This window comes from Flavobacterium sediminis, from assembly GCF_003148385.1.
GTDB lineage: Bacteria > Bacteroidota > Bacteroidia > Flavobacteriales > Flavobacteriaceae > Flavobacterium > Flavobacterium sediminis.
In genome coordinates this window covers 3286224-3343894 of record NZ_CP029463.1, presented here as the reverse complement: position 1 = coordinate 3343894, position 57671 = coordinate 3286224, and the positions used below count along the sequence as shown (strand labels likewise).

Below are 57671 nucleotides of genomic sequence, written 5' to 3'. Positions count from 1 at the left end.
AGCTATGATCCAAATAAAGAAGAACTGTTTAACAGTTTTATTCTTTAAGGTATTTTTGATTCCGTTAGTATTGACACTCAATGCTATAAAGGCCGCTCCGTTTAGTTGCACTAAAGAAGTAGGAATACCGGAAGTAACAGAAGCTAAAAGTAGCAAACTGGCAACTATTAATGATAGTACCATTGCCTGAAAAGGACTGACCTTAACGATTTCTTTGCCTGTCTTTTGTGTCACTTTATGACCTAAGAGAGAACTTCCTATGGCAAAACAGGGAGCAACGACCAATACGGATAAGATCGTAATCGGTAAAAAGGTTTGAGCTTCTTTAGTCATTTCATTTACAGCTAATGAAGCAATGGGAGCAGCAGCATTAGCAACGTTATTGGCTCCGATAGAAAAGGCAACATACATAGAGGCCAACAGTAATAAGATTTTTAATATTTTGTGTTCTCTCAGATGGGAATAATTTTCAGTAAAAATTTTTGCTTTCAGTAAAGGGAAAATCCATTTCGATGAAATATACATGATAGCAAAAGATACGATAGGTAAAATGACCCAGGTAGGTATAATTTCATAAAATAGTTTTTGTGTATTCAATCCGCTTAAGGCCGTCGCAGCCCCCGAAATAGCTAATACCGTTGCCTGACTTGTGGATTGGGGAACGCCTATTACATTAGCCAAAAGTAATGATAAGCTAATGGAAAGCAATATCACGGAAGTATTCAATGGTGTGAAAAAAGATTGTTCCAACAGTCCTTTTCCTAAGGTTAGTGATACTTCTTTTCCGGCAATTAAGGCTCCGCAAAGTACCATGATTCCGAACAAACCAGGAATTAAGGTACGCTGGATAACATTGGCTCCGTAAGCTGCTGCAAAAGCAGGTGAAGTTCCGCTACCTCCCATATTGATCGCTAAGAACATGGCTAAAAGGAACGGAACGGTTAGGGGAGTAAATAGTTCTGACATGATTAATTGTTATGATGTTTAGTAAAATCTATTGACTGATGGAAAGTCAGCCTTATGATATTTCGGTTGTAAAAATCAATTCCGGAATTTTGTTGCTGGAACCAATTAAGGTAACCTAATTCAAATCCATAGTTTTGGTTTGCTTTATAGTGAATGCTTGCTCCATAACGGTTTTGATTAAAGATATTTTGCTGTGTTCCTCCGTTGAGATTCAGATGGAGTTCATCAAATGCTTTGAGAACGAAGTGATCGTTAGGAGAGTACCTTAATTCCAGTTTGTAACGAAATCTGTTATTTTGAAAAGCAAAGGAATGATCGGATTGTTCGTTATAGCGAAATTCCAGCCAGTAACGGTGGTGTAAACTTAATTTTTCAGATATTTTTTGTAAACAGGCTATTTCAAACTGTGGGCGTAGTTCTGTTTGATTGTGATAATTGGTTACGGAAGGATCTTGAGGAAGTGATTGCACGAAGTATGTAAACCCCAGTGCCGTATTCCAAGCTTTACCTAATTTCCGTTCCAGTTGAGTTCTTGATACGAATTGGTGCTGTCTCCAGGGAAAAGAATAAGTTCTCTCCTCTAATTCCTGATGGAGTTGATAGTTTTCATTGAATTTTAATCTTAAGTAATAGCGTGACCATAAGAGTTGTTGGGTAACTACTTTTTTCTGGGCTGTCCCCGAATAGATAAGAGACATATCAGGAGTATGCTTAAAGTAATTTTTAAATTGGATTTCATTTAAGTCATGGATTAAAATCATGACAAAGTAATTAAAACATATAATTCCTACCAAATAAATAGGATATAAAAATAAAAAAATTATTTTTTCTTCAATTTTTTCTCTCTGTTGATGATGTCGGAAAGGGTAGCGGCTTTCAGTCTTTTTACGGTTTCATTTCTGATTTCCATAGCTATTTGCCGAATCCCACAGGTTTCTTCATCAGTACATTCATCGCATTTTTCATAAAATTGATAGGTTACACAAGGAAGTAGGGCAATGGCTCCGTCAAATAATCGCATGACCTTAGCCATGTGGATTTCATCGGGTGTACCATTTAGGAAGTAGCCTCCGTATTTTCCTTTTTTACTGTTTAAAATACGAGCATTTTTGAGTTCGACTAAAATAGATTCTAAAAACTTAAGCGGGATATTCTGTTCATTAGCAATTTTGCTGACGGAAATAGGTTGCTCCTCCTTGTTTTTAGCAAGGTAAACAAGTGCATTTATAGCATATTTTGTTTTCTTGGATATCACTTTAAGATCACAGCTTTAATTTTCAAATATAAGGAAGTTCATAAGAATAGTTCCGGTTTTGTGATAACTTATTATTTTTATCGATATTAACTTTTTATAATATGTTATCAATTACTTAAAAATCAATACTATTTAATTGCTAATATAAGTTTTTCATTCTGTTAATTTAGTTGGCGGATATCCGAAATGTTTTTTGAAAGCATGAGAAAAGTGAGATAAATTTTCAAATCCTACCTCATAGCAAACATCTATAGGTCTTTTGTTCTTTTCAGAGATTTGATAGTGAGCAAGCTCTAATCGTTTTCGGGTAAGCCATCGTTGCGGTGTGGTGTTAAAAGCTTTGCTAAAGTCACGCTTAAAAGTAGTAAGGCTCCGACCTGTCAGATAGCTGAATTTTTCTAAGGATAAATTGAACATAAAGTTTTTTTCCATATAATCGATCAAGCTGATTTTTCCGGGTTCTTCAAAGTTAGCCAGAATATTGTCTATGCTTTTGTCAATTGCCCTTAGAACGCTAATAGCCTCCGTTATTTTTAATGAAGCAATATCTTTAGGAAGGTCTTTCATTTCAAAATAGGGAATCAATGAAGAAAGACAACTCTCTAATAAAGGATGTTTAGTAAAACAATATATTTTTTGTGATTCTAAAGCTTTCGGTTTCACATTTAAATTTGCATAAAAAGTTCGTAATCTTTCTACTGATAAATGCATTACCACTGTTTTATGAGGCTGTCCGTGTTTCGGGTAATTAATGATTGTTGCCAGCTGGTTTCTCGGGATTAAAAAAATATCTCCTTTTTTAAAAATGTAAGTTGCATCAGTTTGTACAATCTTAGTTTCTCCCGAAATAAACCAGATCAGCATGTGATGATCAAACATGATATCTGATTTAAAGAACGTATCCTCATACCAGGAAAGTTTAATATCGGGAGTTATATATTTTGCTTTGTATTCCATTATGTTACATTTTAATTTCTATTCAGGAAACCCGAGCATTACAAAAGTAACAAGAATTTATACTGTCTGACTTTATTTAAAGTTCCTATTCTATATTGAATGATAAATTAGTCATCTCTTCACTTAACTTCCACAATCGCTTTGCACTGTTTTCATCTAAGGAATATGCTCTTACACCACTGGAAAAAGAAGATTCTGTAGCTAATGCTGCGATATCTCCATCTTCACAATATACACCACCTATAGTATTAAGCATAGGGTTGGTAGCACACCAAACGGTAGTTGCTGCACCTTGCGGAATTGTTTTTAAAGAGGCAGTTATTTCCGGTAGAATATTGCCTTCAGCATCGCAGAACCCCATTTGTTTAAATAGCTCTAAAGGGGCTTCTCTGCTCAATTCTGTTCCGCCAATCGATCCTGGGTGTACCGCGTATGTTCTCACATTAAACATTTTACCACGATTGTCCAATTCAAGTGAAAATAAGTTAACGGCTGTTTTTGATTGTCCGTAGCCTTGTAACGTTTCATATTCCCGGGTTATAAAATTAGGATCGTCAAAATCGAATGGTGCAAATTGATGCCCTTGTGATGAAACATTAACTACTCTTGCTCCGTTAGCATTTTTTAAAGCTGGCCATAATCTTGCTGTTAATTGAAATTGCGCCAGGTAGTTTGTTGCTAATTGTGATTCAAAACCACGGTGATCTCTACGTAGTGGAACCCACATGATGCCTGCATTGTTGATGAGTAAATGAAGCGCTCTGTTTGATGTTAAGAACTTTTCTGCAAAAGCATCAATGGAATCAGGATTCATTAAATCCATTGTTTCTAATTCTATATTGGTTATGCCTGCCAGATTTCTTTTTGCTTTTTCTGTATCTCGAGCAGGAATAATTACTGTTGCACCGGCTGCTGCAAGTGTTTTGGCTGTTTCCAACCCAATTCCTGTGTTGCCTCCCGTTACAATAGCAATTTTTCCTGTAAGGTTACTATTTTTTATGACTTCGTTTGTTGTGGATTTAGCATTAAATCCGGAACCTATTGGTTTTTGTAATGCTCCTTGATAATTGTTTAGTCCCATTTTTTTAAATTTAATTGTTTTTAACAGGACAAAATTAGGAGGAATGGTTTCCTATAACTTTGTTTAAACGGCTGAATACGCTTTGTTTAAAAGGTCATAAATTTTATTGTAGGTTATCTTTTTGTTAACCCTCAGGTTCCCAAAGTTCAATTTTGTTATCTTCTGCATCCATGATATGGACAAATTTTCCGATACTTTCATTAAGTTACTTATACTGTCAAGTAGAGTTTTAAGCTGGCTTACAAGTCCTACTATATTCTGTATCTGCATAGTTAATCATAAAGCGTTTTGGGAAAGAGATAACTCGTCTCCATTTTTAAAAGGTTTCCATTGAAGCGAATTTATCTTATCGGAATTGTCAATGTTTCTGGATTTAAGACTAGATGTACCACCATATTGAGATAGTTATGATTAAGGTTATTGTCAGATAGTTTCATTTTTTAATTAATTTTAGATTGAATGTAGATTCACTATCCTTAACCTGGACTATGTATAATCCTTTTGTTAAAAAAAGTGCTTCAATAGGTTGATTTGTTTTAGTGTTGAATTCAAATATGGATTTACCGTTAATATTAAAAATTTTTACCACTATGTCTTCTGATTTCTCTGATTGTATGCTGAATTCATTATCTACGGCATTTGGCACAATCGCATATTTTTTAACAGGTTCCTGAGTTACTACATCAGTAGATAAAACATTGTCATTTTCATCAAGGGACATCACCTGTGCTAATAGGCGAAGATAAGAGGCCTGATAGTAAATCGCAGGCTCACTGATTTCCCATGAACTATCAGAGCTAGTGTTAAAATCCAAATAACTTTTTTGAGGCGGTTGATTATATGGAGGAGATAGAGAAGTGTTAGCATAATAGTATTGATTAGCACCTCCTGTTACAAATCCGGGTGCAGGTCCGTAGGTAGAAGTTTGTGCATTGTCCCACACCGTGCCGTCGGAAAACCATGTATGAAACATTTCATTAAGACTTTTTTCGGCACCCAAATTATTCATATTGGTTAAATAGACAAGGCTTAAAGGATTTACACCATGAAAGTAATGAATTTGTTCTTTAGCTCGTAAATTATAGCTTGTTGTTGTAGAGGTGTTTATGCCATATTTACTAAATATATAATTTAAAATTCCGATGTTTGATTTTTGATTATTGCTTCCCCAATGATAATTCCAATCGTTGTTAAAAGCTCTATACAAGTCGGTGTCATTTTCAAAGAAAAAGTTATGATTCCAATTTCCGGAGGCCACTACATTTGCCGAATTAATGATCGTTGATACTGTCGAACTGTCTGCCCCTGATAACGTAGTATAGTACAATAAGGCATCGGAAGTTTTAATGGTATAATTATTCCAATCATAAGAAGCTATCTCTCCGGCATCATAAATATGGTTTATTATGTATTGATTGTATGCGGTATCACCTGTTAAGGCATATAAATAAATAGCGGCAACTAAAGCCATTTGATATTGTTCCTGAGAAGATTTATCAGCATCACCTGATTTTACAGAGCCATCATCGCAATTTTCATATAGTGTATTATTATTGAGATGTGGTAATACCCAGTTCCAACAACTTATTGCTTTGTTCTCTAAAGTTTGAGTGTAAGTTGACAATGAAGGAATTTGTTCAAAAATTATTGCTGAATGAGCTAGCATAGCAGTTGCAGCGATGGTCGATGAAGTACAAACAGGAGCATAATACCGTAAATCTGTATTAGCACTCGGAGGAGCAAAAAGGTTTTCGGAATAACTCTTGCTACCGATCTTAATGTGTACTGAACCATCTGTATTTATCATTTTCAGTAACCAATCCAATTCCCATTTTATTTCATCTAAAATATCCGGAATACCATTTCCTGATTCAGGGATATTCATGTTATCACCAAATAGCAGAGCATTTTCCTGATATGCCCATAGTAAGTCATGTATAGGATTTTCAGCAAAAGTGACGTACTTATTGTAGTCACCTGCGTCAAACCAACCGCCACTCATATCTTTTTCTGTTGCGGTGTTTCCCTGATCGTATACATCTCTTGAGTATGTATCTTGTGTAAATGAAATAGCGTCTGTGAATCCGGTAGCAGCATAGGGAGAAACTTTTTCTATGCCACATCTGTTATAGTAGAACATTTTGAAGGCGGCTTGAAGTACGGGATCATATACATTTTCAGAAATAGTAAAAACAGCTGAACTTACATTATTTAGCGGATCATAAATGTAATATTCTCCGGCTTGTGTGACAGCACTAAAATCAAACCACCAGCCTTGATCTCCTGATTGAGCATGTAACATACCATTATTCCAAAGTTGAATGTTTGCTGAAAATACTACAGCCTGAGTAGTTGCATTTTTAACTTGTAATACAGAATTCGGGCTGAAGCTTTCGTTAGCGTTAAATCCTTCAATTGGGTTACTGATTACAGCTACTTTAGTGTGAGACGGTCGGTAACCAAATTGATCCACATGGATAAATGGTGAAGTTTGTGCTATTGATAAATGGCTAATGATAGCTAATAAGTAGATTATTTTTTTCATCAGGCAGATTATTTATATGTTGTTTTTTTTAATATTTAATCGTTTTACTTGTCCGACTTCTATGAGTTGAATACTATAAATATAGATCACTATTTATTTAGTATGTAAAAGGGATCGAGCCAATCGAACAAATTAAGTTGCGAAACAACCCTAATTAAGTATGGATTTTGATTTTCTATTTAAAGGCTTCCAGAAGTAAATGAACCCTATTGCCAGTAGAACATGAAGAGTTAGGTTAGGGAGTATACCTGAAAGTTTTGTAATTGTTCCGTAAAAATAGGCTACTAATTCAATGATGAATAGTCCTATTTGAATGATAATGTTTCCGAAAAGAAATGCTTTTAAGGTTTCAGAGTTTTTGTGTTTTCTGATAGAGAATGCAATGACGCCAATTGTAAGAAGTAATAATCCTGTTTCTCTTGTCCAAACCAATGTGCCCGGTAGGGGAGTAACTCCTTTACTCACTAATAAAACCGATGGAAATACTATAGCAAAAAGACCGACTAAAAATGAGATTATTGAAGCTATTGTTAAAAAAACGTGTCTGCTCATTTATATGATGTTTATAGTGTTGAGTAGCAAATTTCAATAAATAATGTTAGGATATACTTGATATTTATTAAATAAAATAAATAGTTTCTTGATAAAGATCAAGTTTTTAATGTGGATAATTTTTTTCTGATTCTGCTTAAATGTTCAGGTGTTATGCCAAGGTATGATGCAATTATTTTTAGGGGGACTCTTTGTATTAAATGCGGTTGTTCCTCAATCAGTCTCAAATATTTTTCTTCTGCTTTGATTCTCTTCGAAGAAGTTTTCTTCGCTGTAATGACCGGAATTTTTTTCTTGAGATATAAAAGTTTCACAACAAAGTTGTGTTTCGTATCCATCTCTTAAAGCAAGTCGAAAGGCATTATCTAGATCAGTTGTATAAACAATATAAAAATTGTCTTCAGAATCAATCCATTTTTTTTCAAATTTACGTATCCAAATAGCATAATAGTACTCATTTGAAGTCTGTCCTATTGCAGTTTGAAAGACTAAAAAAAGAAATACCGGATAAAATAGCGTTTTCATATTCTGATAGAAATTTTATTTAAATTATCCGGCTTTATTCTTTTTTTGATTATTCCTTTAGACAATAATTAATCCTCAGGTTCCCAAAGTTCAATTTTGTTATCTTCTGCATCCATGATATGGACAAACTTTCCGATGCCTTCGTAAGCTGTTATACTGTCAAGTACAGTTACTCCGTTGGTTTTAAGTTGGTCTACAAGTCCTTCAATGTTTTGAACTTGATAGTTGATCATAAAACTCTTTTTAGAAGGAGAAAAATATTCATCACCATTCTTAAAGGGTTTCCATTGAAGCGAATTGATCTGTTCGGGGGTATTGATGTTTCTGGATTCAAAACTAGACGAACCCCAGTCATTGATCTCAATGCCTAAATTTTTAGTGTACCATTCTTTTGTTTCCTTCGGATTGTCGGAATAAAAGAAAATACCGCCAATTCCCGTTACTTTAGGAGTAGTAGTGTCTACAGGCGTAGTTGCTTTTTCTGCTTCCGCTTTTTGATCTGCCATAGTTTCTGTTTTTTCTGCTGCGTGATTGCAACCTATTAAAAAAGTTGTCATCAAAGCTAATGTTAAAAAAGTTTTCATTTTTGTTTTTTTGGTTTCAACTTTCGCACTGTTCTTTAATGTATTACACACTATTAAAAGGCTACTTATTATAACCAAAGATAACAAAAAATCCGTCAGAAAATGATTAGTGAAAAATTTTAGGAAGTAATAAAATCAAAAGAAAAAAGATACTATATGTTTTATTATTTAAAATTTTCCAAATCCGATAAATAAAGCGATTGCTAAGCAAAGTACTCCTATTATTTTCCAGGAATTGGTATGAAAGTTATTCGTTTCAGATAGATGTAAGTAAATTTCTCCGTTAGGGGAACGCAAATCAAAACAATCATGATCCCGATTGATTCTTTCTCTAATTGTTCTTTGTTTTCTCACCGAAACAATAACAGTATCTCCTTCTTTTAAGGACATAAATGATTTGACTTTCAAATTGTCATAAGAGCAACTTTCAATATCAAATTCTACTGTATGATTTTTAAATTCAAAACTTATAGATTTATATTTTTAATAAAATGTTGGCTAAATATATGAGAGTATGAATAGTTTGGATTTTATACTCTGACTTTTCTATTTAGTACTAATCTTTGTTTGTAACCTCTAGCTCTTATTTTTATAGTATTACTAGGGTTAGTTTCTCTTTTTCAATATTTTAACGATCCGATTATACATTAGTTCTGACATATTCCAATTATAACCTTCAAAGTCGACCGTATTTGTATATTGTATGACAACAGCGTCAATATCCTTATGATATTTAGCAATAGTTTGGTATCCCGGTATCAGTCCTGTGTGCTCGTACTTATAAATGGATGAATAGATTTCTTGTTCCTTTTTATCTTTAAAAACAGAGCCGTCATTTAAGGCTCGGATAAATCTGCTCAGATCTTCTGCTGTTGCCAATATTGAGCCTATATTATCTGTCTTTAAATCTGCATCATAGCCTACATAGTAACCACTCATTACATCATCTATGTTTACATCCTGAATTGAGCCAAAGGTATGTTCTAGATGCAATGGGTTTAAAATTTCTTTTTGAATGTATTGGAATGTACCATATCCGAGAACTCGGGTCATTATTTTTCCAAGTAATAAGTAATTGGTATTGCAATATTCATAATCTTCATCGGGTTTAAAGTTGGCTGGTTTATCCAAAACCAAAGCAAGATTTTCATCCGCTGTCTCTTTTGGAGCAGCCCAATACATATAGGTATCCGTATAATTAGGTATACCACTTCTATGTTTAACCAACATGCGTAATGTGATCTTATCTGCATATTGTATTCTGCCTTTCAGTTCAGGCAAATACTCTACAAGTGTTTTGTCTAATGATAATTTTCCGTCATAAACCAGTTTTGCAACGGCTACAGCATTATACAATTTGCTTACACTGGCAATTTTGAATAAAGCATTGGGGTCGGCCGGAATTTTGTTCTCTTTGTTCTTGTAGCCCGAAGTAAAAAATTCTGATTGATTCCCTTTTTTGTTGACACAGACAATTATACCGTCAAATCCGTAATCCGCTGCTTTGTCGACTTGTTCCTGAACGGTATCCGGAAGAGGCTTGATCCAAGCGTTTACAATAGGCCACGGAACAAAATACAGCGAAATCATTGTTCCTAAGAACAACAAAATTCTAATTATTTTTTTTGATTTTTTCTGAGTCATTTTATTTTCTGTATACTAATGATTTTAGGTCAAGAAGAAGTAGGGTAAATGAAGTTGGAGCCACAACAAATATAAGTAAACTTTTGAATTTTGGGAGAAAATTCGAAAGTAGGCGAGCAGCCACGATAACAGCTAGCCAATGTTGTACACTGTTTTTTTAACTAATTGCAACCACTTTTTGTTCAAAAATGTACCATGATCCATTTTTGAACTCACACTTAATGACATAACTGATAACATCCCAATTTCCTCTAATAACTTCAATACGATATTCAGCTTTTTTAAAATCATCACTAAAGAAAACTCTAGATAGAGTTACTTTTTTTATTGGATTTATATTATTTAAAATTTCATCATTTTCAGAAATTAATATTATGCTTTTTGGGTGATTAATTTTATTTATTAAAAAATCTTTTTCTTTTAATTTTTTATATGAAGTTAAACTGTCGGCAAAGTTTAAAAAATCAATTCTAGATAATCTTGTTTTAGAAGTGTCTATATTTTCATTTTTAATTCTGTCAAATAGACTAATTGTATCTTTAATTTCTAGAAATCTTTCGTAAAAGAAGTCAAGTTCTTTACCATCATGATAAGCATGATATTGATTAAATAAAATTCTTTCACTAATCGTAGACAAGGTTTGGTTAAACACAGAATATTCCAAAGAGTCTATTTGTGTACTAGATAATTCATCTTTATGATTCTTTTTGAAATTGTTGCAACTTGTAAAAGATGAGATATAAAATAACAACAATATTAGTTTATGATAGTTCATTTTCAAAATAGTGTACAACGTTGAGTATATGCAAAGTAGTCGATTTCGGACATCAAACCGTTACAAAGTTGAAGCGGCTACAACCCTTGAATTTACTACTGTCACGCCTATTTTGTATATACATTGTTGTGTGTAGCTTTTATTTGTTCATAAATTTCTCTTGTATATGGTGTTTTTAGATTCAAATCTTGACCATATTTTATTATTGCTCCTGCAAACAATTCTAATTCATTATTGCTTTTACCTGAATGAATATCAAGTTGTAAAGATGTCGGAGTTTTAGGAGGAAATGTAGCAGCTTTCTCAAAAGTTGTTTCGATAATATTTTCTTGTAATTCTATTCCTTTTTCATCAGCGATTTCTTTGATTTCGCTCATAATATTAATTGCTTCTTTTTTTTGAAATTCATTAGCACAAACAGCACCTATTGAGGAGTTATGTTTAGCTGTTACGAGACCAAAGCTTGAGATAAAAATAAATTTAGTCCAAATGTCGGTCAAAACATTATCTTTAAAATCAAAGTCGATTTTACTGTTTTTCATCAGGTCAATAACCCAATTAATATTTTCGGATGAATCCTGAGGGGCTTTTCCAAAAATTAATTTTCCTGCTTTTCCTTTATGTTCAACAATTCCTTTTTGTTTTATATGAGATGCGACATAAACACAAGAAGGTAGAATAATGTTTTTTGGAATTATTTTTCGAATTCTATCGTAAATATCTGCGCCATTCATCATGGGAAGTATAATAGTTTTTGGAGTTATTACTTCCGATAATTGATTACAGACATTTTCCAAATCATATTCCTTAACACAAATTAAGACTAAATCAGGATTGTTTATTTCCTTGATAGAAGATAGAACAATGTTCGGTTTTGTTATATTGTTTTTATGTTCAGGAGACAATAAGGTCAAGCCGTTGTTTTGTAAAATATCATAGGTTTTACCCCTTGCTATGAAAGATATATTATGGTGATTATTCAGCTCACTAAATTGACTTATCTTAAAGCCAAAATAACCTCCAACTCCTCCTAACCCAACTACTACAATATGTTTTTTTTCCATTATTTATTTTTTTACAAAAATGAGGTGAATTAATCAAAAACATACTTGATAAATGTCAAGAAATTACATTTTAGAAATATCTTTTCTAACTCTGCTTAATGTACAGTCTGTTATTCCTAAATAAGAGGCAATTATTTTTAAAGGGACATACTGAAAAATATGAGGTTGTTTTTTTAAAAGATTTAAATATCTTGTTTCAGCTTTCTGACTTACAGCTTCTATTAATCTGTCATTTAATTTATAGTAATTGATTACAAATAAAAGTCGGCTAAATTCTCTAAATTCAGGAATTGTATGAAAATTTTGTTGAACATTTTCTAAACTTGTTTCCCAAAAAGAACATTCGGTTAATGTTTCGTATATTTCTTTAGTAGGTTGTTTTTTAAAAAAAGAAAGAAAGTCATTTACAAAACAAGGTGCCCAATAAATATTTGTTGTAACTTCTTCACCATCTTCGTTTAGAATGTAGGAACGCATATATCCTTTTTCTAAAAAGTATGTTTTGGTACTAATTGTTTCTTTATCTAAAAGCCTTGTATTTCTGTCAAGCGAAAACTGGATAAATGTTTCAGTTATTTTCTCAACAGTTTCTTTTTCTATTGGAAATAAAGAATGGAAATAATTATTAATGCTTGTTTTATCCATGGTAGTTGGGTAAGTTACACGCAACGGTTTCGGCTATGAGTAGTTGCGTGGGTTAGCAGTTAACTTTGCAAGTACACACCAAACTGAAAATCCGCAAGGATTTTCAGAAGTAGGCGAGAACAAGCAATTACTTATAGCCATTGTTGTAGGCAGTTATTTTATTCGGTTTGCAGTTTTATTAATTCCTTGAGCTTCTTGAATGACTCTATATTTTTCTACTTTTCCATTATCATTCAAGATGAACGTATATGAAACTTCTGGTGACCAGCCATCAACAATGAATTTTGTTTTAGAAACTGGGACAAGTTCCATTTTATAGTCTGCACTCATAACAACGTAAAGTTTATCATTTTCGAAAGCTATTTCTTTTTCTTTTTGAGTATCGGTAAGATATTTGCCTGCATACGATTTTAAAATTTCGTTATCTAACTTTATAGGTTTTTCAACTTCTTGATTGTACAGTATTCTACGAGTATTTTTTATCGGTATTTCTGTACTTGATAAGGAATTATTTTGCAAAATAATTATAGTCTTGTCGTTATCAAGATTTCTTTCGATGTAAGAAATATATCCAGCCCAACCTCCGGAATGAGAGGCAATTTTACCATATGTTTTTGTGCTATCAATCATCCATCCAAATCCATAGTCGGTTTGAGAACTGTCTTTTGTCATTGTAGATGAAAATATCAGATTACGGTCTTGGTCATTGATTAAATTGTTTCCATAAAGTGCTCTGTCCCATTTTAGTAAATCTTTTGGGTTTGAATTAACCATTCCATCGCCTACTATGCCGTCAAGAAATACCACGTAGAAATCTTTACCCATTTCGTCAGGTAAAATCTTTTTTTGTAAACTGTCTGAATAAATATAGCCGTTAGCATAATTTTGAATCTCTTTAGGCTGAAACCTCCTTCTGTAAACAAATGTGTTTTTCATATCCAAAGGTTTAAATATTTTTTCGTGAAGATATTGTCCAAATTTTTGTCCACTTACTCTTTCAATAATTGTCGCTAAAATTAAATATCCCGTATTGCTGTAATCCCATTTTTCGTTTGGCTCAAAAAGTTTTTTGGGTTTAACTTGGTTAAATAGTTTAAGAATGTCATCATTCGTTGCTATTTTAGATTTATCCCAATTTTTGTCAGCGAGTTCCATATAATCAGGAAGACCGCCCGTATGGTTTAATAAGTTTTTAATTGTAATTTCCTTATAATCATTTAGTTCAGGGATATATTTGGTAATATCGTCTTCATAGGATAGTTTACCTTCTTTTACAAGCTGAACAATTCCCATAGCCGTAAATTGTTTTGAGACAGAAGCTAATTCAAATATTGTACTGTCGTTCAACTTTCGGTTGGTTTGTTCATCGGCTATTCCGTAGCTTTTTTCAAATATTACATTTCCATTTTCGGCAACTAGAACACTACCATTAAAATTTCCTTTATCATATAATTCGGAATAAAGTGTATCAAGCTTTAATGCTTTTGGGTTTGTTTTGCTTTGAAATTTTGTTGTTTCGGTATTTTCTTTGCAAGAAATTAAACAAATAATTCCGATTAGTAAGGTCAAAAAATAGTTTTTCATTAGTTGTTCAAGTTTTTTTAATTGATGAAAGTTTAAATATATAACGGAATTTTTTCGGATAATTGCCTACAACGGTTTCGGCTATGAGTAGTTGCGTGTTTTAGCATTAAACTTTGCAAGTACACACCAAACTGAAAATCCGCAAGGATTTTCAGTAGTAGACGAGAACAAGCAATTACTTATAGCCATTGTTGGCAATAGTTTTTATTATTTATCCATTCAGTTACAATCGGCCAGATTTCTTTCTTTGAACTTTGTGATTTTAATATTCTGCTATGATTGTAATCTTCAAGATTTCCATTTTCTTTTGATAAATAAATAAATTGGTTTTTTGAATTTTCAAAGGCATTTAGATATTTCTCGCAACCGACTTTTGGTGCAATAAAATTATCTCCACTCGCACAAATTGATAAAACCGGAATTTTAATTTTTTTCATTTCGTTCAAATAGTCAAATCCATTTTCTCCAATGAAGTTATGTTTTAAATTCCAATTGAACCATTGTTTCATTGTGTAATAGCTTTCACTATGTTCAGTTGAGCCGGCTGTTTTAGCTGGAACAACTCCTAACAAGGCTGTCAAATATTTACTCGCCAAAATTTTCATTCTATTATTAAATTCAATTCCTGCTCCAAAAGCTTGAACTCCAAATAATGTAATGCTTTTAATTTTCGGTTGATAATCTGGATTGTTGATTAAGAACATCGTTAGTGTAATTCCGCCACCACTATGAGCTAAACAATCTATATTTTTAATATTTCGGTTGTTGAAAAGAAATTCAAATACAGATTTAAGGTCATATTTTGCAATTGTCTCGAAGTCAAAATCATTTTGAGTTTTTGAACTTTCTCCGTGATTTCGCCATTCCATTAGCCAACAAGTAAATCCTTGTTCAGTCAGATAAGAAGCAATTCCAGAACATATTTTTCTATTAGAAAAAGTACCGTGAGTCAAAAAAATATGCCTTTCAGATTTGAATGCGGTATTAAATTTCCAAAGAGCTATTCTTTCGTTGTCTTCTGTTGTTATATGAAATAATTGTTCTTTCAGGACGTATGTTTTAAATTATTGCCAACGGTCTCGGCTATGAGTAGTTGCTCGGGTTGGTGCGAAACTCTGCAAGTACACACCAAACTGAAAACCCTCGCGGATTTTCAGAAGTAGGCGAAAACAAGCAATTACTTATAGCCATTGTTGGCGGTAGTTATTTTTTGTCTTTCCAATTCCACCATTTTAGTTTTTCGCTGTCTTGTCTTTCTGTCGGTGTTTCTGCAAAATACACTGCACACCTAAAAACATAAAGTAAACACCTGTCTTGAACGCAACCTGCAAACAAATTCGAGTTGTCGTAAAGTACTTCCGGGTCTTTACCTTTCAAGTCGTCAACGTATCTAATTCCGATGTTGTATAAATCTGTCGCAATAGATTTTCCAACGCCCGGAATTATTGTCAATGCTTTTATGGTCTGCGTTGCTGTCATTACAGTTTTATGTTGTCATTTTCGTCAAGTTTCCAAAATGGGTTGTAAGCAACTTCAAACAGATATCCGTCCAAGTCTTTGAAGTAACCGCTGTAACCACCCCAATAAACTTTCTGTGCAGGTTTTACGATTGTCGCACCAAGTTTCGCAACCTTTTCTAAAATTTCGTCCACTTCTTTTTCCGATTTCGTGTTGTGCGAAATTGTAAGTCCCGAAAATGTTGTCGGCTGATATGTCAATGTCGTGTCGTCCACAAGTTCGTGTCTTGGGTGCAGTGCTAAAATAATTCCATCCAAGTCAAACAAAGCTAAGCCGTCCATACTTTTGTCGGATTTTTTCCAACCAAGCCCTTTTTCGTAAAAATCTAATGATTTCTGAAAGTCGTCAGTTCCAAGTGTTATTAAGTTCAGTTTTTGTCTCATTTGCAGAGTTTCTTTTAATTACCGCCAACGGTTTCGGGCTTTGCGTTCGGGCGGGTTTCGGAGCACAAAGCTTCAATTTATTACTAAAGTTCATTAGAAGCACAAATCTCCAAGTTTGCACGTCAGCCCGCCTGACGCAAAACCCGTGTTAGCGGTTCGTTCTATATTGTTTCATTACTTTTTCTTAGTCGTTTTCTTTCTAATAAATATGTAGTCAACAAGTAAGCAACAGCAATAGTCAAACTAATTATAAAATATTTGTCATATGTAGGTTGATTGAAAGTTAATCGTCTAATTCCATCATTACAAGCTGTGCATTCGACCACTAGTCGTATACTGTCAAATGCAGTTACTAAAATTGTCGTGGCGAAGAAAAAAATAATTGCCGCGCAGGTTCTTTTTAGTCTACTAGGTCGAGAAGAAAACTTTAATAACAAAAATGTCAACGAAACAAAAAGTCCAAATGCAGTAACAAAACTGTAGCTAGCAAACAAGTGGAAGTTCTTGCCAATAAACTGAATGTTATCACCATTAAAAAACTTGAACGAAAACCTAACAAGTTGTCGGTAATAGTCTTCAAATAAGTACGCAACTATAAATCCAACAAGAAAAAGTCCTGTTGTTGTCAAAATAGTCTTGTAATTATTTTTTATTGTCGTCCACATTTTATTTGTCTGTTGTGCAGTCGTCTTTTAAGCTGACCGCCAACGGTTAGCGGCTATAAGTAGTGGCAAAGAGCCAAAACCAAGCCAAACCAAAAATAGACAAAATTTAGAAAATTCGGAGAATTTTTGGGAAATTCTTGACCAAGCCATTTACTTTAACCGCTGTTAGCAACTGTATTTTATTTAAAAGTTAATGAGTGAAAAGGAATTTCCATTAAGTCAGAATGTGTATTTCTATCATTACTCATAAATGTTATTATTACGTCGGCTAAGTTTTCTTTATGAAGGCAAATAAATTGTCCATATTTATAACCTTTGCCAAACTCACAGTTAAATTCAAAAAAAGCATTTCCACCATAATCAGCATTAAATTCTTTTCTAACGGCAAAGGTTGGAAAATCTCCAATATTAACCATTTTTCCATTTGTCATATTAAGTCCATTTGATTGCATAATTCCAATATACAATTTATTAGGATTTATCATAGTTACATTTGGGTCATTTTTTGATTTTTCATATTCAGCTAACATTTGTTTCATTGGGAAAATAGAGTATCGAACTTCCATGGTTCCTTCAGAATTTATTATTGCAAAAGAGTAATTTAAATCTCTATTTTCCTTAATTTCTTTAATTTTATAACCTACAGGCATTTCAAATTGCAAACCAGATTCAGCAATTTGTTTTTGAAATTCTTCAAGAGTAATATTTTGGCTAAAGACATTTAAAACGAACAAGTTAAAAATTAAAAATAGATATGATTTTTTCATTATTTAGAAATTAATTGCTTAGTTTTTTTTAATATAGTTGCTAACGATCCGCGGCTAAAGAAAGTGGCGTGAGCCAAAACCAAGCCAAAACAAAAATAGACAAAACTTAGAAAATTCGGAGAATTTTCGGGAAATTCTTGACCAAGCCATTTTTTTTAACCGTTGTTGTAGGCAGGTTTTTAGATTATTCTTCTGGTACTTTTGGGTTATTTTGATTAAGCTGAAAAACTGTACCATTTAATTGTTCTAATCTCTCAACATTTTGAATATTAAATGTCTCGTTGATTGTTTTGTAATTAATATTTATTGAAGTTTTTTCAATAACTGTAGAAGTTTCTTCTAGTTTATCTTTAGCCAAAACTAATGGAGTCATTCCACCTACAAAACCGCCTAATGCTCCTAAGACAATGATAGTTTCCTTAATGCAACCAATTACTGATGACCAATTTATATATTCATTATCAAGTTTTTTGATTACTCTTTGTAAATATTCAATGATTTGTTTTTTAACTTTTTCACTGATAGTATTATCCTTTTCTATTAATTCAATTGCTTCAAGTATAAGTTGTTTTACTTGGTGTTTATTTGAATTTTCTGGTTGAAAAAAACCATCAAGTTTCAAATTGTCATATCTGTAATGCCTTATATTTGATGCTTCTCCAATAAATTCTAATGTTTGAGAATAAACTTCTTCAAAATCATCCTTAATTTTAGGTATAATGTTACCATTTTTAGCTAATAGAAATAGTAAAATTTTAGACTTGTCTTTTCTTCTCCTATGAATTTTTACATCTTCAATTATTTGATTTATTAATTCAAAATATTTCTCTTTTTTTTCCTTTATGATGTAAGTTAAATTTTCAATACAATTCATGAATTTTACTGAAGTGGCTTTCAGTTGAATTTGTTCCTCATATGGAAAATCTTTTGATGATAAATTTGATAAATATTGAAGATAATATTCAAAAATTAAATCTGAATTGTCTATATCTGTATTTAAATACTCTGTAAATGTCATATGTTGAATGTTTCATTTAGTTTAGTAACGATCCTCGGCTATAAAATTGTGGCGAAAACCACAAACCGAACCATTCCAAATATAGAATTTAATTTCGAATTTTCTCCGAAAATTCGGAAAATATGCGCAAACCCAGCCATGATTTATAGCCGATGTTAGCGGTAGTATTTTTCTATTTCAATTGTATATTCTCCAACTTCGTTTCCTTTTGAAGGTCTACATTTAAGAGTATATTCTATACCTTTTTCAATAAAATGATACTCATGACTTTCTAAAAGTTTTTCGTCTTTCATTTTGCTTTCTATAAGTTTTTGTAGGGAGTCATTTTTAATGTATGATATTAGTTTTCCAGATGTTACATCGTACTCGGCAACATTCTTCCAATAAACAGTCTTTACCAAAAGTCTTGAATTAACTGTGTCAAGCCAATGTCCACCATATGGATTGTCTAATTTGATTTTCCAATCCATTAGCCTTATAAAATTTTAAAAAATCTTGCCAAATCATTCTTAATTAAACATGGCAGTAGACTTATTCAGATATTTGTTCCATTAAATCATTTATTTTTAGATTTGGACGAATTGCTAATAAAAATAAAATGCCTTCATATTTAGAAACCATCGTTGTTGCTATTTTTAGCGACTCTGTTTTATTATTTTTAGCGTTAATAATAATTTTTTCCAAATTTTTGTAAAATTTTTGTACTTCTTGTCTGAATTCGGGAAGAAGATTATATGCTTCAAAATACATTATGTAATATTCCGAAAATCCTTTTTCTGTTAGTGATAATATTTTAGGAACGAAATTCAAATAAAAATTCTGTATTTCCTGTTCAATCTGTTCAACGGAAAGTTCCATTTGCTCGTACGTTTCCCAATCTACTTCTTTGTAAAAGGATAAAAAATAGTGTTCTATTACTTGATTATAAAGATCATTTTTGCTTTTGAAATAATGATAGAAGGCTCCTTTTGATAGCTTGGAAGCTTCAACTAATTGTTGCATTGAAGTATTGTGATAACCATTGTTGATAAACAATTTAAATGCAGTTGATAATATTTTTTCTTTACTATTCATTACTTTCCGGTCATTGCAGATTTGGTAGCAAAAACAATAATCGCAATACCTACTATAATTGCAAATGCAACGAGCCGATACAAGTTATAAGATAATTTAGATTTATCTTGGCTGCTTTTCATTTTTTTTGTTTGATTGAATGATAATAGAATAAGTGGTATTGAAAGAATAATTCCTATAGCTTCTAAAAAAACTAAAAGTTGTGGCATTGAATCGGGTGATTTTGGAAAAATGTGTGCAAAATCTAAGACATAGACTAAAAAGTAACTAAGTCCACAAATAAACGCCACTAGTATACTCCATTTATATTTTCGAAAAATAAAGTAGGATAGAAACAAACTAATCATCCCGAGTGTAGTAAGAAAAATGTTAAATACAGATAAGATAGATAATGGAATATGGGAAAAATCTCTCGTGTCAATGCCTCCTCCGGGTACCATTACAGTTAAGTTGATGGCAGACAAAACTAATAATGCAATGATAATTTTTGATTTATTCATTTTTTATATATTCTTTAAAACCGACCGTTCGGTATGTAAATATACAAATAAAAAGTGAATTCTAAATTTGTTATTATCATTTTGTGCTCTTCATAGTAAAAACTTATTTAGAATAGAAATAAGTTTTTTTTAATAATTAAATCACTGATACAAAATATAAGCAGGTTTTCCTACTTGGTAATCCGATAATTTTAAATCGTTATTTTCCAATGAATTGCTTTTTAAGATGTTGTCTCCTTCATACGGAATAGTAGGATAATAAGAGAAGGAGATCTGAAAACTGTTGAAAACCAAATAGTCATTGTTGATCAATACACCCAGACTGAATTTAGGATATACTTTGCTTTGGAACAAATTTTTAGTATTATCGGCTAAGGCTCCCAAAGTTATGTTGGCATACGGACTAAAGTGAAAACCGTACCAGTCTTTCGGAACATACGTTTGCATTTGCATGGCTAAAAGCCATCTTTGGGTTCCGGTTATACCATCGGTAAAATCTTGTAAACCATTTGTATTGTTTAGGCTTAACTGGTCTTTGACGGAAGCGTCCCGATTGTTACCCCAGGTATAACTGGGCTTAATGAACTGACGGTAACGCCACGAACCGATACTCCACAAAGGACTGATATATTGAAATCCGACAGAGAAGGCGGTTTGTTCTGATTTTCCGTCGTTGATAAAGGTTCCCCATTCGGTGGTAGCAGTTAAATAACCGAAAGGGTAACGTTTTCCTTTAGCAAATTTAGCACCGAAATACGATCGGTTATCACCGTTTTTAGTTTGCTTCCCAAAGATAAGCGCATAAATACTACCATAAGGAACGTCTTCAGTAATACCGTAATTGAATAAATAACTGTCCTTATAGTATTTCTGAGCGGTGAAAGCTACCTGACCTATAATATTGTTTTCAGAAGCAAAAAAAGAAGTAGGATCAAACGTTGCATCGGGGACTTCAGTATATATCTTTTTGTTAAAGGTAATCGAAGTAATTAAATTAGTTGTTTTACCTAAATAAGTGTCCGGTTTTAAAATTTTAAAAGCCCTTCCGTACCAATATTCCTGATATTCTGTTTTTACAGTTTGCCTGTAGGTACTATCAGGATAAAAGAAGTTTTCGGTTGCTTCTCTGTTTTCAAAATAGACACCTCCCGCATTTTTAGTTAACGGAGAGAAAAAGTTTCGGGTGAGACCAATACTTCTTGAACTGTTACTATAATAGTCCTTTTGATATATCAGGTCAAATGAAATATAACTGTTCTTAATGTTGTTTATAGTGTATTGGGCATAATGAGCATTGCGCTTAGTCGCAAATTCTTCTTTATAACTTCCGGATATTTTATGACCGTACCCCATAATATTTCGCTCCGTTAGTTTGGCTTCCCAATCACCGGAAGTGATATTTCCTGTCGGAATTAAACTCCACGAATCTAATAAGGTTACATAAACATCAATAGAATCCTGACTTTGGGTAGGTTGGGGTAGGACAGTAACCTGTCGTACATAACGCTGACTACGGATCAAACGCTCTGTCTCTTGTAATTTTAAAGTATCGCAACGATCGTATTGTTTAAATAAAAGCAAGTTCTGTACTGTAAATTCATTGGTTTTGACATGAACTGAATTTCCAAAGCGTTCAAATCCGGTTTTAGGACTGCGTGTACTGTCTTGTAAGGAATACCCGAAAGGATCCAGAGTTTTAATATAGACATTCCGGATCACTTTACCATTTGATGAATGATTAACTTCCCGGATCTTTTCTTCTTTTTTCTGGCGTTCCTTTTCATTATCAATCAAAGTAGCTGTAGATAAGCTGGAAGGACGGAAAAATAACCGATACATGAACTTGGAGAACTTTCCCTTTTTTGAGTAATTGTAAATATCGTGATAGATTGTTGTAGAGTCTTTGCGTTGGACTGTGATCTGGGCATTCAGTTGCTTACAACTTAAAAAAATGAAGATTAAAATAAATATGTATCGATACGGTATTCTCACTCTTTTTGTTTAACGTCCTAAAGTACTATTTATTTTGGATGAACTAAAGAAAAAAGTAGTTTAACAGGTTAAAGTTTTAAGCGAAGTAATGGTATCACATGAAAAAAACGCATGTTGATATCAATTTAAGCCTGTCAATTTTTTTTAAATAAAAAGAGGCTGTAAAAGTATTTCTGATACAGCCTCTTTAAGTCTATTTTTTTCCTCTTTTCTTCTAAGAGAATTATAAGTGGATTACTTCATCATAAGCATCAGCTACGGCTTCCATAACGGCTTCACTCATAGTAGGGTGAGGGTGAACTGCTTTTAAGATTTCGTGACCGGTTGTCTCTAATTTTCGTGCTACAACAGCTTCAGCAATCATATCGGTTACTCCGGCACCTATCATGTGACAGCCTAACCATTCACCGTATTTCGCATCAAAGATTACTTTTACAAATCCGTCAGGTGTTCCGGCTGCTTTTGCCTTTCCGGAAGCAGAGAACGGGAATTTCCCCACTTTAATTTCGTATCCGGCTTCTTTTGCTTTTTTCTCAGTTAAACCAACAGATGCAATTTCAGGAGTAGCATACGTACAACCCGGAATATTACCGTAATCTAACGGTTCTACGTGCATACCTTTGATCTTTTCAACACAAAGGATACCTTCAGCAGAAGCAACGTGCGCTAAAGCTTGTCCCGGAACTACGTCTCCGATGGCATAATAACCGGGAACGTTAGTCTGGTAGTAAGCATTAACTAAAATTTTATCTCTGTCAGTAGCAATACCTACTTCTTCTAATCCGATATTTTCGATGTTTGATTTGATTCCTACAGCTGAAAGAACAATATCTGCTTCAAGGATTTCTTCTCCTTTTGGCGTTTTCACTGTAGCTTTCACGCCGGCACCGCTTGTGTCAACTTTTTCCACAGAAGAATTTGTCATAATGTTGATCCCTGCTTTTTTCAGAGAGCGCTCAAACTGTTTGGATACGTCTTCATCTTCAACCGGTACAATGTTCGGCATGAACTCAACAATGGTAACTTCTGTTCCCATTGAGTTATAGAAGTGAGCAAACTCAACCCCGATAGCTCCTGAACCTACAACGATCATTTTCTTAGGTTGCTCCGGTAACGTCATAGCCTGACGGTAACCGATCACTTTTTTTCCGTCTTGCGGTAGGTTAGGCAATTCACGCGAACGGGCTCCGGTAGCAATGATAATATGATCAGCACTGTATTCCGTTACTTTTCCGTCAGCTGCGGTTACATCAACTTTTTTACCCGGTTTTATTTTTCCGAAACCATCGATAACATCAATTTTGTTCTTTTTCATTAAGAATTGAACACCTTTACTCATTCCTTCCGCAACAGAACGCGAACGGGCAACTACAGCATTAAAATCTTTATCGAAATTTTCAACTTTTAGTCCGTAATCACCGGCATGTTTTAAATAATCAAAAACCTGAGCCGATTTTAATAAAGCTTTCGTCGGGATACATCCCCAATTCAGGCAAATACCACCTAAATTTTCTTTTTCTATAACAGCTACTTTAAAACCTAATTGTGAGGCTCTAATGGCAGTAACATAACCACCCGGACCACTTCCTAAAACGATGATGTCGTATTTCATTGTAATTCAGTTATTTGTTTTTTAATCTAAAAAGAGAAAAGGACAATGTGCTTTCCCTTTTAAAATATTTTTGGTTTGTTTATTATTGTTTGCGAATTTAAGCATTTATTTTTAATTCGTAATCGATTCCAATCGTTACCAATTGTTTTTGTTTTAATTATTGATTTAAAGCAAATTGAGCTTCGTATAAACCTTTGTAGATACCATCTGTAATTTTAAGTAATTCCTGATGTGTACCTTGTTCAACGATCTGACCTTTGTCCATAACGATGATCCTATCAGCATTGATAATGGTTGCCAAACGGTGGGCAATAACAATAGATGTTCTATCCTGAGTGATCTTTTCGGTAGCTTGCTGGATCAGTTCTTCCGAATAAGTATCAATAGAGGATGTGGCTTCATCCAAGATCAAAATACTCGGGTTAGAGACATAGGCTCTTAAAAAAGCGATCAATTGGCGTTGTCCGGAAGAAAGCATCACGCCACGTTCTTTTACATTATAATCGTAATTGTTCGGTAAACTCATGATAAAATCATGAACTCCTATTTTTTGCGCGGCGAGTATCACATCTTCTTTGGTAATCGAATCGTTGTATAATGTAATATTATTCAGAATGGTATCGGCAAACAAGAAAACATCCTGTAGCACCACACTGATTTGTTTTCTGAGGCTTTCTATGGTGTAATCCTGGATAGGGACAGAGTCAATTGCAATTTCTCCTGAATCTATCTCGTAGAAACGATTCAGTAAATTAATGATAGTTGATTTTCCGGCACCCGTGCTTCCCACAATAGCAATGGTTTCTCCAGAATTTACCTCGAGATTGATCCCTTTCAGAATTTCTTCTCCTTTGATATAGCTGAAGCGAACGTCCTTAAGGCTGATATTACCTTCAAAGTGCCGGGCTTCAACAGTTCCGACGTTCTGTATGTGGCTTTCGGTCTCTAAAATTTCAAAAACTCTTTCGGCTGCAATAATTCCCATTTGCATAACATTGAATTTATCTGCAATTTGGCGCAACGGGTTAAAGAGCATGGTAATCAACATGGTGTAAGCAAAAAGATCACCGAATGAAGTGCCAGCATCACCATGGATAATTTCTTTTCCTCCATACCATACAATAACCGCTAATGTAAAAGAGGAAACAATATCGGCAATAGGGAAGAAGATCGAGTTATATAAAATGTTTTTAAGCCAGGCTTTGTTGTGTTTAGCATTGATAACCTTAAATTTTTCATATTCAATTTGCTCCCGGTTGAACAACTGTACGATTTTCATTCCGGTTAAACGTTCCTGAACAAACGTATTCAGATTAGCAACCTGATTGCGAACTTCATTAAAAGCCACTTTCATTTTTTGTTGGAAAATATGCGTAGCATAAACTAAGATCGGCATAGCCAAAAGAACGATCAAAGTAAGTTGCCAGTTCATATAAAACATGATCCCGATGATAACGATCATCTTCAATACATCACTTACGATCATGAATAAACCCTGACTGAAGATACTTGCAATGGATTCGATATCTGAAACGGTTCGGGTAACAAGTTTTCCTACCGGTTCTTTATCAAAATATTGCAATCGGAACGAAGTAATATGTTTGAATAATTTATCTCGAATGTCTTTTATAATATCCTGTCCTAACCAATTTGCCCAATAGGTAAAATAAAATTGGGAAACAACCTCAAAGAGAAGAACTGTTGCCATGATGATAACATAGATCAACAAGCCCGTACTATCGTGTGTACTCAGGTATTTATCAACAGTTTGTTTTAACAAATAAGGGCGTGCAGCAGCGAAAACAGAAAGTAAAATAGCCCAGACAATAACCCAATTAAACCTTTTTTGATACGGTTTGGCATATTGCATTACTTTTTTTAATGATTTGGAACGAATCGGATTCATGTAATAGCTATTTCTTAATTTTTAACTCAATTTAGTTTTTGGGCAAATATAACGTCATGGTATTGATTTCTATGTCATCTAAATGCCCCATTTTACTTTCGTCTTCTGTAATTAAATGCATGTGTAAATAGGAATCGTGATGCGTAAAGATACCTTTGTGTTCAGTAGAGAAAAATCCAATGATATCACTGGTTGTATTTTCCAGTTCATACTTAACCTGTCCTTTATGGGCATCATCCGGAGAGGCAACCTGAGTTCCTTCCGGTAAATTCTGAATATGAATGACCGCTTTTGAAACAGTACCTTTTAATTTAAAGGCAAAAGGACGTTTCTTTTCTCTGGTTCTTTCCTCAATGAATTGTTCCAGTTCCGGGATGGTTTTGATCGTTGAAGGCAATTCAATTTCATTCCATTCACTTACATTAGCATAAACAAAAAATGGCGCAGAAACATCAAACTTTTTTTCGACAGTCATAGTTGAATCGGATGTAACCTCAGAAACATAACAGATTCCGTTGTTGATCAGCAATTCTCCTTTCAGATAACTTTCCGGGCCAAGTCCGTAAAGCCCTTTTTTATCGGAAATAGTATCTAAACTGATGCGACCTTCTAGTTCTCCTTTCCATATGACATTTTTCATCGTACCTACAACATGGATGTCAGAAACTGTTTCTTTAAGAATTTCTTCTTTATTAGTTGTATTACAGCTTGTTATACAGATGGCGAATAAGCCTGTTATTATTTTTTTTATCGTCATATTTTGTTCTAACATCTTCTAATTACTGTCCGCTCCCTATATAAGGATAGGCTACTTTTACTAAATATAAACCATGAGCCGGAACAGAAAAACCGGCTTTGCTTCGATTTTTACTTTCTATAATAGACCTGAAATCGTTCAGTGAAATTTTTCCTAAACCTATAGTCACCATTGTGCCGACAATTGCTCTGACCATATTGCGCAAAAAACGGTCTGCTGAAATGGTAAAGATCAATTCATTACCTTTTTGTTGCCAATGAGCTTCATAAATTTTACAATTAAAGGTGTGAACATCAGTATTTACTTTTGAGAAACATTCAAAATCAATGTATTCAAATAAAATCTGACAAGCAGCATTCATCTGATCTACATCTAATTGCTGGTAATGATACCAGCTCAGATCAGAAATAAATGCATCTTTAAACGTATGGATGTAATATTCATACGTTCGCTTTGTAGCATCAAAACGAGCATGAGCCTCATCATGTACTTTTATAAAGTCATAGATCACAATATCTTTCGGTAAAAAAGAGTTTAGTTTTTTGACCAAGACAGGAACGTCAATTTCTCCGTCATAATCAAAATGTGCAAACATCTCTTTAGCGTGAACACCACTGTCTGTTCTGCCGGCTCCGACTATTTCTACAGTCTGCTTCATCAGTAAACTCAAAGCTTTTTCCAGTGTTTCCTGTACTGAAACGGCATTGGGTTGTATTTGATAACCAAAATAATTTTTTCCGTTATAAGCAAATTTGATGAAGTATCTCAATGGCGGTTATTTTTTCAGAAAAGCAAATTTAAAAAGAAAATATGGTTTGATCGCTTTTTTTAAGTTTTGTTTACCAAAAGGAAATAAATAAGTGCTTGAAAGTATCACGTTAAAACAAATTGTATTTTTGTTGCATGAAAAAAATACTTCTTTTGTCAGATACGCACGGTTATATTGACGATGCCATTCTAAAATATGTGAAACAAGCAGACGAAGTCTGGCATGCAGGAGATATCGGAGATTTAACGGTAACGGATACCATACAGAAGTTAAAACCGTTACGGGCGGTGTACGGGAATATTGATGATGCACAGGCTCGATTAGAGTTTCCGTTAAACAACCGTTTTATGTGTGAGGAAGTGGATGTGTGGATCACCCATATCGGAGGGTATCCGGACAAATATAATATTAGTGTAAGAGAAGAATTAAGACGTAATCCGCCGGATCTTTTTATTTGCGGGCACTCTCATATCCTAAAAGTACAATACGATCAGAAACTGAAACTCTTACACATGAATCCCGGTGCTGCCGGAAAGCACGGATTTCATCATGTACGAACCATGTTGCGTTTTGAAATTGACGGAAAAAAGATCGAAAAACTGGAAGTCGTTGAATTAGGACTTCGCGCCTCGATCAGTTAGCCAGAAATTGAAGTAAGGTTTCAATAACTTTTTTATCACCTAATATTTTTCGATGTCCTAAGCCTTCGGTTAGGTACAGGCTTCCTTGTTTCAGATGTTTTACGATATTTTCAGAGGCACGATAAGGAACATCTTCATCATCTTTGTCGTGAATGACTAAAAACGGAACGGAAACAGCTTCGGCAGCTACATATCCTGAATAGGATTCCATATCGCCGTTTAGTTCGTTTTCAAAGGCCTCTTTCATTTTTTGAACATAAATAGCTTTCAGTTTTAATTTCCCGATAAAATCTTTTAAAATATCTGTCACACTATCGCCGCTGCCTATAATAACTGCTTTCTTAACCTGTAATCCCTGTTTAATAGAATTAAGAACAGTCATGCCTCCTAAGGAATGCCCGATAGCAAATTCAAACGGACCGTAGTGTTTTTCAATTTCCATGACAGAGGCAATAAAATCAGTCATTAAAGTTGTATTACCACTTGATTTTCCGTGCGCCGGTGCGTCAAAACTAATCGTTTGGTAACCCAAATCAATCAAAGCATCTGCAATTTTAACCAATTGAGTTCCTCTGCCGGACCAACCATGAACTAATAAAACTTTTTTATCACTTTTGCCATATTCATACACCATCACTTCTTTACCTATTTCAGGAATTTTCAACAGTTTTTGAATGGTGTTTTCTTCCATTTCAAATTCTCTTTTCGGTATTTTATGTTTTAAAGGAGTAGCAAATAATTTTTGGGCAAACTTTACGGTTAGGTCAGAAGAAAGTTTCTGAAGAACTTTAGCGGTTAATAAAATACCTTTTGGAATATTAGCATTGGCACTTTTTTTGTTATGTTTCATTTCGATTAGTAATTTGGTCAAAACAAAAATACAATTAAAAAGAAGGATTGTCAGTCTATTAAGATTTTTTTAAGAACTCCTTTTGTAAGATTTGTAAAGCTTGTTTAAATTTGTATTGAAATTATAAAAATGACACTAAATAAAATTCTATGAATCTAAAAGTAAAATTAGTTTTAATGGCTTTACTGGGTTTAGTAATGGCCTGTTCTAAAAACCCCTTTACCGGTAAAAACTCATTAGCATTAGTGCCTAATAGTCAGATACTTCCGATGGCATTTCAGCAATACGATCAATTTTTATCTGAAAACAAAGTAATTACCGGAACAACAGAAGCAAAACGTGTTGAGAATGTTGGTCGTAAAATTAAAACGGCAGCAGAAAGATGGTTAAATGCACATGGCTATACGGGGTATCTGGATGGTTATGAGTGGGATTATAAATTAGTAGATAGCAAAGAGGTTAATGCCTGGTGTATGCCCGGAGGTAAAATTGTAGTGTATTCAGGGATTTTACCGGTTTGCAAGGATGATGCCGGTTTAGCAACTGTTTTAGGACACGAAGTAGCACATGCGTTAGCCAATCACGGGCAACAACGAATGAGTGCAGGTGTATTGCAACAAGCCGGAGCAGCCGGAGTAGCTATAGCTACCGGAAATAAAAGTGTCGAAGAGCAACAGTTGTGGATGACAGCTTACGGAGCAGGAAGCCAATACGGAGCAATGTTACCTTTTAGTCGTGCACATGAAAGTGAAGCAGATATGATCGGTTTAACATTGATGGCAATTGCAGGATACAATCCGGATACAGCTGTAACTTTCTGGGAAAGAATGGCTGCTGAGTCAGGAGGATCAGCACCACCGGAATTTATGAGTACGCACCCTAGCAATCAAACGCGTATTGATAACATTAAAAGTTTGATACCGGAAGCTAAGAAAGAAGCCGCAGCTTTTGGCGTTACATTCAAATAATATTTTATAAATCAATTTCAAATCCCGATATTAGTCGGGATTTTTTATTGATACTCATGAGAACACTAGAAAAAGGAAGTCCGAAGTTATTGAATGCTTGGGCATTTTATGATTGGGCTAATTCAGTTTATGCCTTAGTAATTTCATCCTCAATTTTTCCTTTATATTACGGAGCCTTGTTCCGTATAAAAGGTATTGAAGAAATTACGGTTTTTAATCAATCTGTACGAAGTGAATCTTTGATCAGTTATACCACAGCTATCGGATTCATTATTATTGCAATTATTTCACCGTTACTTTCAGGTATAGCCGATTATTTGGGGAATAAAAAATTCTTTTTAAAATTTTTCTGTTATATGGGATCAATTTCCTGTATGTTGCTTTATTTCTTTTCGTTAGATACTATTGTATTGGGACTCTTCATTTATATGTTAGCACTAATAGGTTTTTGGGGAAGTCTGGTTTTCTACAATTCGTATTTGCCTGATATTGCTTATGTAGAACAACAAGATAGAATCAGCGCAAAAGGTTTTGGGATGGGCTATATAGGAAGTGTGGTTTTATTGATTCTTAATTTAATCATGGTGATGAGTGTTCCTGATGAAGAAAAAACGCAAATGATGCGCTATTCTTTTGTTTTAGTAGGGCTTTGGTGGATAGGATTCAGTCAGTATACCTATTATTATTTACCTAATGGAAAAAATAGTAATAAACTTCATCGAAATACATTCTTTAACGGATTCAGGGAATTGTTAAAAGTTTGGCAACAATTAAAAGAGATCAGACCGTTAAAACGATATTTAGGAGCATTTTTTGTATACAGTATGGCTGTTCAGACCGTTATGATCATAGCGGCTTATTTTGGTGAAAAAGAAGTTGAATGGGGAGGTGATGGTGAAAGAACTCAGGGATTAATTGTAAGTATATTACTGATTCAGCTTATAGCTGTTCTCGGTGCCTGGCTTACGTCAAAAGCTTCTAAAACATTCGGTAATATTATTACTCTGATCGGAATTAATTTTTTATGGATTTTGATCTGTGCGTATGCTTATTTTGTGGTTACACCTAGTGATTTTTATATTGCAGCCGCTTCTGTTGGTTTGGTTATGGGCGGAATACAGTCTCTTTCACGTTCCACCTATTCAAAATTAATTCCTGAAGATACAGCAGATACTACTTCCTTTTTTAGCTTTTATGATGTGGCTGAAAAAATAGGGATCGTGATCGGAATGTTTATTTATGGTTATGTTACAGATATTACTGGTAAAGCCCAAAATGCCATATTATTTTTGATCTTGTTTTTTATAGTTGGGCTAATTTTATTGACAAGAATACCCAAAAAGTAGAAAAAAAAAATTACATTTGAAACGTTTAAAAATTAACCCTAAAATGAAAAAAATAAAATTATTTACTTTTTTAACCGGATTATTTGCTTTAACCGTTTTGTATTCTTGTGATACAGAACCAATTGATCCGGCCGTTTTACAATCAATTCCGGGAGATCCGGGAAATAATAATTCAACCGGAGGAGGTAACAACAATGGAGGTACAGGTAATAATGGTGGGGGAACAAGCGGAGGCGGTACTTCAACAGGAGATTACTGGCCTACCACAATAGGAAATTGGTGGCAATTTGATCAAAACGGAACTGCTGCTGACCCTTTTGAAATAGTAGGAACAGATACTTTTAACGGAGCAACGTATTATAGATTTAATCCACAAAGTGGTTCAGGAACAACGGTTTTTGGTACAGCAACATTTTGGTTAAATAAAAACGGAGGAGCTTATACCATGAAAATTGATGATATTGTTATAGATGCTAATGGAATGTCCGGAGTTCAAACGGGTTATGAATATGTCGTTTTGAGAGATAATTTAAGTGTTAATGGAACATGGAACGGAAGTTATTCTCAAACCACAACTTATACTGGAATACCTGCAATTACTCAAAATGTAACATATACCGGAACTATTTTAGAAATTGGTGCTACAGAAACAGTTGACGGTGAGGTTTTTAATAATATTATAAAAGCTGAGATTGTACAAAATGTGAATGTATCCGGAATGATAACAATTATAACAACAGAATATTGGTTTGCTAAGGATATAGGTCCTGTTAAAGCTATATCTAGCGGTTTAGGAAATAATGTATCAATTTTAACGAGTTATGCAATAAACTAAGTGTCTGAAAGATTAAGATAGAAAAATCCCGAAGTAAAAACTTCGGGATTTTTTATTGGCATAAATCTTGTCATATAAAACTAAAAAAGTATAAATGGTAGCTCTAAACTATTGTAAATCTAAGTTTTACTGTTGAGGAGTTTTTATAGCTAACATTTTATAACTGACAAAATGACTTAATTATTATTATGCCAAATACAAAAATATTATCCTTGGACAATTTGTCACTTCAAGACATGCAAACCGATGCAGAATTGATTCCTTTATTGACTCCGGAAGATGAGGAGGAAATGAATAATGAATTATTGCCGAATGATTTGCCGATTTTACCACTACGGAACACAGTTCTGTTTCCGGGTGTGGTTATTCCTATTACTGCCGGAAGGGATAAATCAATAAAACTGATTAATGATGCAAATGCAACCGGAAAAGTGATCGGGGTAGTGGCTCAAAAGGATGAAGTTGTTGAAGAGCCAACACCTAACGATATTTACCATATTGGTACAGTAGCTCGTATCATCAGAGTTTTAAAAATGCCTGATGGTAATACTACTGTGATCTTACAAGGTAAAAAACGCTTTGAGATAGATGCTTTTACGCAAGAAGAACCTTATTTAAAAGCAACTATAAAAGAGGTGCCTGAAGTTCGTCCGGAAAAAGAAGATCAGGAGTTTTCTACCATTATAGATTCAATTAAAGAATTAGCAATTGAAATCATAAAGGAAAGTCCGAATATTCCAACGGAAGCAACTTTTGCCATCAGAAATATTGAAAGTAATCCGTTCCTGATAAACTTTGTATCTTCAAATATGAATTTGTCAGTTGTGGATAAGCAGAATTTACTTTCTGTACATAATCTGAAAGACAGAGCTTTGGAAACGTTGCGCTTCATGAATATGGAACTTCAAAAATTAGAATTAAAAAATGACATTCAGTCAAAAGTTCGTTTTGATTTAGACCAGCAGCAACGTGAATATTTCTTACAGCAGCAAATGAAAACCATCCAGGAAGAACTAGGAGGGGTTTCTCATGAGGCTGAAATAGAAGAAATGCGAGAGAAAGCAAAAGCTAAAAAATGGGATGAAAAAATAGCCAAGCATTTCGAAAAAGAAGTTTCTAAATTGCAACGTACCAATCCGAATTCTCCTGATTTCGGTATTCAGAGAAACTATTTAGAGGTTATGTTAGAATTGCCTTGGAGTGAATATACCAAAGATAATTTTGATTTAAAACGAGCTCAAAAAATTCTCGATCGGGATCATTATGGGTTGGAAGATGTTAAAAAGCGTATTGTTGAACATTTAGCAGTTTTAAAACTGCGCAACGATATGAAATCGCCTATTTTATGTTTATACGGACCTCCGGGAGTTGGTAAAACCTCGATCGGGAAATCAATTGCAGAAGCTCTTGGCAGAGAATATGTTCGTATGTCTCTAGGTGGTTTGAGAGATGAGGCTGAAATCCGTGGTCATAGAAAAACATATATAGGAGCTATGCCGGGAAGAATCATTCAGTCTATTAAAAAAGCAAAAACATCCAATCCGGTATTTGTGTTGGATGAAATTGATAAATTATCGTCGAGCCATAACGGAGACCCTTCTTCTGCTTTGTTAGAGGTATTAGATCCGGAACAAAATACAGAATTTCACGATAATTTCCTCGAAATAGGTTATGATCTGTCAAAAGTACTGTTCATTGCTACGTCCAATAGTTTATCAACCATACAGCCTGCTCTTCGCGACAGAATGGAGATCATTGAGATGTCGGGTTATACTATTGAAGAAAAAGTAGAGATCGCTAAGAACCACTTGTTACCGAAACAATTAAAAGAACACGGATTAACAGAAAAAGATTTACAGATCGGGAAACGACAATTAGAAAAAATCATTGTGGGCTATACCCGAGAATCCGGAGTACGTGGTTTGGAAAAGAAAATAGCGCAAATGGTTCGACATGCCGCAAAATCTATTGCTATGGAAGAACCCTATAATATCAAAGTTACAGACGAAGATATTCTTGAAGTATTAAAAGCACCTCGTTTAGAAAGAGATAAGTACGAAAATAATGAAACTGCAGGTGTGGTTACCGGTTTGGCATGGACTTCTGTAGGCGGAGATATCTTATTCATTGAATCGACGATTTCTAAAGGTAAAGGCGCTATGACCATGACCGGTAATTTAGGGACCGTAATGAAAGAATCAGTTACGATTGCTATGGAATATATTAAATCAAATGCTGAAGACCTTGGTATTACTCCTGAGATTTTAGAAAAATATAATATTCATATCCATGTTCCGGAGGGAGCAACACCTAAAGACGGACCTAGTGCCGGTATAGCAATGTTAACCTCTATGGTGTCCAGCTTTACACAAAAACGTGTGAAAAAAAGTCTGGCAATGACAGGTGAGATTACCTTGAGGGGCAAAGTATTGCCGGTAGGTGGTATCAAAGAGAAAATATTAGCGGCTAAGAGAGCAAATATCAAAGAGATTATTTTGTGCTCGGAAAACAAACGCGATATTGATGAAATTAAACCGGAATATTTAAAAGGTTTAATGTTCCACTATGTGGATACTATGAAAGAAGTTATTGATTTAGCAATAACCGATCAAAAAGCTAAAAATGCTAAAAAGCTTTAATTTTATACCTTCAACAAAATAAAATCCGGTTAAGTTTAATCGGATTTTATTTTTTATGTGTTGATATAATTTTATCTTCGCATTTGCGTTGTGCCATTATAGCTTTGCAAGATGTATAAAAAATATCAATTCTACTTATTACTTTTTATTACGTTTTCTACATATAGTCAAATAGGTGGCAAATACGTGTATCAATTTTTAAACTTATCTCAATCGCCACGTCAGGCAGCCTTAGGAGGAAAAACAGTAACAGTAGTTGATTATGATGTTAATCAGGCTGTGTATAACCCGGCAACTATTAATCCGGAAATGCATAATCGATTGGCTGTAAACTACGGAAGTTATTACGGAGAAGTGTCTTACGGTACAGCTGCTTATGCGTACACTTGGGATCGGCACGTTCAAACGTTTCATGCCAGTGCTACTTATGTAAACTACGGAACTTTTGAAGGGAGAGATGAAATGGGAAATCTCACAAGTGATTTTACCGGAAGTGAAGCAGCATTGTCCTTTGGCTATGCCTATAATATACCGTGGACGGATATGTATATTGGAACCAATGTAAAATTGATTTCTTCGACTTTAGAGAGTTACAATTCCTGGGGAGCTGCAACTGATCTGGGCTTTTTGTATATTGATGAAAAAAATGACATCAATTACGGTATTGCCGTTCGTAATCTTGGGTTTCAAATCAAACCTTACGCTGATACCCGTGAAAAGCTTCCTCTTGCCATTGATGCCGGAATTTCTCAATTGATGGAACATGTACCGATCAGATGGCACGTTACCATGGAAAATCTACAAGAATGGAACATTGCTTTTTCTAATCCCAATAGAGCAGAGACAAGTTTAGACGGGGAAACGCAAGAAGAAAAAGTTTCATTTTTCAATAATGCACTTCGTCACTTAATTTTAGGCGCTGAGCTTTTTCCGGAAAAGGGATTTAATATTCGCTTAGGATACAATTTTAGAAGAGGAGAAGAGCTACGGATCGTGGATCAGAGAAATTTTTCAGGTATTTCTGTCGGGGTCGGAATCCGTTTCGGAAAAATAAAATTTGATTATTCTTACTCTCGCTATACTTTGGCGGCCAATACAAGTTTGTTTGGTTTAATGATCAATTTAGATAACGAATAAATTTTACAACATGTCAGATTTAAGTAATTACCGTAAATCGTACGAAAAGAGCGAATTACAGGAAAATAATATACCGGAAGATCCTATTAATTTATTTCACCGTTGGTTTTATGAAGTAGAAGAATTCGGCGGAGTTGATGAAGTAAATGCAATGACGGTTTCGACCATAGGACTGGATGGTTTTCCGAAAGCCAGAGTAGTGCTTTTAAAAAAATTTAATGAAGAAGGTTTTGTTTTTTATACGAATTACAATTCAGAAAAAGGAAAAGCAATACAGCAGAATCCGAATATTTGTCTTTCTTTTTTTTGGCATTCTATGGAACGTCAGGTTATCATAAAAGGGATTGCAGAAAAAACATCTAAACTGGATTCGGACAATTATTTTGCTTCCCGTCCGGACGGAAGTAAACTTGGGGCTATTGTTTCACCACAAAGTGAAGTGATCCCAAACAGAGAATTTCTGGAAGATAAATTAAAAGAACTGGAAAAAGAATTTGAAGGGAAGGAGATTCCGAGACCTGAAAACTGGGGCGGATTTTTAGTTCGTCCGGTTGAAGTTGAATTTTGGCAAGGCAGACCCAATCGTTTGCATGACAGAATACGCTACAGGTTGCTTGAAGATTATATATGGAAGATCGAGCGTTTGTCTTCTTAATCGTTGTAATGTTAAATAAATGTTAAAATATTAGGTATTTCATCGATTTTATTTGCTGAATATCGATTAGATACTATCTTTGTCTTGAAAATCAGTCATTTAATCGATGAATGATTGCTTTTTACGACAATTGACTAACATTTAATAACGCTAATGATGAAGATGAAGAGAAATGTTATTAACCTTTTTGCCCTTCTGTTTACAATTGTTTTAACCTCCTGTAGTGCCGAGAGTGTAGAGGATAGCATAACCACTACAGAGACCCAAAAAAATTACAGCCATTCTAATGAAGAATTAGAAGTGCTGGATTTAATTAATACTTATCGAGTTAACCAAGGGTTAACTCCTTTAAGTATTATTGAGCACATTTCCTACAAATCCAATGAGCATAATAATTATATGGTTTCTGTTAACGCAGTGAATCATGATGGCTTTGAGCAGAGAAAAGTAAACTTTGAAAATGTATTAGGAGCTTACAGAGTAGGAGAGAATGTCGCATTCGGTTATTCATCACCACAATCGGTTGTAAATGCCTGGATTGCCAGTTCCGGTCACCTTAGTAATATTGAAGGGGATTATACACATTTTGGTATTTCAATTACTTTAGATGCTGAAGGTCGAAAATATTACACAAATATGTTCATAAAAAAATAACCCCTACTGCAATAGGGGTTATCCAATGAATTAGAGTGTAGAGGTTAGAATAACTAATTCATTTTGGTAACAATAAATTCACTTCTTCTGTTTTTCTGGTGCTCTTCTTCACTACAAGGAACACCGTCTGAGCAACCGTTAACTAATTCTGTTTCACCATAACCTTTAGCGGTCAATCTACGTCTTTCAATTCCATTTTTAACCATAAATTCCAGAGTAGATTTCGCCCTTTTATCACTCAAAATTTCATTGTAGCGATGAGTCTGTCTACTATCAGTGTGAGAGCGAATGGCAACTTCCATATCAGGATATTGCTTCATAACCTCTACTATTTTTTGTAAATCTTTAGCAGCATCAGGTCGAATATTCCATTTATCCAGATCAAAATAAATGATACTGATGTCAAATATTTTGGCAAGATCAGTTCCCTCTTCTACAGGGAATACATTTCTTTTTAAAGCAAAATTGGCTTCTGTTTTACCATCTTTTTCTGCAGTAGCGATCATTCTTTCAGAAGTTTCATATTCTTCTTTTGATACTCTTACATTATATTTTGTTTGGCAATCCAGATTGGTAAACTCATAATACGCTTTGTCGTTAGCTGTTGTTTCCGACAATTTATTCATATTTTCATCAAAGATGATAACGCTTGATCCCGGAAGTAATTCATCCGTATCAATATCTGTTACAATACCATAGATAGTTTGCTGGCAATAAGCAAAGGAATAAATGTCATCATAACCTTTGCTACTTTCACGATTTGAAGTAAAATATCCTTTTTTATCTTTATCAATTATGAAAGCAAAGTCATCCATCGAACTGTTGATAGGTTTAGCAAGATTAATCGGAGTTTGGTATTCTCCGTCTTTCCATTTAGATTCAAAGATATCCAGACCACCTAAGCCCAATTGCCCGTCTGAAGCAAAGAATAAATTATTATCGTCGTCTACGAACGGAAAACTTTCGCGTCCTTCGGTATTGATTACTTTTCCTAAATTTTCAGGTTTTCCGAAAGAATTACCATTTATACTTACCTTGTAAATATCTGAATTACCAAAGCCTCCCGGCATATCAGATGCAAAGAATAACGTTTTTTCGTCTTTGCTTAAAACCGGATGCGCCGTGCTGTAATTATCGCTATTGAAAGGCAATTCTTCAACGTTTTTCCATTCCCCATTCTCTAAAGTTGCTTTGTAAATTTTTACCAAGGTACTTTTATCTTCGTCTTTTCCTTTTTTACCGTTATTAAAGTTATTTCGGGTAAAATACATGGTTTTCCCGTCTTTAGTAAAAGTCGGAGAAGCTTCGTTAAATTTGGTATTTATTTCTTTAGAAAAGTTTTCAGGAGTAGAAAAACTTCCGTCTTCATTTCTGGAGGCCGAATATAGATCCGTAAAGTTCTGATTGGTCCAATCGTGAATTTTATGATAAAGAGCTCCGTCCGTTCTGGCTGAAGTAAAAACGAATTCTTTCCCGAAAGGAGCTAAGCCGTAATCGGAATATTCAGAATTCAGGTTAGTTGTGTCAATGGTATATTTTCCTGAATTTCTATCAATAATGTTCAGATAATCTTTATTTCTGGCATAACGTTTTCCTCTTGAATCATCAGTTTTTTCATTAAATACCTCCAAGTATTTATTTGCTTTTTTGTAGTCACCATTGGCTTTTAAAGCTTGGGAATATCTGAAATAATATTCAGGTTCAAGGTTTTTTTCGTCTAAAGCAAATAATTCACCATACCATTTAGCAGCCTGATCTAATTCGCCATTAAAGTAATAGGAATTACCGAGTTTTTTGAATAACTCAGGAGACTTGTATCCTTTATCAGCTACTTTTTCGTAAATGTCAATAGCATCTACGTATGAATAGTTTTTATACTTCTTGTCTGCCGTGTTTAACTGAGAGAGCTGTGCTTGTCCGGTTAAAAAGCAGCTTATCATAAATAATGTGATATATAGTGTTTTCATAATCAATCAATTTAGAAGAATCTCGGCGAAGTGATTCGGTTATTTTTAAAGATTTCAAATCGTATAAAAATTTCATGGGAACCGGAGTTATAGTTCGACAGTTTTGTTGTCTCTCTATCATATCCGTAACCGACAAAGATTGAATTGGTAATCTGAAAACCTACAAGTCCGCTTATGGCTGAATCCCAACGATAAGCAGCTCCGATAGTAAATTTATCATACAATAAAAAGTTGGCCGTAACATCTAATTGAAAAGGTGCGCCTTCTACCAGTTTCGTTAAAACGGCCGGTTTAAATTTTAAATTCGGATTGAATTCAAATACATGTCCGGCAATTGCGTAGAAGTGCATTTTTTCTTTATTTACAGTGACATCGTTATCGTTGTAACGATTGGTTTCAAAAAAGTTGGGAACAGACAGACCGAAATATGTTTTATCGGAGAATAAATATAATCCGGCTCCTAAATTCGGTGAAACTGAATTGTTGAAATTTTGAAACTGAGGATCAGTCTGATGGTAAATATCCAGTTTATTAACGTCCAGATTGAAAAAATCAGCTGTTCCGCTTAACCCTACAGATAGTTTGTAGTTTTCAGAGATCTGAATAAAGTACGCTAAACTGGCTGTAATGGTATTTTCATCTGTAGGTCCTATTCGGTCATTAACAAATGATAATCCTAAACCGAAGTTTGAATCTCCCAGTGGAGTGTGTGCTGAAACGTTATTGGTTACCGGAGCTCCGTCTAATCCAACCCATTGTGTGCGGTGCAATAAAAACATGGTTAATGATTCTCTTGAACCGGCATAAGCTGGATTTACATTCAATGTATTGTACATATACTGTGTATATTGTGAATCTTGTTGACCTAAACACAAAAGAGGTAACAATACAGATAATATGATGATATATAGTGTTTTCATGATAATTTCTTTTTTGTTAATTATAGCTGTTCAGGTTAACGGGTTAAATATAAATACCCGGATAAATCGTTGGTTTGGTTTTCTTCATCTTTATATCTGATGATATAGAAATAAGTTCCGTCCGGTAAAAGTTCATTTTTGTTAAATGTACCTCTTCCGTCTGAATAACCGCTGAACGCAACCAATTGATTATCATAACCGCTTGCTTCGTAAACTAAGATACCCCAACGGTTGTAAATTTGAACCGTATTATCAGGATAACAATTGAGTCCGTCAATGAAGAATATATCATTATATCCGTCATTGTTAGGAGAAACAGCATTATAAACCTTAACCGAACATGCCGGCAATACCACACAATCATCATGTACATGCATATAGATTTCAAAAATCATCGGGCAATCATTATCCTCAAGTTCTACAATATATTGTAGGGTATAATATCCTACAGCTACATTTGTAGGATCAAAATAAGAACCGGATAATCCTCCTGAATTTGTTACTTCAATCCATTCCCCGTTTGTAGGTATTGAGCTTTCTAATATAGTAAATAAATCAATAGGTTCCTCTTCAATACAGATAGAGTAAGGAATTGCATCAAAAGGCTGACCTACAGTAACATTTACAGTTTGTGTAAAACTATCACTATTACCACAATCGTCATAATAAGTCCATTCTCTTACAATTACATATTCATAAATTGAAATGATAGTTGTCGTTTCATTATAAATAACATCTGCTACATTAGAACAATTATCATTGAATTCTAACTGCGGGATTTCGGGAACTTCATCACAATTTACTGATAGTTCACTATCTACTTCTGTTACTAAAACTGGAGGTGTATTGTCAAATACAGTAATAGTCTGACTGTAAGAAGTTTCATTGCCACAATCGTCTGTAGCAGTCCAAGTTCTGATTAAAGTATATTCACCGGCACAATCGCCATTTGAAATAACTTCTTCATTTAGAGTTACTGTGGCTGTAGCCGAACAATTGTCTGTAGCCGAAATAGTTTCTGCTATAGGTACTTCATCACATTCAACAGTTATATTTGAAGGTAAGGTCGAACTAAATGCCGGAGCAGTAGTATCCTCAATGGTAAAGGTCGCGGAAGTGGAATTGGAATTACCACAATCATCCGTAGCGGTAAAGGTTACTAAAACCGAACCTGTAGCGCCACAAAGATCGGATAGTGTCGTATAATCATTCGACCAGGTTACATTGGAACAATCATCGGAAGACGAAGCCCCGCCGTTAGCATTAAGCCAAGCCTGAAGTTGATTTGTATTTCCATTACCGTCACATTCTACCGTCATATCGTTAGCAATTGTATCGATAGTCGGAGCAGTAGTATCCTCAATGGTAAAGGTCGCGGAAGTGGAATTGGAATTACCACAATCATCCGTAGCGGTAAAAGTAACGGTTACAGAACCTGTAGCGCCACAAAGATCGGATAGTGTCGTATAATCGTTCGACCAGGTTACATTAGAGCAATCATCAGAAGACGAAGCACCGCCGTTAGCATTAAGCCAAGCCTGAAGTTGATTTGTATTTCCATTACCGTCACATTCTACCGTCATATCGTTAGCAACTGCATCGATAGTCGGCGCCGTAGTATCCTCAATGGTAAAGGTAGCGGAAGTGGAATTGGAATTACCACAATCATCTGTAGCGGTAAAAGTAACTAAAACCGAACCTGTAGCCCCGCAAAGATCGGATAGTATTGTATAATCATTCGACCAGGTTACATTAGAGCAATCATCGGAAGACGAAGCACCACCGTTAGCATTAAGCCAAGCCTGAAGTTGACTGGTATTTCCATTACCGTCACATTCTACCGTCATATCGTTAGCTACAACATCGATAGTCGGCGCCGTAGTATCCTCAATGGTAAAGGTAGCGGAAGTGGAATTGGAATTACCACAATCATCTGTAGCGGTAAAAGTAACTAAAACCGAACCTGTAGCCCCGCAAAGATCGGATAGTGTCGTATAATCATTCGACCAGGTTACATTAGAGCAATCATCGGAAGATGAAGCCCCGCCGTTAGCCGCCAGCCAGTTTTGTAACTGATTGGTATTTCCATTACCGTCACATTCTACCGTCATATCGTTAGCAATTGTATCGATAGTCGGAGCAGTAGTATCCTCAATGGTAAAGGTAGCGGAAGTGGAAGTGGAATTACCACAATCATCAGTAGCGGTAAAAGTAACGGTTACAGAACCTGTAGCCCCGCAAAGATCGGATAGTATTGTATAATCATTCGACCAGGTTACATTAGAGCAATCATCGGAAGACGAAGCACCACCGTTAGCATTAAGCCAAGCCTGAAGTTGACTGGTATTTCCCAAGCCGTCACATTCTACCGTCATATCGTTAGCTACAACATCGATAGTCGGCGCCGTAGTATCCTCAATGGTAAAGGTAGCGGAAGTGGAAGTGGAATTACCACAATCATCAGTAGCGGTAAAAGTAACGGTTACAGAACCTGTAGCCCCGCAAAGATCGGATAGTGTCGTATAATCGTTCGACCAGGTTACATTAGAGCAATCATCGGAAGATGAAGCCCCGCCGTTAGCCGCCAGCCAGTTTTGTAACTGATTGGTATTTCCATTACCGTCACATTCTACCGTCATATTGTTAGCTACAACATCGATAGTCGGAGCAGTAGTATCCTCAATGGTAAAGGTAGCGGAAGTGGAAGTGGAATTACCACAATCATCAGTAGCGGTAAAAGTAACGGTTACAGAACCTGTAGCCCCGCAAAGATCGGATAGTGTCGTATAATCGTTCGACCAGGTTACATTGGAACAATCATCGGAAGATGAAGCCCCGCCGTTAGCATTAAGCCAAGCCTGAAGTTGATTGGTATTTCCATTACCGTCACATTCTACCGTCATATCGTTAGCAACTGCATCGATAGTCGGAGCAGTAGTATCCTCAATGGTAAAGGTAGCGGAAGTAGAATTGGAATTACCACAATCATCTGTAGCGGTAAAAGTAACGGTTACAGAACCTGTAGCCCCGCAAAGATCAGATAGTGTCGTATAATCGTTCGACCAGGTTACATTGGAACAATCATCGGAAGATGAAGCGCCGCCGTTAGCCGCCAACCAGTTTTGTAACTGAGTAGTGTTTCCATTACCGTCACATTCCACAGTCATATCGTTAGCTACAACATCGATAGTCGGAGCAGTAGTATCCTCAATGGTAAAGGTAGCGGAAGTGGAATTGGAATTACCACAATCATCCGTAGCGGTAAAAGTAACGGTTACAGAACCTGTAGCGCCGCAAAGATCGGATAGTGTCGTATAATCATTCGACCAGGTTACATTGGAACAATCGTCGGAAGATGAAGCGCCGCCGTTAGCCGCCAACCAGTTTTGTAACTGAGTAGTGTTTCCATTACCGTCACATTCTACCGTCATATCGTTAGCTACAACATCGATAGTCGGAGCAGTAGTATCCTCAATGGTAAAGGTAGCGGAAGTGGAATTGGAATTACCACAATCATCCGTAGCGGTAAAAGTAACGGTTACAGAACCTGTAGCGCCGCAAAGATCGGATAGTGTCGTATAATCATTCAACCAGGTTACATTGGAACAATCGTCGGAAGACGAAGCCCCGCCGTTAGCATTAAGCCAAGCCTGAAGTTGATTGGTATTTCCATTACCGTCACATTCTACCGTCATATCATTAGCAACTGCATCGATAGTCGGAGCAGTAGTATCCTCAATGGTAAAGGTAGCGGAAGTAGAATTGGAATTACCACAATCATCTGTAGCGGTAAAAGTAACGGTTACAGAACCTGTAGCCCCGCAAAGATCAGATAGTGTCGTATAATCGTTCGACCAGGTTACATTGGAACAATCGTCGGAAGACGAAGCCCCGCCGTTAGCATTAAGCCAAGCCTGAAGTTGATTTGTATTTCCATTACCGTCACATTCTACCGTCATATCGTTAGCTACAACATCGATAGTCGGAGCAGTAGTATCCTCAATGGTAAAGGTCGCGGAAGTGGAATTGGAATTGCCACAATCATCAGTAGCGGTAAAGGTTACTAAAACCGAACCTGTAGCGCCACAAAGATCGGATAGTGTCGTATAATCATTCGACCAGGTTACATTAGAGCAATCATCGGAAGACGAAGCCCCGCCGTTAGCATTAAGCCAAGCCTGAAGTTGATTGGTATTTCCATTACCGTCACATTCCACAGTCATATCGTTAGCAACTGCATCGATAGTCGGAGGAGTGGTGTCATTAATTAAAATAATTTGGTCACAAGATGTTGTATTTAAAACAGTATCTTCTCCGAAATCTCTGACCCCGTTTGAATTATCGTCTTGATATTCTGTTATTGTATAGGTTCTTGTTATAGTGGTATTACAACCGGCATAAGGACTGTTAGTTGCTACGATTTCTATGATTCCACAAGGATCATTACCAATAATTCCGTCTCCGTTTCCAAGAGCTTCAAATTCAGATTCGGTTATACTTCCTTCAGGAGGTAGTAAATCGTAACATTGAAGTGCTTGATTAGGAAAGGTTGGACAGGTAACTTCAAATTGACAACAAATAACAGGAGAAATGGTAGTACTGTAATCTTTAGTACATCCAACGGCATCTGTAACTGTAACAGTATAAGTGCCTATATTTAAATTGCTCAGGTCTTCAGTGGTATCTCCGGTGTTCCATAAATAAGTGTAAGGAGGAGTTCCTCCTGTAGGCGTGATATCTATAGAAGCAGTAGATCCCGGTGTGCAATCCAGATTTTGAACATTGGCATTGATGAATAATTCACTTGGATAGTTAATGGCTAATAAATATGTATTTGATAAACCATTAGAGTCCATTACCATTAATGTAGCGGAATTGCTTATTGTGTTGTTATAGGTATAAACCGGATTTTCAACAGTGCTATCTATTGTTCCGTCAGAATCAAAATCCCAAGCGTAAGTATACGGAGGTGTTCCACCGGTTGTAGTGGAATTAAATTGAATTTCTGATTGATTTCCGGTTGTACAGCCGTTATATGTAAACTGAACGGCAAGCGGAGCTGTTACTACAACACCTCCCGGCAGTTCACATTGTGATTTGCTGTATGAGCTACAATCATAAGGGACTAGCTCTGTATTATCCCCGGATGTTTTCCATACAATCAATATATTACTTAGTATAATTTCTTGTCCGCAGATCCATGTAAACGGACCGTATAATAATCGTTGTCCCGCTCCGGGCGAAACAGTACCGAAATTGACATTGATAGAAGTTGCCACTCCGTCAATGATTAAATCGGCAAACATTCGTGCGTGATAAATATTGCTATTAGAATTAGATGTATAATTCAGCATAATGTACATGGTATGTGAAGTACCGGGTGTACAGGTCGTGTCGTCAAGCGGAACGCCATTGACATCGGTAAGGCTTAAAAAAACATTATCTAAAGTATAATTATTGGATGTACAATTAAAATAATCCAGATAATAATTCGGAGCCGTTCCACACAACCTTAAATCAGGTCTATCGGGAGAAAATTGAGCGTAAGACGTTTTTATCCCAATAGCAATAACTAACAGCAATAGTGTAATTTTTGCTTTCATAACCTCTACTTTTTGTTAAACATTTACGTTCCAAAAAGTCAGATAAGTAAAGTTCAGCGGACTCAAGATCGACTCCGCAATTATAGGAATAGGGGGAGGTTAAAAAAAAATTAAAAATAGGGACGGTTAATAATAAAAAATTAAGTTAGGGCTTAATTCGCAGTATTTAAATAAAATAATTCATCACTAAGGAGAATTCAAGTTCAAACGTAGGGAGCGTTTTTTTGTAATTACAAAGCTAAAGTAGTTAATAAAAGTGCATTCCTTTTACTAAAAGCTGTTTTTTTCGATGAAAAGAAATAAAAAATCTATGAATTAACTTTTAATTATCATTTTGACGGTAGCAAGTCTCAAAAAAAAAACGTTACTTTATAGGAACAATTTCTTTTTGCTAATAAAAAAATGAAATACTATTTGTTATGAAAAATTTAGTTATTATCCGTCACTCCAAATCGAGTTGGGAAACTCCCTTGAATGATATTGACCGTCCGTTATCTCAGAGAGGTATAAGAGATGCTCATTTAGTTTCTGATGCACTGCTTAAATATTTGCCGGAAACATATATTGCCTGGAGTAGTGTGGCAAAGAGAGCAAAAGAGACGGCTACAATCTTTTCACATCATTTACAAATACCTTTAGATACGATTGTTTTAAAGGATGAATTATATACGTTTGATGAATCTGCCTTAGAAAAGGCTATAAAAAAATGTTCAAATACTTATGATAATCTAATTCTTTTCGGGCATAATGATGCCATTACAAAATTTGTTAATAAATTTGGGGACCGATTTATAGATAATGTTCCTACATCCGGAGTTGTTTTATTAGAATTTGACACGGATGACTGGAATGATCTAAAAAAAGGTAGGATCAAAAAAACAGTTTTCCCAAGTCATTTTAAGCATGAACAACACGCATCATAATTTTTATATTGACCGAGAGAAGAGTTGGCTAACTTTTAATGCCAGAGTATTGCAGGAAGCTGCAGACGAAACAGTACCTTTATTAGATCGATTACGCTTTTTAGGAATATTTTCGAATAACTTAGACGAGTTCTTCCGGGTTCGCTATGCAGCTATCCGACGCATGAAAAATGATAAGAAGATCAATTCTGAAAAGGTATTAGGCGGTATTTCTGCGACAGAACTTTTAAAAGAAATCACTGATATTGTAATTGAACAACAATCAGAAAGTTTACGCATTTTAAGTGAAATAGAACAGAAGCTTCAAAAAGAAAATATTTTTATTATTAATGAAAAAGAAGTTTCTAAAGAGCAAAAAAACTTTTTGCACGAATATTTTATTCAAAAAGTCAGTCCGGCGGTAGTGACGATCATGTTGAATGATTTGAACGAGTTTCCATTATTAAAAGATACAGCAGGTTATTTGGCTGTACGTTTGGAAATGAAGCCTAAAAAAACATCACTGATTGATAGCTTTATTCCTAAAAAAGAAGTTCGATATGCGGTAGTGGAAATCCCGAATACCGTTAACCGTTTTGTGGTTCTTCCTTCTAATAATGAAAAACAGTATGTTATTCTTTTAGATGATGTTATCCGTCTTAATTTGGATTATATCTTTAATATCTTTGAGTACGAAAATATTTCGGCACATATGATTAAGATCACACGGGATGCCCAGCTTGAATTTGATAGTGATCTGAGTAAGAGTTTCATCGAAAAAATATCAGATAGTGTCAAAGAGCGCAGAATAGGGGAACCTGTTCGTTTTGTATATGATCAAGCTATAGAAAAAGATTTTCTTAGTTTTCTATTAGACCGGATGAAGATCGACAGCTCGGATAGTATTATTCCCGGAGGACGTTACCACAACAGAAGAGACTATATGAGTTTCCCTAATTTAGGGCGATATGATCTTCTTTATAAACCCAATACGCCGTTACCGATTCCCGGATTAGAGATCGAAGGTAGTATGTTGCAAAAGATAAGAGAAAAAGATTATTTGCTTAATGCTCCTTATCAATCTTTTTCTTATGTAATAAAGTTCCTGAGAGAAGCTGCTTTAGATCCTAAAGTCATGTCTATTAAGATAACCTTATACCGATTGGCTAATAACTCCCAGATCATCAGTTCATTAGTTAATGCGGCTAAGAATGGTAAAAAAGTTACAGTTCAGATCGAATTACAGGCTCGTTTTGATGAAGCCAGTAACATTTATTATGCAGAGCAGATGCAAACAGAGGGAATTGAACTTATTTTCGGAGTTAAAGGCTTAAAAGTTCACAGTAAAATATGTGTGATAGACAGGATCGAAGAAGGAAAGGTAAAACGTTACGGTTTTATTTCTACAGGAAACTTTAATGAAAGTACCGCAAAAGTATATACCGATTTAACGCTTTTTACAGCCAATTCTCGTCTTTTGAAAGATGTTTCTAAAGTTTTTGACTTTTTTGAAGTCAATTATAAGGTACATCGCTATAAGCATTTGTTTGTTTCGCCTCATTACACCAGAGCCAAATTCAATAAGCTCATTGAGCGTGAGATCTTAAATGCTATTTCTGGTAAAGAGGCTTACATAAAATTAAAGATGAACAGCTTGTCAGATTTTAAGATGATCGATAAGCTTTACGATGCCAGCAGAGCAGGTGTAAAAATACAGTTGATCGTAAGAGGTATTTGCTGTATTGCACCGCAAGTTGAAGGTATGAGTGATAACATTGAGGCAATTAGTATTGTAGATAATTATCTGGAGCATGCCAGACTTTATATTTTCGCTAATGACGGTAATCCGGAAGTGTTCATTTCATCGGCAGATTTTATGACCCGAAATTTAGATTCCAGAGTAGAGGTAACTTGTCCTATATATGATGATGATATTAAGCAGGAATTAATTGAAATCTTTGAGATCGGCTGGAAAGCTAATGTAAAGGCCAGAATACAGTCGGATGATCTGAAAAACAGATATAGAAAAAAAGGAGAGGAAAAACCATTCAGATCCCAACAGGAAACCTATAAATATTATCAGAACAAATTAGAAGTGATTACTGAAAAGATATAATAAATTAATGATTACAATAAAAAAATATGCTGCTATAGATATAGGTTCAAATGCCATGCGTTTGTTAATTACTAATATTGTAGAGCAAAAAGGACATCCTGCACAGTTTAATAAAAGCTCATTGGTCAGAGTACCTATTCGTTTGGGACAAGATGCTTTTACAGTAGGTGAAATTTCAGAAGAAAACGTAACCCGAATGGTGGATGCCATGAAAGCTTTTAATTTATTAATGAAAGTTCACAAAGTAGAAAAATATAAAGCGTGTGCTACATCAGCTATGCGAGAGGCCTATAACGGAAAAGAGATAGTCGACTTGATCAAAAAAAAGGCAGATATCAAAATTGATGTAATAGACGGAAAAAAGGAAGCTGCTATAATTGCTGCTTCTGACCTGAAACAATTTATTAATTCTGATAAAACCTATTTATATGTAGATGTAGGAGGAGGTAGTACTGAATTTTCTCTTTTTTCAGAAGGAAAGATCGTGATTTCTAAATCATTTAAAATAGGCACCGTTCGTTTACTTAATAATATGGTCTCAGAAATTGTATGGATAGAGATCGAGAAGTGGATGAAATCGATCATAAAGGATTGGGACGACGATATAACTTTAATAGGTTCGGGTGGTAATATAAATAAGTTGTTTAAATTATCTGAGAAACATCAGGACAAACCTTTGTCATACGTTTATTTAAACTCTCAGTATCAAAAGCTAAATGCTATGACCTATGAGCAAAGAATAGCAGAATTGGGCTTAAATCCTGACCGTGCCGATGTGATCATACCGGCAACCCGAATTTACTTAAGTGCCATGAAATGGAGTGGTGCCCGACAAATCTATGTGCCTAAAATAGGTTTGTCAGACGGAATTGTTAAGGCAATGTACTATGGCAGAATTTAACAATTTTTTATTTGTTTGTTAATAAAAATATGATAAAAATCATCTTTCGATTAATGTATTTTTAGTAAATTTGCCCTTAACAAATCTACCTTAAAAAACAACATGAAAAGAAATTTACTTAGCCTTGCTGGTATAGCTATGCTATTACTCAGCACCGTGAAATCACATTCTCAAGTAGGTATTGGTACAACTACACCGGATGCTTCTTCAATACTTGAGATTAAGAGTACAAACTCAGGTTTATTGATCCCAAGAGTTAGCTTATTATCAACGGCTGATGCTTCTACAATCCCTTTCCCGGCAACTAGTTTATTAGTTTACAATACCAGTACTAACTCTGATGTTACACCCGGTTATTATTATTGGGAAGGCGTATGGAAAAGATTAGCTACAGTGGGTGGAGCTGCATCAATAGATGACTGGAAATTGGTAGGGAATGATTTAGTGACCGGTAATGAATATTTAGGTACTAATAATTATTATCCTTTGGTACTTAAAGTGAATACTGAAGAAATCGGAAATTTCCATCCAAACGGAGGTATATCGTTAGGTATTTATTCAATAGCGAATGTGAATAATTCAGTTGCAATAGGAAACTTTGCAGATGCTTCCGGTCAGGTTAGAGCTTTTGCTATCGGTGTCGGATCTATTGCTTCCGGTACAAGTTCTTATGCAATAGGGGAAAGTTCTTATTCTTCTAATACTAATTCTATTGCCTTTGGTAATAGTGCTACATCAAGTGCTACTTCGTCAACTGCAATAGGTTATGGTTCTGATGCAACTGGAACGTATTCAACAGCTGTAGGATTTGACAATACGGCTTCAGCATCTTATTCCGGAGCATTCGGATATAGAAGTGTTGCTTCCGGAGTAGGTTCAACGGCTATAGGATATAGAGCTACATCTTCTCAAACAGAAGCTATTGTATTGGGTAATTCAAGTAGTTCTTCTGCACGTGTAGGTATCGGAACAAATACACCTGATGAGAAACTACATGTAGTAGGTAGTATTAAAATGGTAGACGGAAATCAAGGTAATGGAAAAACAATGGTTTCTGATGCTAATGGTAAAGGTAGATGGGTCAATATGGATTCCTATAAAATATATGGCGAGATCTATAAATATTCCAGCCCTTATAATTTATATAGCGGTATTTTGTCTTTTGATATTTTAGGGGCTTCACAAAATCTTAATTTGTCTTATACAGCGATTCAGAATCAAACCAGAGTAGGGGTTTTTAAAGTTACGTATTCTATTACATTACAGAAAACCACCGGCCCGGCTATTACACCATATTTTTATTTGGGTATTTGGGGAACGGAAATCAACGGTACAAGATCTTATGTTACTATAGCTAACGGAGAAACAAAAACCATTACTTTAACTAAGTATGTCAACCTTCTTTCTTATCAAGGAGTTACATTATCTTCAAGTATGGCAGATCCTGATACACAAGTTATAAGTGCTAATATGATTGTGGAATTGGTTAACTAATTTAATATATTAAATAAAAAAAGGAGCTTTAATCTAAAGCTCCTTTTTTTATATATCTAAATCAAATAGTCTTTTTAGTAATTCAATAGAAGGATTGAGTTCCTTGAGCTTTTCAAATTTTTCTATGGGTGTAAAAGCATATTTGTTTTCCGGACTTTCATTAACGATAACTTCTATAGTAATGTCATGATTGTGTAACTTCCCTCTCAGATAGCCTAACAATTCATTTGAACCTTGTAAAAACTCTTCTTTCGTACTTTCGTTAGGTAATTCTAATTTAATAGTAGCTTCCTCCAGAACAGGATCGTTCATTTGCATGTACGTAGCCATCAGTTTTTTTCCTTGGTCTGACAAGCGTTGTGCAAATTTATTCCATTGTAAAAGCATGTCCGTTTCACTGAACTTTTCTTTCGGAAGTTCACCATATGTTTTGGCTTGATGTTGCTGTTTTGCTTCTAATTCTTTTCTGGCTCTGATACTTGCCAGGGAGAGCGCGGAAACATTAGACTGTGAATCGGAATGAGTAGTGTGTACAGGATTAACAGCATTTTTTTTATTAGAGACATCCGGTTCAGCTTGATCTGTTTCAGGTATTTGTGTAGCAACTTTTGTTTCAGTAGTTCCGATCGGTTTTACAGTCTCAGTAATTGTGTAGCTGTTGTTTCTGAAATATTGAGCCGGAATTATATAGGATTTAGCTTTTTTTTTTCTCCATTTAAAGTAATGGAGGCTAATTGCATCAGGCAAAGTTCAACTAACAAGCGCTGGTTTTGACTGGATTTGTATTTCAGGTCGCAATCATTAGCTAATTCTATTCCTTCTAATAAAAATTCCTGAGAAACTTTGGTCGCCTGATCTTTGTACAGCTTTTGTGCATGCTCTCCGGATTCTAATAGAGTCAGCGTCTCAGGGTTCTTACAAACTAATAAGTCCCTGAAATGTGAGGCAAGTCCGGCTATAAAATGGTGTCCGTCAAAACCTTTAGATAAAATATCATTATACGCTAATAATAATTCAGGAATTTTATTTTCGATGATAAGATCTGTTACTTTAATATAGTATTCAAAGTCAAGAACATTTAAGTTCTCTGCAACAGCCTGACGGGTCAGGTTATTGCCACAATAGGAAACAACACGGTCAAAAATAGAAAGAGCATCCCTCATGGCACCGTCAGCTTTTTGAGCTATAATATGCAGTGCATCATCTTCAAAAGTGATGCCTTGTTCATTAGCAATATCGGCTAAATGTTCTTTGGCATCATTGATGGTAATCCTTTTAAAATCAAATATTTGACAACGAGAAAGGATAGTTGGAATGATCTTATGTTTTTCAGTTGTTGCTAAAATAAAAATAGCATGTTTAGGAGGTTCTTCCAGTGTTTTCAGAAAGGCATTAAAAGCCGCTTGTGATAACATGTGGACCTCGTCGATAATATAAACCTTATATTTTCCGGTTTGAGGTGGGATACGAACCTGATCGATAATATTACGAATATCATCTACACCGTTATTGGAAGCCGCATCTAATTCAAAAACATTAAATGAAAAATCCTCATTCGGATCGTCATAACCTTCCTGATTGATCTTTCGGGCTAGTATACGTGCACATGTTGTTTTGCCGACACCTCTTGGTCCGGTAAAGAGCAACGCCTGTGCTAAGTGGTTGTTTTCAATGGCATTTAATAATGTATTGGTAATAGCTTTCTGTCCTACAACGTCTTTGAACGTCTGAGGGCGATACTTTCTGGCCGATACTATAAATTGCTCCATTGTTTTTTATTGGATTACAAATATAAAACAATTGTTGATTTTTATCGAAATCCTATTTTTAAATTGCATAAAAGTTATCCACAAAATAAATTTCAGCTTTCGGAATTCATTACTATATTTTGGATAATTTTAATAGCTTCAGAATTTGTTTTGGCTGAAAAACCACTGACAAAAACGCCTTTCTTCCCATCAAACGATGCAATACCATAAACAATAGCTTCATCGTCTGGATTGCTGTTTCCTTCGTAACGATAGACATGCTTGATTATGAATCCGTCCGGATCAGTTATAATTTCTTCTTCGTGAATATTAAAATCATAAACGAATCCTATTTTTCTTAATTCTTCTAAAGCTTCAGAAACCGAAGCATAATGATATTGTGTTGCCATGATACTATAATTTTAAGCTTGTCTCTTAAAGATATTAAATTTTATGTTAAGGAAGTTATAAAAGCTTAAATTTTTATAAATCTTTTGGCTCTATTATTCACTTTTACAAAGTAAACACCTCTGTCCAGATTCTGAATTTTTATAGCAATAAGTTTATCATCTGATTCTGTTTCTAAAACAATATTACCAGTCATATCGTGTATGCTGACTTTACATAAAATTTCAGATTTGTTTCTGATATATAAATTATTATGTGCAGGATTAGGGAAGATACTTAGTTGTTTTTTATTGTTGAAATCTTCAGTGCTTAACAAACCGCAGAAAGATTCTCTTGGGTTAGTGCTGCTAGAACAAGGAAAAGTATAATTGTTTTCCGGATATATAACCGGAGGATTTTCATATTCGATCAGATCCAGCATTCCGGTAGGCATGGTAACTTGGTTAGTACTGCCATTTCCTAATGCTACATCTTTTCCGGCTAAATTTCCGTTAAAAGTATAATCACAGAGTGCATCTAAAAGGCGATAATATGCATAATAATCCAAAGCATCAAAAGCGGCAGAAGTATTAGGAACACTATGGTCTGCGATATAATTATAGCCACTGACTGTACAGGATTTGGCTAAAATAAAATCTTTTTCACTCAAAGGAATATTAATATTATTAAATATATCAATAGCCATTCTATGATCATTTGTAATGTCGTCATCAAATACTTCTGTGACTAATTTAGTATCTATAGGAAAAGAACTTAAATCGGCAGGGGACAGGTTAAGAGTATACCATTGCGCTAATGCGTAAATAAATCGACCGGCTGAGCCCCAATTGTAGGTGTCGAAACAATGTTTAGCCAAAGTAAAAGAGGCTCCGCCACCGAAAGAGTGCCCTAAAAATCCAACTTTTGTGGTGTCGATGACTGAAGAGTAATCGCGGGCTGCTTTAGTGAATCCGTGTAATAAATTGTCATAGCGGTCATTATTGGTAACTCCGGTGGTTTGATAAGGAACATAAACTACAGCATATCCTTTTTGCACAATGAAATTTAAAACACCACTGATATTGGCAGAGTTATTTCCGCCATAAGCATGACTATAAAATATGGTAGGTACAGGAGAGCTTATATCGGAAGGATGGTAGATCTCAATGTTTTTTGATGTAAAATAAGGGTTTGTAAATGAAATAACACCTACTGTATGATTTCCGTCAGAACCGTATCCGGCTGAAGGTTTCGGAAAATTAGGGTCGCTATATTGAGCATGTATAAAAGAAACGTTCAAAAGTAATAAAAGTACGATTTTTCTCATATAGAATTTTTATGATAAAATTAAGTAGATTTTAGACACGAAAAACATTTTAAGGTTTAAAAATGTTTTACTTTTGCAGCGCAGACCGTCTTATCGCTGTCCTTTTAAGGAGAGAGGAAAGTCCGGACACCATAGAGCAGCGTAGCGGGTAACACCCGTCATTCCGTTTTGCGGAATAGGACAAGTGCAACAGAAAGGATGTACAGGTAATGCTGTAGTGAAATCAGGTAAACTCTATGCGGTGAAATGCCATGTATATCAGCTTCCGGTTTTCCGGAAAGGGTGGCTCGCCCAATGCTGAGGGGTAGGCAGATGGATTCCGTGAGTAATTGCGGAACTAGATAAATGATAAGATTCCTTTTGGAAACAGAACCCGGCTTACAGGTCTGCTTTTTTTATTTTAAATTCTAATCCGATATTCCGAGTACTTTCGAGTGAAATGGTATTATCATCTTTAAAATATCTTCTCAGTTTGCTTATAAAAACATCCATGCTTCTTCCTGCGAAATAGTCATCGTTACCCCAAACAGCTTTTAAAACATGTTCTCTTTTAACTAATTGATTGGCATGTTCTAAAAGAAATGAAATTAATGCCGTTTCTTTTTCCGTCAATGACTGAGTATTCTTTCCGTTTTTTAATTCATACCGATTGGTATCAAACAGGTACTTTCCTATGCGAACAGGCTCTAAAACGCTTTTTATGTTTGTTTTCTGTGTTCGTTTAATGATGTTATTTAACCTTAAAACTAATTCATCCGGTTCAAATGGTTTTACAATGTAATCATCTGCGCCTAATTTAAGTCCTTTTATTTTATCTTCGATCTGATTTCTTGCGGTTAAAAAAACAAATGGAATTTCCGGATTTATATTGATGATTTTTTCAGCTAAGGTAAAGCCATCTGTTTCAGGCATCATTACGTCAAAAATACAGATAGAGAATGGCTCTTTTTTAAAGAAATCGAGAGCTTCTTTTCCATCTTTTGCCAAAATGATTGAAAATTGGTGCAATTCTAAATAATGTTTTAGAATGTTACCGAAATCAATGTCGTCTTCTGCTAAGAGTATTTTATGCATGAGTCAGACTATAATTTATATTGAAGGTACACTAATTATAAATGAAGCTCCTTTTCCTAATTCGCTAATGACTTTGACGGAACCTTTATGTGCTTTTATGATTTGATCCACATAAAATAAGCCTAATCCTAGTCCTTTTACATTGTGTATATTGCCGTTTTCAATACGATAAAATTTCTCAAACAACAGCGATTGCTTGTTTTTAGGAATACCTATTCCGTCATCTTCTATTTGAATATAAAAAAAGTTGTTTTCAGAAAAGGTCTTAAGAGTAATATTATGACAACCATATTTTACAGCATTATCTAAAACATTATTGATAGCTGTCGTCAAATGAAATTTATCGAGTACTAAATTAACTTCCGGATTACTGATCTTTAGATTTATTTTGATATTAGGGTGCATTAAGTTGAAGTCAAAAATAACAGAATTTAATAATGTATCTGCTTTAATTTTTTCTTTTCGCAATGCTATTTCTTCAAATCCTAATGAATTATTCATTACTTGATCTACAATGTTTTGTAAGCGGTTGTTTTGACGGTTTATAGTTGCTAATACAGAGTTTAAGGCTTCATCATTTGCTAAAATGTCTTTTCGCTCTAATATTTTGGTAGAAACAGAAAGAGTTGTTAATGGCGTTTTTAATTCGTGAGTAATATTATTGACAAAATCGGTTTTTATATCGCTTATTTTTTTCTGTCGGATTAGTGTTCTTAGTGTAATTACAAAGAGTACTACTAAAATAGCGGTTAAGAGTGTTGCCAAAATAAGAATAGAAGCCATTCGGCGCAAAATAATTTGTTCCCAGTTTTTTACAGAGACTAACAATGTTTCTTCGGTTACCAGTTTAAAGTCAGCATTGGAAATTCCGGGAATAGTTCTGACATAATTTTTGACAGAAAATGTATTTTTTAAAGTAGTTAAATTTCCGAAAACGGCATTCTTAATATTGTTTTTTTCAGAGAACAGAGTATCTGCTTTTTTTGACGAATTCAGAATTACGATTTTATTGATGACGACAGTAAAATCAATTTCATTTTTAGGAAATTCATGTCTGATGATTTTTTTCAATTCCTGAGTTAATACACTACAATAAGGAGTGTTAAAGAACTTCTTTTTAAATATTTCTTTGGACTTTTTTTTCTCCGCATATTCGTCCAGTAGTTCACTATAATAAAAGTCTTTATTGTATTGAGAATCAACGTTTGTAAAGTCGTTTAGGGAATTGGAAACCTTTTCTTTGACTTCGGCGTGAAATTGTTCTATTTTATAGTGATAGGAAGTTTGTACCAAGTAGTATTGCATGGCAATAAGTACAATTAAAACAACAGATGAAAAGCCTATTAAAAGATTGATTTTTCGCTTCATAATTGTGATTGAATACTCAAAAATAAGCTTTTTAAAACAAAACGATTCCATTAACTCTGCATTAACGTTCAATTAACTTTCAGAGGGAAAAAATAGGGCAATTTTGCTAAAAAAATTGAGATGTTAAATAATACCATTTGTGGAATTGTTCTTTTCTTTTTCGGAATGAAAGTTTTTTCCCAAGAAAAAAAAGTAGAGTTGAATGAAGTAAAAGTAGCACATGTAAAGAAAGCTATTACCGTAAAAGACGGAAACTTTAAAGTGGACGTAGCTCATTCAATCTATAATTCAATTACAAACCCTATAGATTTGTTAGCAAAACTTCCTAATATACAGGTTAGTGCTGATAAAGAGAGTGTTACTGTAATAGGTAAGGGAACTCCGTTATTGTATATTGATAATCAGAAAGTTGAAATTAATGATCTGAATTCTTTATCTGTAGATGATATTAAATCTATTGAAATCATAGAGAATCCTTCTTCAAGATATGAAGCAAACGGAAGAGTGGTCATTAACATTACCCGAAAATTTAGTAAAAAGGAAGGTCTAAAAGTAGATATTTCTGAAAAGTTGTCCTTTCAGCGGTATTTTAATAATTATTTTGGAATTCATTCCAGTTTTAAGAAGAAAAAGCTCGAATTCAAAGCTAATTTTAATTACAACCAATTGACAGTTTGGGAAAGCAACGGAAATGATTTCACTATTCCTATAAATGATATTGTTTCAAATTATAGGACAAAGGCAATCACCAGAAGACCGCAATTTATATTAGGAGCAGGTATTTTTTATAAAATTAATGAGGATGATTATTTGTCTTTTAATTGCAACGAAAGGTTTCAAAACGACCGATTTGATATCACTACTAACACCTATAATCAGGAACAAAATACAATCGGCAATATTTATACACTGAATGCTAACAAACAAAAAAGGAATTTCTTGAATACTTTTCTTAATTATAATCACAAGATCAGGAGTTTAGACGCCATGTTGTTTTCAGG

General features: G+C 34.7%; 50 protein-coding genes, 1 other RNA gene and 1 pseudogene (2 of these 52 cut by a window edge). 14 read left to right on the top strand and 38 right to left on the bottom strand.

The window, feature by feature from the left end; all coding sequences use genetic code 11:
- The 28 genes from DI487_RS15515 to truA all read right to left on the bottom strand — a co-directional run.
- Positions 1 to 966, bottom strand: the 5' portion of a protein-coding gene (locus DI487_RS15515; protein WP_109570459.1) for an inorganic phosphate transporter. 51 nt of this gene lie to the left of the window's left edge; the window shows 966 of its 1017 coding nt (coding positions 1–966); its start codon is at positions 964 to 966; its stop codon lies beyond the left edge, outside the window.
- 2 nt (positions 967 to 968) lie between these two features.
- Positions 969 to 1727, bottom strand: coding sequence for a DUF2490 domain-containing protein (locus DI487_RS15510; RefSeq protein ID WP_109570458.1), 759 nt, complete (start codon positions 1725 to 1727; stop codon positions 969 to 971).
- 59 nt (positions 1728 to 1786) lie between these two features.
- A complete protein-coding gene (locus DI487_RS15505) occupies positions 1787 to 2221 on the bottom strand; it encodes an RrF2 family transcriptional regulator (RefSeq protein ID WP_109570457.1) in 435 nt (144 codons plus the stop codon).
- 153 nt (positions 2222 to 2374) lie between these two features.
- The gene (locus DI487_RS15500) at positions 2375 to 3178 is read right to left on the bottom strand and encodes a helix-turn-helix domain-containing protein (RefSeq protein WP_109570456.1); all 804 of its coding nucleotides are present in this window, start codon (positions 3176 to 3178) and stop codon (positions 2375 to 2377) included.
- A gap of 85 nt (positions 3179 to 3263) precedes the next feature.
- On the bottom strand, positions 3264 to 4259 hold the full coding sequence (locus DI487_RS15495; protein ID WP_109570455.1) for an SDR family NAD(P)-dependent oxidoreductase: 996 nt from the start codon (positions 4257 to 4259) through the stop codon (positions 3264 to 3266).
- A gap of 433 nt (positions 4260 to 4692) precedes the next feature.
- Positions 4693 to 6804 carry a glycoside hydrolase family 9 protein gene (locus tag DI487_RS15490; protein WP_109570454.1) on the bottom strand — a complete coding sequence of 704 codons (2112 nt, stop codon included), beginning with the start codon at positions 6802 to 6804 and terminating at the stop codon, positions 4693 to 4695.
- Positions 6805 to 6954: 150 nt separating this feature from the next.
- Complete coding sequence (locus DI487_RS15485) at positions 6955 to 7356, bottom strand: hypothetical protein (protein ID WP_109570453.1); 402 nt, start codon at positions 7354 to 7356, stop codon at positions 6955 to 6957.
- Positions 7357 to 7569: 213 nt separating this feature from the next.
- A complete protein-coding gene (locus tag DI487_RS15480; protein ID WP_109570452.1) occupies positions 7570 to 7881 on the bottom strand; it encodes a hypothetical protein in 312 nt (103 codons plus the stop codon).
- Between the two features lie 68 nt (positions 7882 to 7949).
- Positions 7950 to 8465: a VOC family protein gene (locus DI487_RS15475; RefSeq protein WP_317046236.1), complete on the bottom strand. Its 516-nt coding sequence runs from the start codon at positions 8463 to 8465 to the stop codon at positions 7950 to 7952.
- A 168-nt stretch (positions 8466 to 8633) separates the two neighbouring features.
- Complete coding sequence (locus DI487_RS15470) at positions 8634 to 8855, bottom strand: hypothetical protein (protein ID WP_109570451.1); 222 nt, start codon at positions 8853 to 8855, stop codon at positions 8634 to 8636.
- A 216-nt stretch (positions 8856 to 9071) separates the two neighbouring features.
- Positions 9072 to 10109 (bottom strand): serine hydrolase domain-containing protein, encoded by a 1038-nt coding sequence (locus tag DI487_RS15465; RefSeq protein WP_109570450.1) that lies wholly within the window; start codon positions 10107 to 10109, stop codon positions 9072 to 9074.
- A 157-nt stretch (positions 10110 to 10266) separates the two neighbouring features.
- The gene (locus tag DI487_RS15460) at positions 10267 to 10884 is read right to left on the bottom strand and encodes a hypothetical protein (protein WP_109570449.1); all 618 of its coding nucleotides are present in this window, start codon (positions 10882 to 10884) and stop codon (positions 10267 to 10269) included.
- Between the two features lie 107 nt (positions 10885 to 10991).
- A complete protein-coding gene (locus DI487_RS15455; protein WP_109570448.1) occupies positions 10992 to 11948 on the bottom strand; it encodes a ketopantoate reductase family protein in 957 nt (318 codons plus the stop codon).
- Between the two features lie 63 nt (positions 11949 to 12011).
- Positions 12012 to 12593, bottom strand: coding sequence for a Crp/Fnr family transcriptional regulator (locus tag DI487_RS15450; RefSeq protein WP_109570447.1), 582 nt, complete (start codon positions 12591 to 12593; stop codon positions 12012 to 12014).
- A 153-nt stretch (positions 12594 to 12746) separates the two neighbouring features.
- Entirely contained in the window at positions 12747 to 14177 is a 1431-nt protein-coding gene (locus tag DI487_RS15445; RefSeq protein ID WP_109570446.1) for a serine hydrolase domain-containing protein, read from the bottom strand.
- Positions 14178 to 14356: 179 nt separating this feature from the next.
- Positions 14357 to 15205 carry an alpha/beta hydrolase gene (locus DI487_RS15440; protein WP_262498012.1) on the bottom strand — a complete coding sequence of 283 codons (849 nt, stop codon included), beginning with the start codon at positions 15203 to 15205 and terminating at the stop codon, positions 14357 to 14359.
- A 175-nt stretch (positions 15206 to 15380) separates the two neighbouring features.
- Positions 15381 to 15656: a helix-hairpin-helix domain-containing protein gene (locus DI487_RS15430; RefSeq protein WP_109570443.1), complete on the bottom strand. Its 276-nt coding sequence runs from the start codon at positions 15654 to 15656 to the stop codon at positions 15381 to 15383.
- On the bottom strand, positions 15656 to 16078 hold the full coding sequence (locus DI487_RS15425) for a VOC family protein (protein ID WP_109570442.1): 423 nt from the start codon (positions 16076 to 16078) through the stop codon (positions 15656 to 15658). Before DI487_RS15425 ends, DI487_RS15430 begins: the two co-directional genes overlap by 1 nt.
- A gap of 844 nt (positions 16079 to 16922) precedes the next feature.
- Positions 16923 to 17510, bottom strand: coding sequence for a hypothetical protein (locus tag DI487_RS15415; protein WP_146193496.1), 588 nt, complete (start codon positions 17508 to 17510; stop codon positions 16923 to 16925).
- Positions 17511 to 17694: 184 nt separating this feature from the next.
- Positions 17695 to 18528, bottom strand: a complete 834-nt coding sequence (locus DI487_RS15410; RefSeq protein ID WP_109570439.1) for a hypothetical protein — start codon at positions 18526 to 18528, stop codon at positions 17695 to 17697.
- Between the two features lie 155 nt (positions 18529 to 18683).
- Entirely contained in the window at positions 18684 to 18998 is a 315-nt protein-coding gene (locus DI487_RS15405; protein WP_109570438.1) for a hypothetical protein, read from the bottom strand.
- A gap of 61 nt (positions 18999 to 19059) precedes the next feature.
- The gene (locus DI487_RS15400; RefSeq protein WP_109570437.1) at positions 19060 to 19602 is read right to left on the bottom strand and encodes a TetR/AcrR family transcriptional regulator; all 543 of its coding nucleotides are present in this window, start codon (positions 19600 to 19602) and stop codon (positions 19060 to 19062) included.
- On the bottom strand, positions 19602 to 20102 hold the full coding sequence (locus tag DI487_RS15395; protein ID WP_146193494.1) for a hypothetical protein: 501 nt from the start codon (positions 20100 to 20102) through the stop codon (positions 19602 to 19604). The genes DI487_RS15400 and DI487_RS15395 overlap by 1 nt, the downstream gene beginning before the upstream one ends.
- A gap of 141 nt (positions 20103 to 20243) precedes the next feature.
- Positions 20244 to 21941, bottom strand: coding sequence for a BamA/TamA family outer membrane protein (locus DI487_RS15390; RefSeq protein WP_109570435.1), 1698 nt, complete (start codon positions 21939 to 21941; stop codon positions 20244 to 20246).
- 376 nt (positions 21942 to 22317) lie between these two features.
- The gene (lpdA, locus tag DI487_RS15385; RefSeq protein ID WP_109570434.1) at positions 22318 to 23706 is read right to left on the bottom strand and encodes a dihydrolipoyl dehydrogenase; all 1389 of its coding nucleotides are present in this window, start codon (positions 23704 to 23706) and stop codon (positions 22318 to 22320) included.
- Between the two features lie 157 nt (positions 23707 to 23863).
- Positions 23864 to 25612 carry an ABC transporter ATP-binding protein gene (locus DI487_RS15380; RefSeq protein WP_109570433.1) on the bottom strand — a complete coding sequence of 583 codons (1749 nt, stop codon included), beginning with the start codon at positions 25610 to 25612 and terminating at the stop codon, positions 23864 to 23866.
- A gap of 31 nt (positions 25613 to 25643) precedes the next feature.
- Complete coding sequence (locus DI487_RS15375) at positions 25644 to 26369, bottom strand: acetolactate decarboxylase (RefSeq protein ID WP_179948684.1); 726 nt, start codon at positions 26367 to 26369, stop codon at positions 25644 to 25646.
- A gap of 22 nt (positions 26370 to 26391) precedes the next feature.
- On the bottom strand, positions 26392 to 27138 hold the full coding sequence (truA, locus tag DI487_RS15370) for a tRNA pseudouridine(38-40) synthase TruA (protein WP_109570432.1): 747 nt from the start codon (positions 27136 to 27138) through the stop codon (positions 26392 to 26394).
- Between the two features lie 134 nt (positions 27139 to 27272).
- On the opposite strand from truA, the gene DI487_RS15365 reads away from it, so the two are divergent.
- On the top strand, positions 27273 to 27779 hold the full coding sequence (locus DI487_RS15365) for a metallophosphoesterase family protein (protein ID WP_109570431.1): 507 nt from the start codon (positions 27273 to 27275) through the stop codon (positions 27777 to 27779).
- Here DI487_RS15365 and DI487_RS15360 read toward each other — a convergent pair.
- Positions 27772 to 28629 carry an alpha/beta fold hydrolase gene (locus tag DI487_RS15360; RefSeq protein ID WP_109570430.1) on the bottom strand — a complete coding sequence of 286 codons (858 nt, stop codon included), beginning with the start codon at positions 28627 to 28629 and terminating at the stop codon, positions 27772 to 27774. The two genes, DI487_RS15365 and DI487_RS15360, sit on opposite strands and share 8 nt — an antisense overlap.
- 149 nt (positions 28630 to 28778) lie before the next feature.
- Between DI487_RS15360 and DI487_RS15355 the strand changes: the two genes are divergently transcribed.
- The 7 genes from DI487_RS15355 (at position 28779) to DI487_RS15325 (ending at position 36863) form a co-directional block, all read left to right on the top strand.
- Complete coding sequence (locus DI487_RS15355) at positions 28779 to 29597, top strand: M48 family metallopeptidase (protein WP_109570429.1); 819 nt, start codon at positions 28779 to 28781, stop codon at positions 29595 to 29597.
- Between the two features lie 56 nt (positions 29598 to 29653).
- A complete protein-coding gene (locus DI487_RS15350; RefSeq protein ID WP_109570428.1) occupies positions 29654 to 30943 on the top strand; it encodes an MFS transporter in 1290 nt (429 codons plus the stop codon).
- A 43-nt stretch (positions 30944 to 30986) separates the two neighbouring features.
- Entirely contained in the window at positions 30987 to 31778 is a 792-nt protein-coding gene (locus DI487_RS15345) for a hypothetical protein (RefSeq protein ID WP_109570427.1), read from the top strand.
- 188 nt (positions 31779 to 31966) lie between these two features.
- Positions 31967 to 34417 (top strand): endopeptidase La, encoded by a 2451-nt coding sequence (gene lon, locus DI487_RS15340; RefSeq protein WP_109570426.1) that lies wholly within the window; start codon positions 31967 to 31969, stop codon positions 34415 to 34417.
- Positions 34418 to 34528: 111 nt separating this feature from the next.
- A complete protein-coding gene (gene porQ / locus DI487_RS15335; RefSeq protein ID WP_109570425.1) occupies positions 34529 to 35554 on the top strand; it encodes a type IX secretion system protein PorQ in 1026 nt (341 codons plus the stop codon).
- A gap of 10 nt (positions 35555 to 35564) precedes the next feature.
- On the top strand, positions 35565 to 36209 hold the full coding sequence (pdxH, locus tag DI487_RS15330; protein ID WP_109570424.1) for a pyridoxamine 5'-phosphate oxidase: 645 nt from the start codon (positions 35565 to 35567) through the stop codon (positions 36207 to 36209).
- Positions 36210 to 36365: 156 nt separating this feature from the next.
- On the top strand, positions 36366 to 36863 hold the full coding sequence (locus tag DI487_RS15325; protein ID WP_317046235.1) for a CAP domain-containing protein: 498 nt from the start codon (positions 36366 to 36368) through the stop codon (positions 36861 to 36863).
- 53 nt (positions 36864 to 36916) lie between these two features.
- Here the strand turns inward: DI487_RS15325 and DI487_RS15320 are convergent, their stop codons facing one another.
- The 3 genes from DI487_RS15320 to DI487_RS15310 are packed head-to-tail and all read right to left on the bottom strand — an operon-like array spanning position 36917 to position 45353.
- Complete coding sequence (locus DI487_RS15320) at positions 36917 to 38830, bottom strand: OmpA family protein (protein ID WP_109570423.1); 1914 nt, start codon at positions 38828 to 38830, stop codon at positions 36917 to 36919.
- Positions 38831 to 38841: 11 nt separating this feature from the next.
- On the bottom strand, positions 38842 to 39750 hold the full coding sequence (locus tag DI487_RS15315) for a PorP/SprF family type IX secretion system membrane protein (protein WP_109570422.1): 909 nt from the start codon (positions 39748 to 39750) through the stop codon (positions 38842 to 38844).
- Positions 39751 to 39785: 35 nt separating this feature from the next.
- Positions 39786 to 45353 carry a T9SS type B sorting domain-containing protein gene (locus DI487_RS15310; RefSeq protein ID WP_109570421.1) on the bottom strand — a complete coding sequence of 1856 codons (5568 nt, stop codon included), beginning with the start codon at positions 45351 to 45353 and terminating at the stop codon, positions 39786 to 39788.
- A gap of 419 nt (positions 45354 to 45772) precedes the next feature.
- Between DI487_RS15310 and DI487_RS15305 the strand changes: the two genes are divergently transcribed.
- From DI487_RS15305 to DI487_RS15290, 4 genes are all read left to right on the top strand, one after another.
- Positions 45773 to 46276 (top strand): SixA phosphatase family protein, encoded by a 504-nt coding sequence (locus DI487_RS15305; protein WP_109570420.1) that lies wholly within the window; start codon positions 45773 to 45775, stop codon positions 46274 to 46276.
- The gene (ppk1, locus tag DI487_RS15300; RefSeq protein ID WP_109570419.1) at positions 46257 to 48371 is read left to right on the top strand and encodes a polyphosphate kinase 1; all 2115 of its coding nucleotides are present in this window, start codon (positions 46257 to 46259) and stop codon (positions 48369 to 48371) included. Before DI487_RS15305 ends, ppk1 begins: the two co-directional genes overlap by 20 nt.
- Positions 48372 to 48378: 7 nt before the next feature.
- The gene (locus DI487_RS15295; protein WP_109570418.1) at positions 48379 to 49272 is read left to right on the top strand and encodes a Ppx/GppA phosphatase family protein; all 894 of its coding nucleotides are present in this window, start codon (positions 48379 to 48381) and stop codon (positions 49270 to 49272) included.
- Positions 49273 to 49374: 102 nt separating this feature from the next.
- Positions 49375 to 50766: a hypothetical protein gene (locus DI487_RS15290; RefSeq protein ID WP_109570417.1), complete on the top strand. Its 1392-nt coding sequence runs from the start codon at positions 49375 to 49377 to the stop codon at positions 50764 to 50766.
- A gap of 48 nt (positions 50767 to 50814) precedes the next feature.
- On the opposite strand, the gene DI487_RS16420 is transcribed toward DI487_RS15290, so the two are convergent.
- The 4 genes from DI487_RS16420 to DI487_RS15270 form a co-directional block, all read right to left on the bottom strand.
- A complete protein-coding gene (locus tag DI487_RS16420) occupies positions 50815 to 51513 on the bottom strand; it encodes a DNA polymerase III subunit gamma/tau (protein ID WP_245896452.1) in 699 nt (232 codons plus the stop codon).
- Complete coding sequence (gene dnaX / locus DI487_RS15280) at positions 51450 to 52535, bottom strand: DNA polymerase III subunit gamma/tau (protein ID WP_109570416.1); 1086 nt, start codon at positions 52533 to 52535, stop codon at positions 51450 to 51452. The genes DI487_RS16420 and dnaX overlap by 64 nt, the downstream gene beginning before the upstream one ends.
- 92 nt (positions 52536 to 52627) lie before the next feature.
- Positions 52628 to 52924 (bottom strand): hypothetical protein, encoded by a 297-nt coding sequence (locus tag DI487_RS15275; RefSeq protein ID WP_109570415.1) that lies wholly within the window; start codon positions 52922 to 52924, stop codon positions 52628 to 52630.
- 65 nt (positions 52925 to 52989) lie between these two features.
- Positions 52990 to 54228, bottom strand: coding sequence for an alpha/beta hydrolase family protein (locus DI487_RS15270; protein ID WP_170108223.1), 1239 nt, complete (start codon positions 54226 to 54228; stop codon positions 52990 to 52992).
- 77 nt (positions 54229 to 54305) lie between these two features.
- On the opposite strand from DI487_RS15270, the gene rnpB reads away from it, so the two are divergent.
- Positions 54306 to 54625: RNase P RNA component class A (gene rnpB / locus DI487_RS15265), an RNA gene on the top strand.
- 26 nt (positions 54626 to 54651) lie between these two features.
- On the opposite strand, the pseudogene DI487_RS15260 reads toward rnpB, so the two are convergent.
- Positions 54652 to 55302: pseudogene (locus tag DI487_RS15260) on the bottom strand (response regulator transcription factor); the annotation flags it as partial.
- A gap of 15 nt (positions 55303 to 55317) precedes the next feature.
- Positions 55318 to 56670, bottom strand: a complete 1353-nt coding sequence (locus tag DI487_RS15255) for a sensor histidine kinase (protein WP_109570414.1) — start codon at positions 56668 to 56670, stop codon at positions 55318 to 55320.
- A gap of 120 nt (positions 56671 to 56790) precedes the next feature.
- Between DI487_RS15255 and DI487_RS15250 the strand changes: the two genes are divergently transcribed.
- Positions 56791 to 57671, top strand: the 5' end (the start) of a protein-coding gene (locus tag DI487_RS15250; protein WP_109570413.1) for an outer membrane beta-barrel protein. The gene runs 1204 nt beyond the window's last position; 881 of the gene's 2085 nt are visible here — the first part of the coding sequence; its start codon is at positions 56791 to 56793; its stop codon lies beyond the right edge, outside the window.

Bases quoted from the DNA above. Each gene is read 5' to 3' on its own strand.
- DI487_RS15445 (WP_109570446.1), bottom strand. From the start codon at position 14,177: ATGAAAAACTATTTTTTGACCTTACTAATCGGAATTATTTGTTTAATT.
- DI487_RS15375 (WP_179948684.1), bottom strand. From the start codon at position 26,369: ATGACGATAAAAAAAATAATAACAGGCTTATTCGCCATCTGTATAACA.
- DI487_RS15295 (WP_109570418.1), top strand. From the start codon at position 48,379: ATGATTACAATAAAAAAATATGCTGCTATAGATATAGGTTCAAATGCC.
- DI487_RS15315 (WP_109570422.1), bottom strand. From the start codon at position 39,750: ATGAAAACACTATATATCATCATATTATCTGTATTGTTACCTCTTTTG.
- ppk1 (WP_109570419.1), top strand. From the start codon at position 46,257: ATGAACAACACGCATCATAATTTTTATATTGACCGAGAGAAGAGTTGG.
- DI487_RS15360 (WP_109570430.1), bottom strand. From the start codon at position 28,629: ATGAAACATAACAAAAAAAGTGCCAATGCTAATATTCCAAAAGGTATT.
- DI487_RS15275 (WP_109570415.1), bottom strand. From the start codon at position 52,924: ATGGCAACACAATATCATTATGCTTCGGTTTCTGAAGCTTTAGAAGAA.
- DI487_RS15325 (WP_317046235.1), top strand. From the start codon at position 36,366: ATGAAGATGAAGAGAAATGTTATTAACCTTTTTGCCCTTCTGTTTACA.
- porQ (WP_109570425.1), top strand. From the start codon at position 34,529: ATGTATAAAAAATATCAATTCTACTTATTACTTTTTATTACGTTTTCT.
- DI487_RS15400 (WP_109570437.1), bottom strand. From the start codon at position 19,602: ATGAATAGTAAAGAAAAAATATTATCAACTGCATTTAAATTGTTTATC.
- DI487_RS15470 (WP_109570451.1), bottom strand. From the start codon at position 8,855: ATGTCCTTAAAAGAAGGAGATACTGTTATTGTTTCGGTGAGAAAACAA.
- lon (WP_109570426.1), top strand. From the start codon at position 31,967: ATGCCAAATACAAAAATATTATCCTTGGACAATTTGTCACTTCAAGAC.
- DI487_RS15480 (WP_109570452.1), bottom strand. From the start codon at position 7,881: ATGAAAACGCTATTTTATCCGGTATTTCTTTTTTTAGTCTTTCAAACT.
- DI487_RS15410 (WP_109570439.1), bottom strand. From the start codon at position 18,528: ATGACATTTACAGAGTATTTAAATACAGATATAGACAATTCAGATTTA.
- DI487_RS15460 (WP_109570449.1), bottom strand. From the start codon at position 10,884: ATGAACTATCATAAACTAATATTGTTGTTATTTTATATCTCATCTTTT.
- DI487_RS15365 (WP_109570431.1), top strand. From the start codon at position 27,273: ATGAAAAAAATACTTCTTTTGTCAGATACGCACGGTTATATTGACGAT.
- DI487_RS15495 (WP_109570455.1), bottom strand. From the start codon at position 4,259: ATGGGACTAAACAATTATCAAGGAGCATTACAAAAACCAATAGGTTCC.
- DI487_RS15305 (WP_109570420.1), top strand. From the start codon at position 45,773: ATGAAAAATTTAGTTATTATCCGTCACTCCAAATCGAGTTGGGAAACT.
- DI487_RS15290 (WP_109570417.1), top strand. From the start codon at position 49,375: ATGAAAAGAAATTTACTTAGCCTTGCTGGTATAGCTATGCTATTACTC.
- lpdA (WP_109570434.1), bottom strand. From the start codon at position 23,706: ATGAAATACGACATCATCGTTTTAGGAAGTGGTCCGGGTGGTTATGTT.
- DI487_RS15310 (WP_109570421.1), bottom strand. From the start codon at position 45,353: ATGAAAGCAAAAATTACACTATTGCTGTTAGTTATTGCTATTGGGATA.
- DI487_RS15430 (WP_109570443.1), bottom strand. From the start codon at position 15,656: ATGACAGCAACGCAGACCATAAAAGCATTGACAATAATTCCGGGCGTT.
- DI487_RS15405 (WP_109570438.1), bottom strand. From the start codon at position 18,998: ATGGATTGGAAAATCAAATTAGACAATCCATATGGTGGACATTGGCTT.
- DI487_RS15425 (WP_109570442.1), bottom strand. From the start codon at position 16,078: ATGAGACAAAAACTGAACTTAATAACACTTGGAACTGACGACTTTCAG.
- DI487_RS15415 (WP_146193496.1), bottom strand. From the start codon at position 17,510: ATGAAAAAATCATATCTATTTTTAATTTTTAACTTGTTCGTTTTAAAT.
- DI487_RS15475 (WP_317046236.1), bottom strand. From the start codon at position 8,465: ATGAAAACTTTTTTAACATTAGCTTTGATGACAACTTTTTTAATAGGT.
- dnaX (WP_109570416.1), bottom strand. From the start codon at position 52,535: ATGGAGCAATTTATAGTATCGGCCAGAAAGTATCGCCCTCAGACGTTC.
- pdxH (WP_109570424.1), top strand. From the start codon at position 35,565: ATGTCAGATTTAAGTAATTACCGTAAATCGTACGAAAAGAGCGAATTA.
- DI487_RS15510 (WP_109570458.1), bottom strand. From the start codon at position 1,727: ATGATTTTAATCCATGACTTAAATGAAATCCAATTTAAAAATTACTTT.
- DI487_RS15350 (WP_109570428.1), top strand. From the start codon at position 29,654: ATGAGAACACTAGAAAAAGGAAGTCCGAAGTTATTGAATGCTTGGGCA.
- DI487_RS15465 (WP_109570450.1), bottom strand. From the start codon at position 10,109: ATGACTCAGAAAAAATCAAAAAAAATAATTAGAATTTTGTTGTTCTTA.
- DI487_RS15490 (WP_109570454.1), bottom strand. From the start codon at position 6,804: ATGAAAAAAATAATCTACTTATTAGCTATCATTAGCCATTTATCAATA.
- DI487_RS15450 (WP_109570447.1), bottom strand. From the start codon at position 12,593: ATGGATAAAACAAGCATTAATAATTATTTCCATTCTTTATTTCCAATA.
- DI487_RS15390 (WP_109570435.1), bottom strand. From the start codon at position 21,941: ATGTATCGGTTATTTTTCCGTCCTTCCAGCTTATCTACAGCTACTTTG.
- DI487_RS15395 (WP_146193494.1), bottom strand. From the start codon at position 20,102: ATGAATAAATCAAAAATTATCATTGCATTATTAGTTTTGTCTGCCATC.
- DI487_RS15500 (WP_109570456.1), bottom strand. From the start codon at position 3,178: ATGGAATACAAAGCAAAATATATAACTCCCGATATTAAACTTTCCTGG.
- DI487_RS15255 (WP_109570414.1), bottom strand. From the start codon at position 56,670: ATGAAGCGAAAAATCAATCTTTTAATAGGCTTTTCATCTGTTGTTTTA.
- DI487_RS15320 (WP_109570423.1), bottom strand. From the start codon at position 38,830: ATGAAAACACTATATATCACATTATTTATGATAAGCTGCTTTTTAACC.
- DI487_RS15345 (WP_109570427.1), top strand. From the start codon at position 30,987: ATGAAAAAAATAAAATTATTTACTTTTTTAACCGGATTATTTGCTTTA.
- DI487_RS15485 (WP_109570453.1), bottom strand. From the start codon at position 7,356: ATGAGCAGACACGTTTTTTTAACAATAGCTTCAATAATCTCATTTTTA.
- DI487_RS15355 (WP_109570429.1), top strand. From the start codon at position 28,779: ATGAATCTAAAAGTAAAATTAGTTTTAATGGCTTTACTGGGTTTAGTA.
- DI487_RS15455 (WP_109570448.1), bottom strand. From the start codon at position 11,948: ATGGAAAAAAAACATATTGTAGTAGTTGGGTTAGGAGGAGTTGGAGGT.
- DI487_RS15380 (WP_109570433.1), bottom strand. From the start codon at position 25,612: ATGAATCCGATTCGTTCCAAATCATTAAAAAAAGTAATGCAATATGCC.
- DI487_RS15270 (WP_170108223.1), bottom strand. From the start codon at position 54,228: ATGAGAAAAATCGTACTTTTATTACTTTTGAACGTTTCTTTTATACAT.